Origin of the sequence: Caballeronia sp. SBC1 (assembly GCF_011493005.1) — a bacterium.
In the GTDB taxonomy this organism is placed as follows: domain Bacteria; phylum Pseudomonadota; class Gammaproteobacteria; order Burkholderiales; family Burkholderiaceae; genus Caballeronia.
Map to the genome: position 1 here is coordinate 1,492,928 of NZ_CP049156.1, position 55,711 is coordinate 1,548,638.

Annotated in this window: 58 protein-coding genes and 1 pseudogene (2 of these 59 cut by a window edge); 41 read left to right on the forward strand and 18 right to left on the reverse strand. The window is 59.0% G+C overall.

Annotated features, from left to right (window positions below; translation table 11 throughout):
* The 3 genes in view from lpxB to SBC1_RS06515 are tightly spaced (at most 12 nt apart) and all read left to right on the forward strand, a layout consistent with a single transcriptional unit that may run on beyond the window.
* Window positions 1-103, forward strand: partial view of a lipid-A-disaccharide synthase gene (lpxB, locus tag SBC1_RS06505; RefSeq protein WP_165089007.1) — the 3' end only. The gene continues 1,064 nt to the left of window position 1, outside the view; 103 of the gene's 1,167 nt are visible here — the last part of the coding sequence; its start codon lies off the left edge, out of view; it ends in the stop codon at window positions 101-103.
* Window positions 103-840 carry a ribonuclease HII gene (rnhB, locus tag SBC1_RS06510; RefSeq protein ID WP_165089026.1) on the forward strand — a complete coding sequence of 246 codons (738 nt, stop codon included), beginning with the start codon at window positions 103-105 and terminating at the stop codon, window positions 838-840. The genes lpxB and rnhB overlap by 1 nt, the downstream gene beginning before the upstream one ends.
* A gap of 12 nt (window positions 841-852) precedes the next feature.
* On the forward strand, window positions 853-1,647 hold the full coding sequence (locus SBC1_RS06515; protein WP_165089029.1) for an RNA methyltransferase: 795 nt from the start codon (window positions 853-855) through the stop codon (window positions 1,645-1,647).
* A 78-nt stretch (window positions 1,648-1,725) separates the two neighbouring features.
* On the opposite strand, the gene SBC1_RS06520 is transcribed toward SBC1_RS06515, so the two are convergent.
* Window positions 1,726-2,544, reverse strand: a complete 819-nt coding sequence (locus SBC1_RS06520; protein WP_165089034.1) for a pyruvate, water dikinase regulatory protein — start codon at window positions 2,542-2,544, stop codon at window positions 1,726-1,728.
* A gap of 627 nt (window positions 2,545-3,171) precedes the next feature.
* On the opposite strand from SBC1_RS06520, the gene ppsA reads away from it, so the two are divergent.
* The 3 genes from ppsA (at window position 3,172) to SBC1_RS06535 (ending at window position 7,176) form a co-directional block, all read left to right on the forward strand.
* Window positions 3,172-5,577: a phosphoenolpyruvate synthase gene (gene ppsA / locus SBC1_RS06525; RefSeq protein ID WP_165987488.1), complete on the forward strand. Its 2,406-nt coding sequence runs from the start codon at window positions 3,172-3,174 to the stop codon at window positions 5,575-5,577.
* A gap of 133 nt (window positions 5,578-5,710) precedes the next feature.
* Entirely contained in the window at window positions 5,711-6,139 is a 429-nt protein-coding gene (locus SBC1_RS06530; RefSeq protein WP_165089042.1) for an NfeD family protein, read from the forward strand.
* 95 nt (window positions 6,140-6,234) lie between these two features.
* The gene (locus tag SBC1_RS06535; RefSeq protein WP_165089046.1) at window positions 6,235-7,176 is read left to right on the forward strand and encodes an SPFH domain-containing protein; all 942 of its coding nucleotides are present in this window, start codon (window positions 6,235-6,237) and stop codon (window positions 7,174-7,176) included.
* A gap of 114 nt (window positions 7,177-7,290) precedes the next feature.
* Here SBC1_RS06535 and smpB read toward each other — a convergent pair whose 3' ends face one another.
* Complete coding sequence (gene smpB / locus SBC1_RS06540; RefSeq protein WP_031364027.1) at window positions 7,291-7,740, reverse strand: SsrA-binding protein SmpB; 450 nt, start codon at window positions 7,738-7,740, stop codon at window positions 7,291-7,293.
* Window positions 7,741-7,839: 99 nt separating this feature from the next.
* On the opposite strand from smpB, the gene SBC1_RS06545 reads away from it, so the two are divergent.
* From SBC1_RS06545 to guaA, 5 genes are all read left to right on the forward strand, one after another.
* Window positions 7,840-8,274: a type II toxin-antitoxin system RatA family toxin gene (locus SBC1_RS06545; RefSeq protein ID WP_165089050.1), complete on the forward strand. Its 435-nt coding sequence runs from the start codon at window positions 7,840-7,842 to the stop codon at window positions 8,272-8,274.
* Window positions 8,274-8,603: an RnfH family protein gene (locus SBC1_RS06550; RefSeq protein WP_165089055.1), complete on the forward strand. Its 330-nt coding sequence runs from the start codon at window positions 8,274-8,276 to the stop codon at window positions 8,601-8,603. Before SBC1_RS06545 ends, SBC1_RS06550 begins: the two co-directional genes overlap by 1 nt.
* A gap of 223 nt (window positions 8,604-8,826) precedes the next feature.
* A complete protein-coding gene (guaB, locus tag SBC1_RS06555; RefSeq protein ID WP_165089059.1) occupies window positions 8,827-10,287 on the forward strand; it encodes an IMP dehydrogenase in 1,461 nt (486 codons plus the stop codon).
* 2 nt (window positions 10,288-10,289) lie between these two features.
* Entirely contained in the window at window positions 10,290-11,105 is an 816-nt protein-coding gene (locus SBC1_RS06560; RefSeq protein ID WP_165089062.1) for a hypothetical protein, read from the forward strand.
* 245 nt (window positions 11,106-11,350) lie between these two features.
* Entirely contained in the window at window positions 11,351-12,931 is a 1,581-nt protein-coding gene (gene guaA, locus SBC1_RS06565; RefSeq protein ID WP_165093099.1) for a glutamine-hydrolyzing GMP synthase, read from the forward strand.
* A 622-nt stretch (window positions 12,932-13,553) separates the two neighbouring features.
* Here guaA and SBC1_RS06570 read toward each other — a convergent pair.
* Window positions 13,554-14,363, reverse strand: a complete 810-nt coding sequence (locus SBC1_RS06570) for a DUF5677 domain-containing protein (protein ID WP_165089065.1) — start codon at window positions 14,361-14,363, stop codon at window positions 13,554-13,556.
* Window positions 14,364-14,575: 212 nt separating this feature from the next.
* On the opposite strand from SBC1_RS06570, the gene SBC1_RS06575 reads away from it, so the two are divergent.
* Window positions 14,576-15,559, forward strand: a complete 984-nt coding sequence (locus SBC1_RS06575) for an acyl-CoA dehydrogenase (RefSeq protein ID WP_165089069.1) — start codon at window positions 14,576-14,578, stop codon at window positions 15,557-15,559.
* Window positions 15,560-15,644: 85 nt separating this feature from the next.
* Complete coding sequence (locus SBC1_RS06580) at window positions 15,645-16,403, forward strand: OmpW family protein (protein ID WP_241202038.1); 759 nt, start codon at window positions 15,645-15,647, stop codon at window positions 16,401-16,403.
* A gap of 17 nt (window positions 16,404-16,420) precedes the next feature.
* On the opposite strand, the gene SBC1_RS06585 is transcribed toward SBC1_RS06580, so the two are convergent.
* Entirely contained in the window at window positions 16,421-17,305 is an 885-nt protein-coding gene (locus SBC1_RS06585) for an SDR family NAD(P)-dependent oxidoreductase (protein ID WP_165089074.1), read from the reverse strand.
* 204 nt (window positions 17,306-17,509) lie between these two features.
* On the opposite strand from SBC1_RS06585, the gene SBC1_RS06590 reads away from it, so the two are divergent.
* The 3 genes from SBC1_RS06590 to SBC1_RS06600 all read left to right on the forward strand — a co-directional run bounded on the left by SBC1_RS06590 (window position 17,510) and on the right by SBC1_RS06600 (window position 20,415).
* Window positions 17,510-18,073, forward strand: a complete 564-nt coding sequence (locus SBC1_RS06590) for a TetR/AcrR family transcriptional regulator (RefSeq protein WP_165089078.1) — start codon at window positions 17,510-17,512, stop codon at window positions 18,071-18,073.
* 131 nt (window positions 18,074-18,204) lie between these two features.
* Window positions 18,205-19,287, forward strand: a complete 1,083-nt coding sequence (locus SBC1_RS06595; protein WP_165089081.1) for an NAD(P)/FAD-dependent oxidoreductase — start codon at window positions 18,205-18,207, stop codon at window positions 19,285-19,287.
* 429 nt (window positions 19,288-19,716) lie between these two features.
* Window positions 19,717-20,415, forward strand: a complete 699-nt coding sequence (locus SBC1_RS06600; protein WP_165089085.1) for a glutathione S-transferase C-terminal domain-containing protein — start codon at window positions 19,717-19,719, stop codon at window positions 20,413-20,415.
* Here SBC1_RS06600 and SBC1_RS06605 read toward each other — a convergent pair whose 3' ends face one another.
* The 4 genes from SBC1_RS06605 to SBC1_RS06620 all read right to left on the reverse strand — a co-directional run bounded on the left by SBC1_RS06605 (window position 20,416) and on the right by SBC1_RS06620 (window position 23,901).
* Window positions 20,416-21,174, reverse strand: coding sequence for an alpha/beta fold hydrolase (locus SBC1_RS06605; protein ID WP_206366025.1), 759 nt, complete (start codon window positions 21,172-21,174; stop codon window positions 20,416-20,418).
* A 101-nt stretch (window positions 21,175-21,275) separates the two neighbouring features.
* Window positions 21,276-22,640, reverse strand: coding sequence for an ATP-binding protein (locus SBC1_RS06610; protein ID WP_241202039.1), 1,365 nt, complete (start codon window positions 22,638-22,640; stop codon window positions 21,276-21,278).
* 8 nt (window positions 22,641-22,648) lie between these two features.
* The gene (locus tag SBC1_RS06615; RefSeq protein ID WP_165089093.1) at window positions 22,649-23,362 is read right to left on the reverse strand and encodes a response regulator; all 714 of its coding nucleotides are present in this window, start codon (window positions 23,360-23,362) and stop codon (window positions 22,649-22,651) included.
* Window positions 23,363-23,595: 233 nt separating this feature from the next.
* On the reverse strand, window positions 23,596-23,901 hold the full coding sequence (locus SBC1_RS06620) for an EF-hand domain-containing protein (protein ID WP_165089100.1): 306 nt from the start codon (window positions 23,899-23,901) through the stop codon (window positions 23,596-23,598).
* Between the two features lie 416 nt (window positions 23,902-24,317).
* Between SBC1_RS06620 and SBC1_RS06625 the strand changes: the two genes are divergently transcribed.
* Window positions 24,318-24,671, forward strand: coding sequence for a hypothetical protein (locus SBC1_RS06625; RefSeq protein WP_165089105.1), 354 nt, complete (start codon window positions 24,318-24,320; stop codon window positions 24,669-24,671).
* 1 nt (window position 24,672) lies between these two features.
* On the opposite strand, the gene SBC1_RS06630 is transcribed toward SBC1_RS06625, so the two are convergent.
* Window positions 24,673-24,888 (reverse strand): hypothetical protein, encoded by a 216-nt coding sequence (locus SBC1_RS06630; protein WP_165089109.1) that lies wholly within the window; start codon window positions 24,886-24,888, stop codon window positions 24,673-24,675.
* A 250-nt stretch (window positions 24,889-25,138) separates the two neighbouring features.
* Between SBC1_RS06630 and SBC1_RS06635 the strand changes: the two genes are divergently transcribed.
* The 6 genes from SBC1_RS06635 (at window position 25,139) to SBC1_RS06660 (ending at window position 30,346) form a co-directional block, all read left to right on the forward strand.
* Window positions 25,139-25,861 (forward strand): carbonic anhydrase, encoded by a 723-nt coding sequence (locus tag SBC1_RS06635; RefSeq protein ID WP_165089113.1) that lies wholly within the window; start codon window positions 25,139-25,141, stop codon window positions 25,859-25,861.
* Between the two features lie 58 nt (window positions 25,862-25,919).
* Window positions 25,920-26,240, forward strand: a complete 321-nt coding sequence (locus SBC1_RS06640) for a DUF190 domain-containing protein (RefSeq protein ID WP_165089118.1) — start codon at window positions 25,920-25,922, stop codon at window positions 26,238-26,240.
* 189 nt (window positions 26,241-26,429) lie between these two features.
* Window positions 26,430-26,810 (forward strand): DUF190 domain-containing protein, encoded by a 381-nt coding sequence (locus tag SBC1_RS06645; RefSeq protein WP_165089123.1) that lies wholly within the window; start codon window positions 26,430-26,432, stop codon window positions 26,808-26,810.
* Window positions 26,811-27,085: 275 nt separating this feature from the next.
* Window positions 27,086-28,570 (forward strand): IS21 family transposase, encoded by a 1,485-nt coding sequence (gene istA / locus SBC1_RS06650; protein ID WP_243830260.1) that lies wholly within the window; start codon window positions 27,086-27,088, stop codon window positions 28,568-28,570.
* Window positions 28,567-29,418, forward strand: a complete 852-nt coding sequence (istB, locus tag SBC1_RS06655) for an IS21-like element helper ATPase IstB (RefSeq protein ID WP_122944000.1) — start codon at window positions 28,567-28,569, stop codon at window positions 29,416-29,418. The genes istA and istB overlap by 4 nt, the downstream gene beginning before the upstream one ends.
* Before the next feature lie 454 nt (window positions 29,419-29,872).
* Window positions 29,873-30,346: a 2'-5' RNA ligase family protein gene (locus SBC1_RS06660; protein ID WP_243830272.1), complete on the forward strand. Its 474-nt coding sequence runs from the start codon at window positions 29,873-29,875 to the stop codon at window positions 30,344-30,346.
* Between the two features lie 98 nt (window positions 30,347-30,444).
* Here the strand turns inward: SBC1_RS06660 and SBC1_RS39760 are convergent, their stop codons facing one another.
* The 4 genes from SBC1_RS39760 to SBC1_RS06680 all read right to left on the reverse strand — a co-directional run bounded on the left by SBC1_RS39760 (window position 30,445) and on the right by SBC1_RS06680 (window position 34,551).
* Window positions 30,445-30,681 carry an energy transducer TonB gene (locus SBC1_RS39760; RefSeq protein WP_241202040.1) on the reverse strand — a complete coding sequence of 79 codons (237 nt, stop codon included), beginning with the start codon at window positions 30,679-30,681 and terminating at the stop codon, window positions 30,445-30,447.
* A 469-nt stretch (window positions 30,682-31,150) separates the two neighbouring features.
* Window positions 31,151-31,549 (reverse strand): biopolymer transporter ExbD, encoded by a 399-nt coding sequence (locus tag SBC1_RS06670; RefSeq protein ID WP_165089137.1) that lies wholly within the window; start codon window positions 31,547-31,549, stop codon window positions 31,151-31,153.
* Window positions 31,546-32,163: a MotA/TolQ/ExbB proton channel family protein gene (locus SBC1_RS06675; RefSeq protein WP_165089144.1), complete on the reverse strand. Its 618-nt coding sequence runs from the start codon at window positions 32,161-32,163 to the stop codon at window positions 31,546-31,548. The genes SBC1_RS06670 and SBC1_RS06675 overlap by 4 nt, the downstream gene beginning before the upstream one ends.
* A gap of 33 nt (window positions 32,164-32,196) precedes the next feature.
* On the reverse strand, window positions 32,197-34,551 hold the full coding sequence (locus SBC1_RS06680) for a TonB-dependent receptor (RefSeq protein WP_165089147.1): 2,355 nt from the start codon (window positions 34,549-34,551) through the stop codon (window positions 32,197-32,199).
* A 251-nt stretch (window positions 34,552-34,802) separates the two neighbouring features.
* On the opposite strand from SBC1_RS06680, the pseudogene SBC1_RS06685 reads away from it, so the two are divergent.
* Window positions 34,803-34,931 (forward strand): annotated as a pseudogene (locus SBC1_RS06685) (GTP-binding protein); the annotation flags it as partial.
* 69 nt (window positions 34,932-35,000) lie between these two features.
* Here SBC1_RS06685 and SBC1_RS06690 read toward each other — a convergent pair.
* Window positions 35,001-35,780, reverse strand: a complete 780-nt coding sequence (locus SBC1_RS06690) for a thioredoxin family protein (RefSeq protein ID WP_165089150.1) — start codon at window positions 35,778-35,780, stop codon at window positions 35,001-35,003.
* 511 nt (window positions 35,781-36,291) lie between these two features.
* Here SBC1_RS06690 and SBC1_RS06695 point away from each other — a divergent pair.
* Complete coding sequence (locus tag SBC1_RS06695; RefSeq protein ID WP_165089153.1) at window positions 36,292-37,884, forward strand: MFS transporter; 1,593 nt, start codon at window positions 36,292-36,294, stop codon at window positions 37,882-37,884.
* Between the two features lie 44 nt (window positions 37,885-37,928).
* Here the strand turns inward: SBC1_RS06695 and SBC1_RS06700 are convergent, their stop codons facing one another.
* From SBC1_RS06700 to SBC1_RS06715, 4 genes are all read right to left on the reverse strand, one after another.
* Entirely contained in the window at window positions 37,929-38,570 is a 642-nt protein-coding gene (locus SBC1_RS06700) for a DUF1109 domain-containing protein (RefSeq protein ID WP_165089156.1), read from the reverse strand.
* Between the two features lie 164 nt (window positions 38,571-38,734).
* Window positions 38,735-39,376, reverse strand: a complete 642-nt coding sequence (locus SBC1_RS06705; RefSeq protein ID WP_165089160.1) for a DUF1109 domain-containing protein — start codon at window positions 39,374-39,376, stop codon at window positions 38,735-38,737.
* Window positions 39,373-39,945, reverse strand: coding sequence for a sigma-70 family RNA polymerase sigma factor (locus tag SBC1_RS06710; protein WP_165089164.1), 573 nt, complete (start codon window positions 39,943-39,945; stop codon window positions 39,373-39,375). Before SBC1_RS06710 ends, SBC1_RS06705 begins: the two co-directional genes overlap by 4 nt.
* A 349-nt stretch (window positions 39,946-40,294) precedes the next feature.
* Window positions 40,295-40,999 carry a glutathione S-transferase family protein gene (locus SBC1_RS06715; RefSeq protein ID WP_165089168.1) on the reverse strand — a complete coding sequence of 235 codons (705 nt, stop codon included), beginning with the start codon at window positions 40,997-40,999 and terminating at the stop codon, window positions 40,295-40,297.
* A 285-nt stretch (window positions 41,000-41,284) separates the two neighbouring features.
* On the opposite strand from SBC1_RS06715, the gene SBC1_RS06720 reads away from it, so the two are divergent.
* The 16 genes from SBC1_RS06720 to SBC1_RS06795 all read left to right on the forward strand — a co-directional run.
* The gene (locus tag SBC1_RS06720; RefSeq protein ID WP_165089171.1) at window positions 41,285-41,884 is read left to right on the forward strand and encodes a TetR/AcrR family transcriptional regulator; all 600 of its coding nucleotides are present in this window, start codon (window positions 41,285-41,287) and stop codon (window positions 41,882-41,884) included.
* Window positions 41,885-42,234: 350 nt separating this feature from the next.
* Window positions 42,235-42,861, forward strand: a complete 627-nt coding sequence (locus SBC1_RS06725; RefSeq protein WP_165089176.1) for a cytochrome b/b6 domain-containing protein — start codon at window positions 42,235-42,237, stop codon at window positions 42,859-42,861.
* Window positions 42,862-42,920: 59 nt separating this feature from the next.
* On the forward strand, window positions 42,921-43,697 hold the full coding sequence (locus SBC1_RS06730) for a molybdopterin-dependent oxidoreductase (RefSeq protein WP_165089179.1): 777 nt from the start codon (window positions 42,921-42,923) through the stop codon (window positions 43,695-43,697).
* Window positions 43,698-43,796: 99 nt separating this feature from the next.
* Window positions 43,797-44,030, forward strand: a complete 234-nt coding sequence (locus tag SBC1_RS06735; protein WP_165089182.1) for a pentapeptide MXKDX repeat protein — start codon at window positions 43,797-43,799, stop codon at window positions 44,028-44,030.
* 518 nt (window positions 44,031-44,548) lie between these two features.
* Entirely contained in the window at window positions 44,549-45,112 is a 564-nt protein-coding gene (gene ddpX, locus SBC1_RS06740; protein WP_165093102.1) for a D-alanyl-D-alanine dipeptidase, read from the forward strand.
* 49 nt (window positions 45,113-45,161) lie between these two features.
* Window positions 45,162-46,763 carry an ABC transporter substrate-binding protein gene (locus SBC1_RS06745; protein ID WP_165089187.1) on the forward strand — a complete coding sequence of 534 codons (1,602 nt, stop codon included), beginning with the start codon at window positions 45,162-45,164 and terminating at the stop codon, window positions 46,761-46,763.
* 32 nt (window positions 46,764-46,795) lie between these two features.
* Window positions 46,796-47,836, forward strand: coding sequence for an ABC transporter permease (locus tag SBC1_RS06750; RefSeq protein WP_370469614.1), 1,041 nt, complete (start codon window positions 46,796-46,798; stop codon window positions 47,834-47,836).
* 51 nt (window positions 47,837-47,887) lie between these two features.
* Window positions 47,888-48,802 carry an ABC transporter permease gene (locus tag SBC1_RS06755; protein ID WP_165093103.1) on the forward strand — a complete coding sequence of 305 codons (915 nt, stop codon included), beginning with the start codon at window positions 47,888-47,890 and terminating at the stop codon, window positions 48,800-48,802.
* 1 nt (window position 48,803) lies between these two features.
* Complete coding sequence (locus SBC1_RS06760) at window positions 48,804-49,664, forward strand: ABC transporter ATP-binding protein (RefSeq protein WP_165089194.1); 861 nt, start codon at window positions 48,804-48,806, stop codon at window positions 49,662-49,664.
* Window positions 49,661-50,425, forward strand: coding sequence for an ABC transporter ATP-binding protein (locus SBC1_RS06765; RefSeq protein WP_165089198.1), 765 nt, complete (start codon window positions 49,661-49,663; stop codon window positions 50,423-50,425). Before SBC1_RS06760 ends, SBC1_RS06765 begins: the two co-directional genes overlap by 4 nt.
* Before the next feature lie 289 nt (window positions 50,426-50,714).
* On the forward strand, window positions 50,715-51,125 hold the full coding sequence (locus SBC1_RS06770; RefSeq protein ID WP_165089201.1) for a DnaJ family domain-containing protein: 411 nt from the start codon (window positions 50,715-50,717) through the stop codon (window positions 51,123-51,125).
* Window positions 51,122-51,688 (forward strand): tRNA adenosine(34) deaminase TadA, encoded by a 567-nt coding sequence (gene tadA, locus SBC1_RS06775; RefSeq protein WP_165089206.1) that lies wholly within the window; start codon window positions 51,122-51,124, stop codon window positions 51,686-51,688. Before SBC1_RS06770 ends, tadA begins: the two co-directional genes overlap by 4 nt.
* Window positions 51,685-52,611, forward strand: a complete 927-nt coding sequence (ldcA, locus tag SBC1_RS06780; protein WP_165089211.1) for a muramoyltetrapeptide carboxypeptidase — start codon at window positions 51,685-51,687, stop codon at window positions 52,609-52,611. The genes tadA and ldcA overlap by 4 nt, the downstream gene beginning before the upstream one ends.
* Window positions 52,612-52,891: 280 nt before the next feature.
* Window positions 52,892-53,650 (forward strand): GntR family transcriptional regulator, encoded by a 759-nt coding sequence (locus SBC1_RS06785; RefSeq protein ID WP_165089216.1) that lies wholly within the window; start codon window positions 52,892-52,894, stop codon window positions 53,648-53,650.
* 350 nt (window positions 53,651-54,000) lie between these two features.
* Window positions 54,001-55,515, forward strand: coding sequence for an NCS1 family nucleobase:cation symporter-1 (locus tag SBC1_RS06790; RefSeq protein ID WP_165089223.1), 1,515 nt, complete (start codon window positions 54,001-54,003; stop codon window positions 55,513-55,515).
* Window positions 55,516-55,662: 147 nt separating this feature from the next.
* Window positions 55,663-55,711 carry the start of an aspartate/glutamate racemase family protein gene (locus SBC1_RS06795; RefSeq protein WP_165089228.1) on the forward strand. Its footprint extends 692 nt past the window's final position, so only the first 49 of its 741 coding nucleotides appear in the window; it begins with the start codon at window positions 55,663-55,665; its stop codon lies beyond the right edge, outside the window.

Sequence of the window (55,711 nt, forward strand, 5' to 3'; positions counted from 1 at the left end):
GACGGAAATCTTCACGGAAATGCACCATGCGCTGCGTCAGAACACGGCGCAACGCGCGGCCGAGGCCGTGGCGCAGGTGCTGGAAACGAGGAGGCCGCGGTAATGGCGAAGATCGTCGTGAAAGGCGTTGTACGGCGCGCGGGACGGCAAACGCTGCAGCCCGCGTTCGACTTTGATGTCGATACGCCGTCCGATGTCATTTGCGGGGTCGACGAAGCCGGCCGTGGCCCGCTGGCGGGTCCGGTGGTTGCGGCGGCGGTGATCTTCGATCCATCGAAACCGAAGATTCGCGGACTTGACGACTCGAAGGTGTTGAGCGCGAAGAAGCGCGAGGAGTTGTACGAGAAGATCATCGACCGTGCGCTGGCCTATTGCGTGGCCTCGGCAACGGTCGAGGAAATCGACACAATCAACATTCTCCACGCCTCCATGCTCGCGATGAAACGCGCGGTGGAAGGGCTGTCGATCACGCCAACGGTAGCGAAAATTGATGGCAACCGCTGTCCCCAGTTGTCGATGCGTTCGGTGGCCGTTATTGGTGGCGACGCGTTGATTGCGCAGATTTCGGCGGCTTCAATTCTGGCTAAAGTCACGCGCGACCGGATGCTGCTGCAATTGCACGAAGTTCACCCCGTTTATGGTTTCGATGCCCACGCCGGTTACGGCACGCCACAGCACCTGCGGGCGTTGCTTGAACATGGGCCTTGCGAGCATCATCGGCGTTCGTTTGCGCCGGTGCGTGAGGCGCATGCGCGATTGGGCATGGTGTTGCCGGTTGTAGCAGCCGAGGTGCTGGAAGCGGCTGCCGCGGAGCAGGGCATTGACACTCCTCCGTTCTGAATTTCTCCCCAAGTGAAAGCCATTACCTCGCGGGACAACCCGCTTTACAAGCGTCTGAAGGCGCTCGCCGGATCGACCGCGCAGCAGCGCCGCAGCGGTCACGCGTTGCTCGAGGGGTTGCATCTCGCCAGTGCTTATCTCGACGCGGCGGGACAGCCTGAAACGTGCGTTGTGACCGAGGGCGCACTTCATCACGAAGAAGCGCGGCAAATTGTCGGGCGCATCGATCCTGCGCACGTTTATACATTACCCGATGCTTTGTTCGGACAACTATCGAGTGTCGTGCATGGCGTGGGAATGGTGTTGCTGGTCGAGAAGATCGCACCATTGTTACCCGAGCGTATCAACGAGACGTGCCTGGTTCTCGATGGCATCCAGGATGCCGGCAATGTCGGATCCATTTTGCGGAGTGCCGCAGCGGCCGGGATTCAGCATGTGTTTTGTGTGCCGGGGACGGTGTTCGCGTGGTCATCGAAGGTGCTTCGGGCCGGCATGGGCGCGCATTTCCTGCTTGGCATTTATGAGGATGTCGAACCAGCGGAATTGATGTCGCGGCTTGGCCCCGAAGTGCAGGTGACTATCACTGATTCGCATGGCGCAAAGGCGATCTACGATGCCGATTTGTCCGGGCCCGTGGCCTGGGTCATGGGCAATGAGGGCGCCGGTGTCTCGCCATTCTGGCGCGATAAGGCAACGCTTCGGGTGACGATTCCTCAGCCGGGCGGCATGGAATCGCTGAATGTGGCGGCCGCTGCTGCGGTTTGCATCTTTGAGCAGTGCCGGCAGCAACGCCGATACCAGCAATAGTCGTCACGTTCGCAAAAAAGCCGTTTTCAACCTTCGTTGAAAACGGCTTTTAACTATGCCAAGCGAACTCAAGCGAACTCAATAATACGATGGCCGTTCCAGCCGGATCTCCTGCAAGATGGTCGTGGCAATTTCCTCGATCGACTTATGCGTCGACGATAACCACTTGACCCCCTCGCGTTTCATCATCGCTTCGGCTTCGTTGATCTCATAGCGGCAGTTCTCCAGCGCCGCATATTTGCTCCCCGGGCGCCGCTCGTTGCGAATCTCCGCCAGCCGCTGCGGATCGATCGACAAGCCAAACATCTTTTCCCGATACGGCAGCAACGGCGTTGGCAACCGGCCGCGCTCGAAATCTTCCGGAATCAGCGGATAATTTGCTGCTTTGACACCGTACTGCATCGCCAGATAAAGCGATGTCGGTGTCTTGCCGCTACGCGATACGCCGACCAGGATCACATCGGCATCGGACAAATTACGATTCGACTGGCCGTCGTCGTGCGCCAGCGAAAAATTGATCGCCTCGATCCGGTTCTTGTATTCATCCGTATCTGCGTTCTGGTGGACCCGGCCCATCGCGTGCGTCGACTTGATGTCGAGCTCCAGTTCCAGCGGCTCAATAAAGGTCTGGAACATGTTCAGCACCAGCGCATTGGACCGCTGCACGATCTCGTTCGACGAGCTATCCACCAGCGTGGTGAACACGATCGGACGACGGCCGTCGAGCGACACGGCTTCGTTGATCTTCTCGAGCGTCGCGTACGCCTTGTCACTCGAATCAACAAACGGCACGCGCACGAGCCGGAATTTCTGGTCGAACTGGGACAGGATCGAATGCGCGAATGTCTCGGCAGTGATCCCGGTGCCATCGGAAACGATGAATACGGTAGGCGGCATCGGCGTTGAGGGTCGTGAAATTACGTGAGTGACGTGAAATGAATTGACCGTGATTATCGTCGTATCGTCGATTAACGCAACTCACAGGATGATCAACGGATGATGCGAAAGGCCTTCACACAAGCGGCCGGCAAAGGCGGAATGCGAACGGCGTTCAGGCGCGTATCTTCAAACTAAGCATCCACTAAAACAGCCGATGTGCGCCGCCACACCATCCACGTGTGAAGGGTCTCATTGCGCAGCGCTTTTATGCCCCGCGATGAAACATTTCGAAGAGTTAGCACGGTAGAATAGCGGCAACCTGTTCGATAAGCAATTGCGGACGATTAACCCTCGATTCACGGAAGTTACCGCCCATTCGTGCGTTTTCGAAACAAAACGTAGATTTTATGGGCAGTTTTAACCGATATCGATGTGTTTCGAAGTCGTGTTTCTCAGCATCGCAGCGTGGTTTTGGAAGGGCTCACGTTCCGGCCACACCACGAGGCGTCCCGCCATCAAGGTGCGTGGAGAAGCGGCATGTGTTTATCAAACAGGTTATGCAGGTTGCGGTACGCGCCCCTTATAAGCGCCACCGCTGCGAGCCCACTTGCATGATCGTGAATTTCATCCACCTTAGGGGCTTACATGACTAACGAAGCTAACGTTGCAAAGGACCAGGCGTATGTAGTTCCATTCGAGCAGTTGCGAATGACCGACATCGACATTGTCGGCGGCAAGAATGCCTCACTCGGCGAGATGATCAGCCAGCTCGCAGAAGCCGGCGTGCAGGTGCCCACTGGTTTTGCGACCACGGCGCAGGCATTTCGCGACTTCCTGCATCACAACAAGCTGACCGAGCGCATCGCCAAACGTCTGGAACTCTTCGACGTAGACGACGTGAAAGCCCTTGCCGAAGCCGGCAAGGAGATCCGCCAATGGATCGTCGACGCGCCGATGCAACCGCGCCTCGAAGAGCTGATTCGCAAAGGCTTCGACACGCTTCAGGCCAGCTCGCCGGAAGAACTGTCGTTCGCCGTGCGTTCTTCGGCTACCGCTGAAGACTTGCCGGACGCATCGTTCGCGGGTCAGCAGGAAAGCTATTTGAACGTGGTCGGCATCGACGAAGTGCTCGATCGCATGAAGCACGTGTTCGCGTCGCTGTATAACGATCGCGCTATTTCGTATCGCGTGCACAAGGGCTTTACGCACGCTGAAGTCGCGTTGTCGGCGGGCGTGCAGCGCATGGTTCGCTCGGACGTGGGCGCGGCTGGCGTGATGTTCACGCTCGATACTGAATCAGGCTTCAAGGACGCCGTGTTCATCACGTCGAGCTATGGCCTGGGCGAAACGGTCGTGCAGGGCGCCGTGAATCCGGACGAGTTCTACGTCTTCAAAACCACGCTCGAACAAGGCAAGTACCCGATCATCCGCCGCTCGATTGGCTCGAAGCTCATCAAGATGGAATTCACGAACGCTGGCGAAGCCGGCCGCGTGAAAACCGTCGACGTGTCGCATGAGCAGCGTAACCGCTTCTCCATCACCGACGAAGACGTGATCCAGCTCGCGAAGTATGCGGTGATCATTGAAAAGCATTATCAGCGTCCAATGGATATCGAATGGGGCAAGGACGGCCGCGACGGCAAGATCTTCATTCTTCAGGCACGTCCTGAAACGGTGAAGAGCCAGGCTGCGGGCAAGGCTGAAATGCGCTTCAAGCTGAAGGGCCAGTCGAACGTGCTGGCCACGGGCCGCGCTATCGGCCAGAAGATTGGCGCAGGTCCGGTGCGCGTGATTCACGATCCGTCAGAGATGGATCGTGTTCAGCCCGGCGACGTGCTGGTTGCCGACATGACCGACCCGAACTGGGAGCCGGTGATGAAGCGCGCATCGGCAATCGTGACGAATCGCGGCGGACGTACTTGCCACGCGGCCATCATCGCGCGCGAACTGGGCGTGCCGGCAGTGGTGGGTTGCGGCGACGCCACCGACTTGCTGAAGGAAGGTCAGTTGGTGACGGTGTCGTGTGCGGAAGGCGACGAAGGCAAGATCTACGACGGCCTGCTCGAAACCGAAGTGACCGAAGTCGAGCGCGGCGAACTGCCCGAGATTCCGGTCAAGATCATGATGAACGTTGGCAATCCGCAGCTCGCGTTCGACTTCTCGCATCTGCCGAATGCAGGCGTGGGTCTGGCGCGGCTCGAGTTCATCATCAACAACAACATTGGTGTGCATCCGCGGGCGATTCTCGAGTACCCGAACATTGATGGCGATTTGAAGAAGGCCGTGGAAAGCGTGGCGCGTGGTCATGCATCGCCGCGCGCGTTCTATGTCGACAAGCTGACGGAAGGCATCGCCACGATCGCGGCGGCGTTTTATCCGAAGCCGGTGATCGTGCGTTTGTCGGACTTCAAGTCGAACGAGTACAAGAAGCTGATCGGTGGTTCGCGTTACGAGCCCGATGAAGAAAACCCAATGCTCGGCTTCCGTGGCGCATCGCGTTACATCTCGGAGGACTTCGCCGAAGCCTTCCAGATGGAATGCGTCGCGTTGAAGAAGGTGCGCGAAGAGATGGGCCTCGATAACGTCGAGATCATGGTGCCGTTCGTGCGTACGCTCGCGCAGGCTGAGAAGGTGGTTGGCCTGCTCGAGAAGTTCGGTTTGAAGCGTGGCGTGAACGGTCTGCGGCTGATCATGATGTGCGAGATTCCGTCGAACGCGATTCTTGCCGAAGAGTTCCTGCAGTTCTTCGACGGTTTCTCGATTGGATCAAACGATCTGACGCAGCTCACGCTGGGTCTGGACCGCGATTCGGGCATGGAATTGCTCGCAGTCGACTTCGACGAACGTGACCCGGCTGTGCAGTTCATGCTGAAGCGCGCAATCGAAACCTGTCTGCGGCTGAACAAGTACGTGGGCATTTGCGGTCAGGGTCCGTCGGATCATCCGGATCTCGCCGAATGGCTTGCGAAGCAAGGCATTGAGTCGATGTCGCTGAATCCGGACACGATCATCGAGACGTGGAAGACGCTTGCAAAGGCCTTGAACAAGTAAGCGCGCAAGTAAGCCCACAAGTAAGCGCGAGCAGTAAAACATGCCGCTGCATCGAAAGGATATCAACCTTTCAAAACAGTAAGCGTGCTATAACACCCCGGACGTTCCGGGGTGTTTTTGTTTGGAGAATCGCATGGCTGCTAACGGACTTTTCTGGTGGATTGGCGCCGGGGCGCTCGTGTTGCTCGAGCTGATGTCCGGCACGTTTTATTTGTTGATGGTGGCGCTCGGCTTTATTGCGGGCGGGATCGCGCATTTGTTTGGAGCAGGACTGGAGATCGAGCTGCTCGTGGCCGCGTTGGTCGCAATGATCGCCGTCACTGTGTTGCGGCGCTCGAAACTGGGACGCGGTACCCGGCGCGATGCATCGCATGATCCGGGCGTGAACCTGGATATTGGCGAGACGCTGAAGGTGAACGAGTGGCATGAGGGCCGCGCGCGGGCTCTGTATCGCGGGGCGGAATGGGATATTGAGCTGGCGCCGGGGGAGACCGAAGGCGCGCAGATGTACAGGATCACGGCGTTTTCCGGTAATACGCTGGTGGTGGCGGCAAAACGCTGAGAGGGTGGGAATTTGGGCTTAAAACCGGGCTCAAGGCTGGGCTTAAGCTTTCCTAAGCAGTTCGATAAGCAAGACACGCATAACAAGGAGTAGAGATGGACGTGACTATCATCGGGGCAATTTTGTTGATTATCGTCATCGCGATTGCCGCGCAGACGATCAAGATCGTGCCGCAGCAACACGCATGGGTGCTGGAGCGGCTCGGACGCTATCACGCGACCCTCACGCCGGGGCTGACCATCGTCGTGCCTTTTGTCGACCGCGTGGCCTACAAGCACGTGCTGAAGGAAATTCCGCTGGAAGTGCCGAGCCAGGTTTGTATCACGCGCGACAACACGCAGTTGCAAGTGGACGGCGTGCTGTACTTTCAGGTGACCGATGCCATGAAGGCGTCGTATGGGTCGAGCAACTTCATCTACGCCATCACGCAGTTGTCGCAGACCACGCTGCGTTCGGTGATCGGCAAGCTCGAACTCGACAAGACCTTCGAAGAACGCGACTACATCAACCACAGCATTGTCACGTCGCTTGACCAGGCTGCGGCGAACTGGGGCGTGAAGGTGCTGCGCTATGAAATCAAGGATTTGACGCCGCCGAAGGAAATCCTGCACGCGATGCAGGCGCAAATTACGGCCGAGCGTGAGAAGCGGGCGGTGATTGCTGCGTCGGAAGGTCGCAAGCAGGAGCAGATCAATATTGCGTGGGGCGCGCGTGAGGCGGCCATCCACAAGTCCGAAGGTGAGCGTCAGGCGCAGATCAACCAGGCCGAAGGCGAGGCATCGGCCATTCTGGCGGTGGCCGTGGCGAATGCTCAGGCGATTGAGAAGATCGGCGCGGCGATACAAACAGCCGGCGGCATGGAAGCGGTGAACCTGAAGGTAGCCGAGCAATACGTCACGGCGTTCGGGAACATCGCGAAGCAGGGCAATACGCTGATCGTGCCGGGGAATTTGTCGGAGATGAGTTCGATGATCGCGTCGGCGCTGAGCATCATCAAGGGCGATGGAACGGCTGGCGGCGTGATTCGCAAGAGCTGAAGCCTTACGTGGAATCAGTTAGCTGAATCAGCTTGCCGCAAGAAAAAAGGGCGTCGACTTACATGGTCGACGCCCTTTTTGCGTTGGATGAGCTCATTGTCATGCTGGTGGTGCTCAATGCTTGGCACCGCGCATGATTTGCGCCTTTTCGCGTTCCCAGTCGCGCTTTTTCTCGGTTTCGCGTTTGTCGTGTAGCTTCTTGCCCTTCGCGAGGCCGATCTCGCATTTCACGCGACCACCTTTGTAGTGGAAGTTCAGCGGCACGAGCGTGTGGCCTTTCTGCTCCACCTTGCTAATGAGCTTCGAGATCTCTTCGCTGTGCAGCAGCAGCTTGCGTGTGCGGACCGGGTCCGGGTGGATGTGGGTCGATGCTTCCGGCAACGGGCTGATATGCGCGCCGATCAGGAACAATTCGCCGTCGCGAATGATGACGTAGCCTTCCTTAATCTGGCCGCGGCCGGCCCGGAGCGCCTTGACTTCCCACCCTTCCAGCACGAGCCCGGCCTCGTAGCGATCTTCGATGAAGTAATCGAAGAAGGCTTTTCTGTTGTCGATGATGCTCATGAATGAAAAGTGCCTAACTCGTTTAAAATCCTGATTTTAGCAGTGCGGACGAGGTAAAGTCCGCAAAGCTTCCCACTCTTGCCACGCGTTGCGCCCTTTATGGCAGATGTCCAGAAAACTGTATTGATTCGTCACTCTGCAGAGCAGATGTTCGACCTCGTCACCGATGTCGCCGATTACCCGAATTTTTTGCCGTGGTGTGGAGGCGTGGAAGTAGGTAGCCACGACGAACACAGCATGGAAGCGAAGATTCACATCAATTTCAAGGGCATCAAGCAGCATTTCGCCACGCGTAACGTTCATACACGGCCGACCACCATCGATATGGAGTTCATGGACGGCCCTTTCAAGAAATTCACCGGTTACTGGCGGTTCACGCCGTTGCGGGCCGATGCCTGCAAGATCGAGTTCGCGCTGCACTACGAGTTTTCGAACATCATCCTCGAGAAGATCATTGGACCGGTGTTCAGTCATATCGCGCACACGTTCGTGGATTCGTTCGTGAAGCGCGCCGATCAGCGGTATGGAAAGTGATGGCGCTCTCCGTTGAGGTTTGTTATGCGCTGCCGGAGGGGAAGAGCGCGGTGTGCGCGCTTGCCTTGGGCGAAGGGGCGACTCTGCGGGAGGCTATTGAGGCGAGTGGATTGCTCAAACGGTTTCCCGAGATTGATTTGAACGTGCAGAAAGTGGGCATTTTCGGAAAGATCCAGGCGCTGGATGCCGTGCTCGTCGATCACGACCGGGTGGAGATTTATCGGCCGCTGAAGGTTGATCCGAAAGTGGCGCGGCAAAGGCGGGTTGAGAAGACGCGGCGCGGTGGCTCCATTGAAGGGCGGCGCTGGACGCGTAAGGAAGCGCGCTGAGGGCGATCTGCTTGAACGCTGACATCCCTGCCGGCATCCGCAAATCTGAACTTATATCGAACGCAAAGCGAGCGAAAAACCGAAACGGCGGTGCAAATAGCCCACCCGGCCGACACCCGTAAATTGCGCCGGAAAATGAGAAACGCCGCCTAACCTGCTGTTCGGGCAGTGAAAATCCGGGGAACTATCGGTATAATTCGGTTTTGCGCCCATAGGATTTGCCATGCGTCTGATCCAGAAAGCACTCACGTTCGATGACGTGCTCCTCGTGCCCGCGTTTTCCAACGTTCTGCCGCGCGACACCAGCCTGAAAACCCAGGTAACCCGCAAGATCTCCCTGAATATGCCCCTGTTGTCCGCCGCCATGGACACAGTCACCGAAGGCCGGCTCGCTATCGCGATGGCCCAGCTTGGCGGCGTCGGCATCATTCACAAGAACCTTACCGCAGCCGAACAAGCCCGCGAAGTCGCGAAAGTAAAGCGCTTCGAATCAGGCGTGGTGCGCGATCCGATCACCGTTCCGCCACAAATGAAAGTGCGCGACGTGATCGCTCTCACGCGACAGCACGGCATTTCCGGCTTTCCCGTGGTCGAAGGGCCGCAACTGATCGGTATTGTGACGAACCGCGACCTGCGCTTCGAAGAACGTCTTGACGACGAAGTGCGCAAAATCATGACGCCGCGTGAACGTCTCGTAACGGTCAAGGAAGGCACGCCGCTCGCCGAAGCCAAGGCGCTGATGCATAGCCATCGGCTGGAACGCGTGCTGGTTGTCAACGACGCGTTCGAATTGCGCGGCCTGATGACCGTCAAGGACATCACCAAGCAAACCGAACACCCGGACGCCTGCAAGGACGAGCACGGCAAGCTGCGCGCTGGCGCGGCGGTCGGTGTGGGTCCGGAGAACGAAGAGCGTGTTGAGCTGCTGTCGGCGGCGGGCGTAGACATTATCGTCGTGGATACGGCGCACGGTCACAGCCAGGGCGTGCTCGAACGCGTACGCTGGGTGAAGCAGAACTATCCGCACATTGAAGTGATCGGCGGGAATATCGCCACGGCTGCAGCCGCTAAAGCGCTCGTGGAATATGGTGCCGATGGCGTGAAGGTCGGTATCGGGCCGGGGTCCATCTGCACGACGCGGATCGTGGCAGGTGTCGGCGTACCGCAAATCACGGCGGTGGCGAACGTGTCGGACGCTTTGCGCGGCTCGGGCGTCCCGGTGATATCGGACGGCGGCGTGCGGTTTTCCGGCGATGTCAGCAAGGCGCTTGCAGCGGGCGCGGATGCCGTGATGATGGGCAGCATGCTGGCCGGTACGGAAGAATCCCCCGGCGACGTGTTCCTGTTCCAGGGTCGCCAGTTCAAGGCGTACCGCGGCATGGGTTCGGTCGGCGCGATGAAGGACGGAGCGGCGGACCGGTATTTCCAGGACAATTCGGCGAATATCGACAAGCTCGTACCTGAAGGCATCGAAGGGCAGGTGGCCTATAAGGGTTCCGTCAACGCCATCCTGTTCCAGGTGGTCGGCGGCGTCCGGGCAAGCATGGGATATTGCGGCTGCCGCAATATTGGCGAAATGCATGACAAGGCCGAATTCGTCCAGATCACGGGCGCGGGCATGCGCGAATCGCACGTGCACGACGTGCAGATCACGAAGGAAGCGCCCAACTACCACGTGGACTGACCATGAAACCGCTGCTGCGCGCTGTTCTTGTCATCAATGCATTGATTTTTCTGGCTTTCGGCGTGCTGTTCCTGCTTACGCCGTGGACGGCTTTATGGGCATCGATGCATCTCGTGACCGTGCAGCCGTCGTTTGTCGGACAGTTGTTCGGGATCGCGCTGATCGGTATTGCGTGGCTGGCGGTTCATGCCGCTATCGATGGCGCCCTGACCGCGACCGCCGCCAAGGTGTCGGGGCATGTGGAGTGGTTGTCGGGCCTGGTGATGATGGTCTGGCTGCTCGGGCTGCGTACGCCCGCGTTGACGGGGTTTGGTCAGGTGATCGCGGCGTTGACCGGCGTGGCCATGCTGGTGCTCGGGCTGGGCAGCGTGAGGCTGTCGGGTGCGGTGCGGCGGCGCGAGCGCGCCGCGCTGGCCGGGGCTGCTGCGGCTGAGCGCGCCGAGAAGCGTGCGGCAAAGACCAGGGTGGAAGAGCGCGTGGAGCGTGTGACTCCGCCTCCGAGGCCGCTGTCGTCCGATCCCGTCGCACCGGCGAATCCGCGCTGGGATAGTGAGCTGGCCGAGCCGGTTGTGGGCGAGGCTATTCCACGTCCCGTTGCGCCGGCGCCATCGGCTACTACGTTTGATCCTGCTACCGGACATGCCATCGATCCGGCCACGGGCCGCACGCTGGACCCCGCCACTGGCCGCGCGTTCGATCCCGTCAGCGGTCACAAGATCGATCCTGAAACGGGTCGCGCGATCGACCCGGTCACAGGCCGTACGGTCGATCCGATTACCGGTCAGTTCATCGATCCGGTTCGCCGCGATCCGCGCTGAAGGTTTGCGTGCGTAGCTCCCGGTGACTGTGCCGGGTCGGGGTCATACATTGATCGAGGAACGGAGCCTGGCGTTTCGTTTTATCGATGAATCTGTCTTGCTGCGGTCGGCTGTAAGCGCCGGCCGTTGAAATTTCTGCGTAACGTGATGCGCGGGCGATGCACGGGACCTTGTTCCTGCTGCTTGCGTTATCGTTTTTGCGCCTTTGCCAACCGTTTCCGTTCACTCGCCTTCTGGCCGCTGCCATGCACGACAAGATCCTGATTCTCGATTTCGGCTCCCAAGTCACCCAGTTGATCGCACGACGCATTCGCGAATCACATGTGTATTCGGAGATTCATCCGTACGACGTCGACGACGCGTTCATCCGCGAGTTCGCGCCGAAGGGCATCATCTTGTCAGGCGGCCCGAACTCGGTCACCGAAGGGGGTTCGCCGCGTGCGCCGCAAGTCGTCTTCGATCTCGGCGTGCCTGTGCTCGGCATCTGCTACGGCATGCAAACAATGGCCGAACAGCTCGGCGGCAAGGTCGAACTCGGCAATGTCCGTGAATTTGGTTATGCCGAAGTGCGGGCGCATAACCACACGAGCTTCCTGAACGGCATTGAAGACTTCCAGACGGCCGAAGGTCACGGCATGCTGAAAGTGTGGATGAGCCACGGCGACAAGGTGTCGGACATGCCGGTCGGATTCAAGCTGATGGCATCGACACCCGCTTGCCCGATTGCCGCGATGGCCGACGACGCACGCCATTTCTACGGTCTCCAGTGGCATCCGGAAGTCACGCATACCGTGCAGGGTCGCGCGATGCTCGACCGCTTCGTGCTCGAGTTGTGCGGTGCGCGGCCGGACTGGGAGATGGGGCATTACATCGATGAAGCGGTGGAGAAGATCCGCGCGCAAGTCGGCGACGAGCACGTGATTCTCGGCTTGTCGGGCGGCGTGGATTCGTCCGTGGCGGCGGCGCTATTGCATCGTGCGATTGGCGCGCAATTGACGTGCGTTTTCGTTGACCATGGGTTGCTGCGGTTGAACGAAGCCGAGCAGGTCATGACCACGTTCGCCGATCACCTTGGCGTGAAAGTGATTCATGTTGACGCTAGCGACGTGTTTTTGTCGAAGCTCGCTGGGGTGACTGATCCTGAAGCGAAGCGGAAAATCATTGGCGCTGAGTTCGTTGAAGTCTTCCAGACGGAAGCCAATAAGCTGGCGGACGCAAAGTGGCTCGCGCAAGGGACCATTTATCCGGATGTGATCGAGTCGGCAGGAAAGGGCAAGAAGGGTCACACGATCAAGAGCCATCACAACGTGGGTGGTTTGCCCGAGACGCTGAATCTCAAGTTGCTTGAGCCGTTGCGCGAGTTATTCAAGGACGAAGTGCGGGAGTTGGGCGTGAAGCTGGGGCTGCCGCCAGCGATGGTTTATCGACATCCGTTCCCAGGTCCTGGCTTGGGTGTGCGGATCTTGGGCGAGGTGAAGAAGGAGTTCGCTGAGCTGCTGCGTCACGCGGATGCGATCTTTATCGAAACGTTGAGGAATACGTTCGATAAGGAATCGGGTAAGTCGTGGTATGAGCTCACGAGTCAGGCTTTTGCGGTGTTTTTGCCGGTGAAAAGCGTTGGTGTAATGGGCGATGGGCGGACTTATGAGTATGTGGTTGCGCTCCGTGCCGTGCAGACGCTCGACTTCATGACCGCGCAATGGGCGCACCTGCCGCATGCACTGTTAGGGCATGTTTCGAACCGGATCATTAATGAGGTTCGCGGGATTAATCGCGTTGTTTATGATATTTCGGGGAAACCGCCGGCTACGATTGAGTGGGAATAGGCACCACTTTGGCGTATTATCTAGCAGAACCAAGCAGATACAGGCAGTAAATGGACCTAAGCCCGTGATTTTGCGGGCTTTTTCGCATCATCAATAAGGTTGTGCAAGTGCGCATCGGAACGGGTAATAATTTCCGAAAAGCACGTTCAAGCACTTTTTAATCGTGGCACTTCAAAAGGTATCAATTTTGGCGTCGTTCGCAAGCGCCGCGATACCATCCATCGATGATCCGGTTTCGCGTGTATCGAAATCCGCCTGAGCCATACCCAGCAAGGGTTTGCGTCTAAAAAAACAACACATTCAATCGTGGTATCGAAATGGCGAATGGAATCGCTGCGTGCCACGCGATAGAGGCCCAATCCTACGCAAACGTTTGATCCTGATCGGAAAAATAAGGTCGACCGATACCACGGGGACAACCGGGGTAAAAATGTCTCTTTTGACGACGCTTAGGCTACCCCTCGTTGACTACTTGTCGGAATTATCAATAGGTCAGAGTTTAGGAAAACCACGGGATTTTCGGGTCGGGGCGAAGTTCAGGACTGAGCAATCACATCACTGATCGCTCGCCGTCGCATTGAGGATGCGTTCGACAAGCGCGGCGAGTCTGCCGACCTATTCGCTACTGAAGCCCAAGTTCTGCACGGCTAACTGTCCATTGCAGCAGAAGATCGCGCATCTCTGCCTCGTAGTGGTTTAGGCCCATGAACTCTTGTGCGAGACCAAGCAGGTGTATAAGCGCGGCATTCGCGGACAGGAGAGTGGGGCGTAGGTCGGATTTGTCGGGATGGAAGATCATCCCGACAAAATCGTCCTGTTCGTCCTTGTCGAAGTGTCTATGAAGCGCGCCGAGCGTCACATGAGCGCCATCGCCTGATGGGAATCGGTACGAAAGCTCGTACAGCTTGTTGAGGCCAGCTTGCGCGGCCAGTGATGCCCACTTGATCGACTGCGGCCCTTTCTCTTGCGGATACTCCGCCTTTACCCTCGCCACCTCCTGCTCGAAGTGCGTCAAGTCTCTGTCGTTCCTAGCGGCTCGATTCATCTCAATCATCGAGTTGGCCAAGGACAGGCAATGCTTCGCATGATCCTCATGCAGTTTTTCGAGTGTTCCTTCGACCTTCAACAGTCCGCCCGTCACGATCACGGCTTCGCAGCAGAGGCGGGCAAGGGCGCGAGCTTCCGCCAGTGCGCCGCGCTCGGAGAGGAGGATCGTGGACTGGAATGATTGCAGCGCTCGGTAGAAGGCCGCGATTGCAAGCACCCTGTTTTCTGGCAGTTCGCCATCTGGGAACTCGTAGATCATCCGCATCCCCATGCGGTTCATTCGATCCGCGATGGCGAAGGACTCGGGGAACTCGGCGCGAACAGTGTCTCGCCATCCATCAAGATCATCGCCAAGAAAGCCCACATCGTTGAAGCCGCTAGGCATCCATGTTCTCCGTGTTGTCGTAAGGGGCATGCGATGAGTCTATCGTAGCGAACCTTGAGCGGCTTCTACGCGCTGAAATTGTCACTTAGACACCCCCCCGTTCGCGGCTAAATTGAGCATTTTGTGGTTATGGTATTTCGCGTGGCATCAGAAAAAGTGACCTGCATAAAATTCATTAAAATCAGCATGTTACAAGTCTCATTGATAAGTGAGTGGGAGTGGTTGGACGTCTGGCATTCGCCGGACAGGAGAACAAAGGTCTCGCGCATATGTTCACGATGATGAACGAAGCGCGCCAGAAAGTGGGTATCCAGGGGCTCGCGATTGCCGAGGGTGCTTATCAGCAGGCCCGCGAATACGCGAAGGAACGCGTCCAGGGGAGGCTCGCGGGCAGCAAGTCGGGTGGCGCTGTAGCGATCATTCATCACCCGGATGTGCGGCGCATGTTGATGGCGATGAAGTCCCAGATCGAAGCGATGCGTGCTTTCGCGTACGTGATGGCCGCTGACATGGACCGCGCGCATCGTGACCCCGACGCTGGTGAGCGCACACGTCGCCAGGCGCGTGTCGATCTTCTTATTCCTGTGTTGAAGGCATGGTGCACGGAGTTGGGCGTCGAGATTGCGTCGATGGGTGTACAGGTGCACGGCGGGATGGGCTACATCGAAGAGACGGGCGCATGCCAGTTCCTGCGCGACGCACGAATTGCGCCGATCTATGAAGGCACGACGGGCATTCAGGCTGCCGATCTCGCCGGCCGCAAGCTCGCGTCAGATCAGGGCGCGGCGATGGCTGAACTTGTTGCGGAGATGCGTCAGGTCGCGCTGGAGTTGCAGGGCAGCACGGATACGCAAATGGCTTCTATTGGCACCGCGCTTGCGGCCGGTGTCCAGGCGCTCGACGATGCCACCGTCTGGATGCTGCACGCATTGTCGACTCAGCCCGATGCGGCGCTGGCCAGTTCCGTCGACTATCTGATGCTCACGGGCTGCGTGTGTGGTGGATGGCAAATGGGGCGCGCAGCGCTCGTTGCGTCAAGAAAGAACGCAGCGGGTGAAGACCAGGACTTCCATCGCACCAAGCTGGCGACTGCGCTCTTCTACGCCGACAAGATCTTGCCCAAAGCGAATGCGTTTCTGGAGACTATCCGCAGCGGCGCATCGAGCGGGTCGAACCTCCCAATCGAGCAGTTCTGAACGTCTGAGCGGCTACATCAGAAAAATCAGAAAAAACGCCGATGTTAAAAAATTAATATGTAATCCAAAATAAATCAGAGACGAAATGATGAAAAAACTTGTATGTCTTGCGTTAATGCCGGGTGCGATATGTTCTAGCGCGATGGCGCAGAGCGCGGGCAGTCTCATCACCAGCGTGGGCGGCGTCTGGCTCGACTTTGGCCCGTCTTCCGCAACATCGTTGCAGAGCAGTTCGCCTTTGGGCACATTCACGTCAACGGGCACGGGTGGTCAGATACATAACACGTTCACCGTGGAGCTCTCGACCACTTATTTCGTCACGGACCATATTGCTTTCGACCTGGCGGCGGGCATACCGCGGAAGCTCCAGCTCTTTGCGCAGGGCAACGCCGCACCATTTGGTGCCGGTGGCCCATCGCTCAATCTGGGGAATCTGGCGCCGCTCGCCACCACCCGGTCGTGGTCGCCCATTCTGTTCCTGAAGTATTACTTCTTCGACGCGCAGACAAAGCTGCGCCCGTTCGTTGGTGTGGGCGGGAACTATACCTGGTTCTCGCATACGAATCTAAATTCGACATTTAGTAGTGCGTTGCAGCAGATCGCGGGGCCGGGCGGACAGGTCAAGGCTTCGCTCAGTCCGTCATGGAACCCCGCAGTCACCGCGGGCGCGTCTTACAATATCAGCAAGAACTGGTATGCGACTGAGTCGGTGACGTATCTGTCTCTCAAGACAAATGCGACGGTCAGTTCCGTGGCCGCCAACGGTCAGACGGTGTTGTCCAACAGGACGCGCATCACGGCCGATCCGGTGATCGTCTTTCTCGGGATTGGATACCGGTTCTAGGTCCCAGTCAGAAATAGTCAGTTGGGCTTCTTCAGGAAATCGAGCCCTTCTGGTAGTTGTGCATCCGGGAAATGCGTGGAAAGCGTGGTTTCGCGCCACTGCTCCTGTTCCTCGGCGCGCTCAGCGTCTGCGAGACTGCAGACGTGCAGCGCATCGCCACCGAGCAACAGGCGCAATGGCAGCTGGTCCCGACGTGACAGTTGGACGATCAACGCCGCGATCTTCGCGGGGTCGCTGATTTCGTGACCGCCATACGCTTGCAGAAGCCTGAGCATATTGCCGACCGTTTGTTCGTAGTCTGGCAACAGGTCATTGATACCGCTACGCGCCTCGCGGGCCCAGTCGGTGCGCATTCCTCCGGGTTCCAGCGTGCATACGCGGATGCCGAGGGGAGCAACCTCTTTCCCGACGACGTCGCTGAAACCGCCGACGGCCCACTTCGCTGCCTGATAGGCGGACAATCCTGGCGCCGACGTGCGGCCTCCCGTCGATGACACCTGAAAAATATGACCAGCGCGCTGTTTGCGCATCACTGGCAGGGCCGCACGGGTCAGGTTGACCACGCCGAAGAGGTTGGTTTCCACCTGAGCGCGGAAATCTTGCGTTGTCATTTGCTCGAACGGAGCGGTGTGGCCATATCCCGCGTTATTGACCAACACGTCGATGCGACCAAAGGCGTTGAGCGCGTGGTCAACCGCGCGCTGCGCAGCAAGCTCATTGGTGACATCGAGTGCGACGGGACGAATCTGGTCTCCATAGCGCTCGACCAGATCTTCCAGGCGCTCGGGATCGCGGGCGCCTGCAACAAGACGATCGCCCGCGGCAAGGACCGCTTCGCTAATGAGACGCCCAAGGCCGCGCGCAGCGCCGGTTACCAGCCAGACTTTTGAAGTCTCAGACATAGTGAATTCCTTTAGTTTGGGCCGCCCTGCGCGGCCTTCGGGACGGTGATGAACGACACTTTGGGACTGGCCATACGTGTCTTCTGAGTTGATTGATGGCGTCTACGAATTGACAATTTTGGTAAAAATGTCAACGAGGAAAGTCTAGTTCATCTGACAGATTTCGTCAAAGTGTCTTGTCGTTGATATGCCATAATCGGCGTCATGAGCGAAACAACTTCAACGCGCCGTGGCCAAGTGGTCCAGGCGGCAATAGGCGTATTTCTCCGATATGGCTATGCGCGTACGACAATGGCACACATCGCGCAGGCGGCGGGTCTGTCTCGTCCGACGCTATATCTGACGTTTCCCGACAAGGACGCGATCTTTCATGCAGTCGTGGACGCGATGGTGGCTGACAAGTTGAGCGAGATTCGCCAGCGGCTGCCTCGCTATCGCGGGCTCGAAAAAAAGCTGCGCTATGCCTGTGAGGCTTGGGGAGCAGAGGGATTTGAGTTAGTGCAGGCGCACCCGGATGCGAAAGATATGTTTGACCTGGGTTTTGCGTCCGTTTGTAATGGGTATTCCGTATTCGGAGACTTGCTGACAGAAATCATCAGTGCGCCACTCGTCGAATCGGGCCTCGGTATAGCAGCCGGGGACCTGGCCGAGACGATTGTGTTTGCTATCAAGGGCTTTAAGGAAATCGCCCGCAATGGTGCGGACATGCGGCGAATGATTGGCGTGCAGGTCGCGATCGTCGCTGCCGCGCTTGGCCGGGAAGGCTGAGCCTGGTCGACGGGAGATCGATCGCAAGTCCCCACGCCGCCGGTGGTGCCTTCGTTGCCTTGGCACAGCAGGTTCTGTATGGTGGGTCGGCAGATGCAACGCTCCCGCGTGCATGACACCACGGATATCGAATGACTTCTGAAGCAGACACTCGCGTAGAGGCATCAACAGCGCCAACATCCCCGATTCGAACCGATGTCCTGATCGTCGGCGCGGGTCCCGTCGGCCTCTTTGCGGCATTTGAGGTGGGCGTGGTCGGGTTGTCGTGTCAGATCGTGGATACACTCGAGCGTATTGGCGGTCAATGCATCGAGTTGTATCCCGACAAACCCATCTACGATATCCCCGCCATTCCATCGTGCACGGCACGTGATCTGGTCGACCGGCTCATGGAGCAATGTCGCCCATTCAATGTACCAATTCACTTAGGTCAACGAGTCGAAACCGTTCAACAGCGTGAAGACGGCCGCTGGACAGTCACGACAGGCAAAGGCCTCATCTTCGATACCGCCGCGATCATGCTGGCCGCCGGGAATGGTGCGTTCGTACCGCAACGTCTTGCACTTCCCGAAGCGACATCGCTGGAAGATAGCCACGTTCACTACAGCGTGCGCAATCTCGCCGATTTCGCAGATAAGACCGTGATAGTCGCCGGCGGCGGTGACTCCGCGCTCGATTGGGCGCTGGCCTTGCGCAAGGTCGCGCGCCGAGTCGTGCTGGTCCATCGGCGCAATGGGTTCAGCGCGGTGGCGTCGAGTGTCGATGAGATGAGGCGAGCGGTTGACGCGGGTGAAATGGAGTTCATGGTCGGATCTATCGCCGCGTTGGCAGCACCCGAAAACAAGCTGGCATCAATCGAGATCCGGCAGATTGGCGGCACCGCGCAGATCGACGCGGATCATCTGGTGGTGCTGTATGGTCTGGTCGCCGACCTTGGACCGATCGCGAACTGGGGTTTGAAAATCGTCGGTGGCCGGATTGATGTGGATACGTCGAACTACGAAAGCTCGCGGCCGGGGATCTTCGCGGTGGGGGACATCGCGAATTATCCGAACAAGCAAAAGCTGATTCTTTCGGGCTTTCACGAGGCGTCGCTGGCGCTGAGGAAGGCGTACACCTATGCATATCCCGACAAGAAGCGGGTGCATGTGCATTCGAGTTACGACGCAGGTTTGGCTGAACGTATTGCGGCAGGTGCGGCGCATCAGGAGTGAGTTTCCCGCTGTCGTGTAACAGAAAGCGAGAAACGCCGGCTCACATCATCGGTCGCAGCGGCTAAGCCTAAGACGCTGCCGCTTGCCCCGCGATCGCCGCGATCCGTCCCGCGAGTCCGCGCGTGTCCCAATGCGCGCGCCCGTCGATCATACGGCCACCCTCTAAGCAAACGCGATCCACCCCAGTCCAGCTAAGCAGCTGACCAGCAAAGGTAGCGCTTGCCCGCTAGTTCACCAGGCGATCGTCGCGCGGGTATTTGCCGCTTTCTCCCGCTCGCTCGCTTATGCGAGGCAGCGGAGTGCCCGGGCGCGATCCAAGGTCAACACGGATCTCCAGTTGCTCGCCAAGCCGGCTGGAATAAACTAATAGTGGAATAGCAGCCACTAGGTCCACGCCCGCCAACCGGCAACCTTTTCAGGGAGCGTTGCATGATCACTCTCTTTTCATACCCGGAACTATACGGCCTCGAAGACAACAATCCGTATGGTCTGAAGGTATTCGCGTTCCTCAAACTGTGCGGTTTGCCTTTCGAGCATCGGCATATTCTCGATACAAAATCGGCGCCTCGCGGACAGCTTCCCTATGTGACCGACGATCAGGAATCGATTGGCGACAGCGACGCTATCATCGCTTATCTCAAGCGCAAGTACGGCCTGGCTATCGACCACGCACTGACACCTGTCCAGCAGGACCTGGATTTTCTGATCAGACGGACGCTCGACGATCTGTATTGGGTCATGTCTTACTCACGCTGGAGCGATCCGCGTTACTGGCCGGTTTTCAAGGACGCGTTCTTGTCGGCGCATCCGGGCACTACGGCAGACAGCCTCGATGCGGCGAGACAATACAACTTCGAGCGGTATCGATATCAAGGTATTGGCCGCTTTGAAACCGGCGATGTCTATGCGCGGGGCATCGCCGATCTGCAAGCGATTTCCAACCTGCTCGGCGACAATGATTTCCTGTTCGGCACGCAGCCAACGAGTATCGACGCCAGCGTTTATGGCTTCGTCGCGAACATATTTTTCTATGACATAGACACGCCGCTCAAGCAGTTCGTTTTGACACGACCCGAGCTTGTGCGGCAGTGCCGCGCAGTACGTGCGGCGATAGCCAAACCCGCCTGACTAAGACGCGTACCGGAGCAATTTCGCGGCAAGCGCTTCGGGCGCGCTGACCATTGCGTCGTGCCCGGTTTCTATCTCGTCCCACGCCCAGTCTTCTTGAGCACGCACGAAGTCGCGGCTGGCTTGCAACGGCGCGTACACCGGATCGACACACTGGATGTACACCTTCGGAATGGTGCCGCCCACGGGTCCGTTCAGAACCAAGGGGTCATTGAAGGTCCTGAGCGGATGTGGCGTGCAGTGACGTTCCAGCAGCGCTACGTGCGCGGGTTCGAACACACCGAATGCACCCGCGGGGGGCACAGGGATGGAAAGGCCGCCACTGGTTTCGTTCGATTGTGCGATGCGCTGCGCCACAATCTCAGGCGCGAGCCGGGAGAACGCCGTCTGTTCGTGTTCGAGCACGACGGCATCGAGAAAGACGAGTTGGCGGATGCGCTGAGGCACGCGATCCGCCGCACCGGTGATCGGCAGTCCGCCAAAACTGTGGCCGACCAGAACGACATCCGTCAGGTCTTCGTACTTAAGGACATTGACGACGTCCTGGATAAAGACGCTGAGATCGATGGCTTTCGAAAGCAGATGCGCGCGTTCGCCAAGGCCGCTGAGCGTTGGGGTAAAGACCTGATGTCCATGCGCGCGCAAGATTTGCGCGACCGCCTTCCAGCACCATCCGCCATGCCAGGCGCCGTGAACCAATACGTAGGTCGTGCCTTCGCCGGCAGTGGTTGTATCGATCAGATTGTCAGAGGTAGTCAAGTCCGTCTCCGTCTATTAGGTGTTGCGCAGCGCTTCCAGAGCGAAATGGTAGGCGCAACACAATGCTCGATGTACGGCTGCCGTTTTACCCGCGACGCCTTCTAAGCTGCGCCGCGTTCCTCTTCCGAGCGATGATTGCCTGGCCTCGTTGACAACGAGACGATAGCCGCAAACCCGCCGCCTTCACGCCGCACCAACTCAAGTTCGCCGCCATGCAGCTTCGCGATCCTTTCGACGATAGCCAGACCCAACCCCGTTCCTCCCGGATGCTTGCCTGTCGAACGCCCACGTTTGAACGGCGTTTTCAACGCGTTTAGATCGTCGGCAATCACGCCCTTGCCGCGATCGGCGATCTCCACGTACGCGGCGTGATTAATATTGTCAGTCCACGTCCGCACCGACAACCCCACGCGACCGTACAGCACCGCATTCTGCATCAGGTTCATCAGCACGCGCATGATGCTGATAGGACGGAATGCGAACGGTTGCAGCTCGCCGAGAGTGAGTTCGAACACGTGACCAAGCCCCGCGAAGTCTGCGGCAAGACTACTCACCAGCGCATTCAGGTCGCTGACCTCGGCCACCTCACGCGTGCCGCTGCCGGCATAGTCCATGAACTGCTGGAGAATGGCGTCGATCTGATCGAGATAATGATCCGTCGATACCGCGAGTTCATCATGTTCTTCCGATGGCGTTGTCATTGCCACGGCAAGACGCAGCTTGGTCAATGGCGTACGGATATCGTGGGAGATACCGGCGAGCATCAGCGAACGGGTCGCGTCTGCTTCCTGCAAAGCGTGGACCATCTGATTGAACGCCACACTGACTTGAGCGATTTCGGTCGGCCCATCCACACGCAGCGCTTGCGGCGCCTCTCCCGAACTCAAGCGGCGCGCCGCATTCGCGAGATCGCTTAACGGCCGGTTGATGTGGCGCTGGATCAGGTACGCGGTGACGATGGCAAGGCCGCCAAGCGCAAGCGACAGCGCGATAGTGAAGAGCATGCCGTCGTTGTGTGCGGCTTCAGGAACGGGTAGAGCGATCCAGTAAGGTTCGTGACCGAGATGTGCGCGAATCCACAGCCGCTGTTCGCCTTCTGTTTGCCATTGAACCTCCATGTTCGCGGGCAGATACTGGCGCAAGGTATCGATAAAAACATCGCGCTGATAAGTCCGATAAAAATTGCGCCACGTCACCTCAGGTTCGGAGGCGGCGCTGGCGGGGAATTGCCGGCTAGCTTCGACGCGAACCGCGAGTTCGCTCTGCGCGTCAGGCGCGGCGGACTTCAACAGGTCATCCAGCGTTTGCACGTAGATCGCGAAAGTTTCGGCGGCGCGTTCGATCCGTGGTCTTTGAACGAAGTGCATTAGTACGCTTAACGAACTAATCTGACTGACAATGACGAGCGCCACGAGCAGCGCGATATTGCGTGCGAATAACGAGCGCGGCAGCGCAATATGGCTCATGCGCCGGCTCATGGTTCGACTTCCGCGACCAGCATGTAGCCTACGCCCCAGACCGTCTTGACGAAGCGCGGTTTCGACGGATCAGCTTCCACGATCTGCCGCAACCGCAGTACCTGTACATCTATACTGCGATCAAGCGCATCATGGTCGCGTCCCCGTGATCGGGCGATGAGGTTGTCGCGGCTAACTGGCCGGTTTGGTGAGGCGCCTAGAGCGTTCAATAGCAGCATCTGGGTCGAATGAATCTCGAACAACTCGCCCGACTTGTACAGGCGCTGCTTGCCGAGATCGAGGCAATAGTCGCCGAAACGCACGGTCTGCGACCTGAGTACAGGTTCGCCCGCAGCAATCTTCTGGCGTCGCAGCAGCGCGCGAACGCGTGCAACGAGTTCACGCGGCAGGAAGGGTTTGGCGAGGTAATCGTCGGCGCCGGTTTCGAGACCAATGACCTTGTCGACGGGATCGCCTTTAGCGGTGAGGATCAGAATGGGCAGCGTCTGGCCTTCGGCACGCAAGCGCCGACAGACCGACAGCCCATCCTCCTGATCCATCATCAGATCGAGAATCAATAAATCGAAGGGTTCGCGCTGCAGATAGCGGTCAAGTCGCTTGCTGTCGGCGACCACCCGGACTTCGAATCCGTGACTGCTCAGGAAACGCTGCAGCATGTTGCGCAACTCGGCTTCATCGTCGAGAACAATGATCTTCGGCTGACTCTCCATTCACGCCTCCTTACGAGTCCGACGTACCGGCTTCATGATGTTCGGCAAGCCGCTGTAGCAGTTTTCTCCACGTTCGCTTCCCGTTGCTTGAAGCGGGAGCCGCCCTCACGCAACAGGCGAACGCCAGGATGAACGCCACGCTGGCTGCAAGATGAAGGCAAAGCGTCCCCCGTTCAAAGACAATAATCCAGTACGCGCAGAACAAAAAGCTTCTACCCGTCGCCGCGTCACCGTCAGTGCGATGCCGCGCGCTGCTGCATGAATTGCTCGATCTGCGGCAGGGTGACGTAGCCGGCTTTTTGCGTATCGATCTGATCGAAGTTCCGCGCGACCATCGGCATGCCTTGCGCTGCTTGCGCCTGGGTCAGCTTGCCGTCGCGCGTGGTGTTGGCGGCAGCAAAGCGCGCCTGCAATTGCTGCATCGCGAGCTCCATGCGTTGCTGGCCGACCGTGCCTTGTGGCGCGGTTTGCGCAATGGCGCCCGTGCTGGCGAAGGAGGCAGCGATCGACAGGACGAGAATGGCAATCGTGTTTTTCATGTGGTTCTCCAGTGAATTCCAGTGATGAGGGTTCGTTTGCCATCGGTTGAGGGTGTTTGAGTTTGCCGTTTAAAGCAGCCCCGATCGATGGCAGACCGAAGCTTATCGACCGGCACCGAAAAATGAATAACAAACCGGCTACGAATCATGTCGCCGCATGTCATGCATTGGACTCGTGAACTAAGCATCTGCTTCCTACAAAAAATGCTTGCTGCGACGGCTGAACACCGACGGTCCGTGACATCGAATGAAATATGTTTTGACGTGGTTTTCAACCGCAGTTTGCGTATCTTTCGGTGGTCGGCGCTACGAGCGCTTCAACAGATTCGCAAGGCTCTGAAGCAATGCGAACCACCCGGCGGAACGGCTTCCAGAGCGAAGACGAGACCTGCCGACCGAAAACGAAGGGACTTCACATGAATATTCGTCTTATCAGTGCATCCGCCGCGACCGCTCTCGGTCTCATGCTCTCCACCGGCGCTGAAGCACGGACGTTCGTTGTCTACGCTGGGCCGGGTGTGGTTTATGTACCGCCGCCGCGGCCTGTCTATTACGCGGTTCCGGTTCAGCCGAGGTATGTCGCGGCGGTGCCCGCGGCTCGTGTTGTTGCGGTCCCCCTGGCCACCCCGAAGCCAGTGGTCTATGTGCCGGCACCGAGACCGGCGCCGGTGGTGTACGTGCCGATGCAGCGCAGCTACGCTGCCGTGCCTGCGGTAAACGTAAGGTACGCACAACCCGTCGTGATGGTTCCGGTCGCCGGCATGCACTGAGTTAGCGTTGCTCGCGTATCGCGGTGAACGCTGCGCGCAAGCGCTCGGCTTTCTTTTCGAGCAGCGCCGGCACCTGATCCAGGCGCACAGTCTCCGGTTCGGCATCGCCGGGAGGAGGCGGATTGTTGATGGCAAAAAGTGCAATGTCGCGGTCGGGAGCAACGCCTATTGCCTGCACGGTCAGCGGTGTGAGAGACGCTTTGCTGACGCCGGCCACGCGTTTTGCTCCATTGATAGCCGCACCGATTGGCGTGAGGTCGCGCAAACGCAGCGAGCGCCTGGTCAGCCTGACATCGGTGGTTCCTAACTTATATAGATCATGCTGCAAATGGTGCAGCGGTGATTACTGCGTAACGAGGCGAAGGATACGTTCGCCCGCGCGCGGTTGACGCACTATTGAAGAGCGTGGGACGTGTACCTGCGTCCGGCGATGGGTGCGGTGTTTATCCCTCTGGAGGAGGTGATCCATGTGCGTTCATTCAATGTGTTCTTTGTCGCGGCGGCGCGCTCTGTTCGCCGGTGTGGCGTCCGCGACCCTCGCTGCATTTTCGCTGGGTGATGCGCGTGCGGATCAAGCTTCAACGGAGCCTGGTCCCAACGCGATTGCACCCTCAGATGCACTCGCCCGTCTGCTGCAGGGCAACAAACGATATGCTGCTAATACGCCTGCGAACAAGGACTATTCCGCTGGCCGCGCCGCGCGAGTCGTGGCGCAATATCCCATTGCGGCAATTGTCGGTTGCGCAGATTCGCGGGTTTCGCCTGAACTGGCGTTCGATCAAGGTCCGGGCGACCTGTTCGTCGTCAGGGTCGCCGGCAATTTTGTCAACGACGATGGACTCGCCAGCCTGGAATACGGGGTGAAGTTCCTTGGTGTACCGTTGATCATGGTCCTTGGACATACACATTGCGGCGCGGTCTCCGCCTCGGTGAAGGCGATCCGTGAACATGCCGTCTTGCCCGGGCATTTGCCTGAACTGGTCAGGGCGATCAGGCCGGCCGTCGAGATTGCCAGGACGCATGGACACGGCGATCTCGTGGCGGAGACCACTATCGAAAATGTGCGGCTGAACGCCAACCGCTTGAGGGTCTCGAAGCCGCTGATCGGAGAGTACGTGAGAGCGGGCAAGGTGCAAGTGGTCGGGGCGATCTACGATCTCGCCTCGGGGAAGGTCCAGGTGGTCGATTGAAACGATCGCCCAGCGTTGCGTCGGCGATCGTCTGAACACCAGTCGAGCGGAGGATCCCATGAAAGGAAGTCAGCTTACGGTCTATGCAGCAACGCAGAGTCATCGCATGCATCATCTGACGGTGGTCGACTGGATCCTTGAAGAGACCAGGAAGATTGGCATTGTCGGGGCGACGGTCGTTGAGGTTACTGAAGCTGTCGATATGCTTGGCAGGTATCACGCCGCGCGTTTTTTCGAACTGGCTGATCAACCGGTCGTGGTAACGGTCGTCGCGGAAGATGCGCGGATCGATGCGCTGCTCGCGAGTCTCAGGCAAGGTGGCGCGAATCTGTTTTATACACGTGCTCCGACCGAGTACGAGGTGCTCGGGGAGCCGTGAGGAACGGCCGTTTGTTGCATTGCGCCAAGTGTGACGGTCGTAAAGACGTGACCTACAATTAAGTGTCGTGCGATTTATTGCCAGTGTCACGCGGGCTGTCCGTTCTCATCGGCGCGGTGAGCGTACGTACGAAAGTTTAAAAGGGTGGCGTTCGATCAGCACTCGGGATGTGTCGCCGCGGAGGTCGGTATGAACGGCTATCAACTGACGTTCTACACTGAGCAGAACCGCAAATGCGGTCATCTGACGTTTTGTGAATGGCTTCTGCAAGAGGTTCGCAAACGCGGCATTCGAGGGGCGACCGTCATCAGCGCAGCTGAGGGGATCGGGCACGCGGGCGCTCATCATGCCGCGCATATTCTTAAACTCGCGGATCAGCCGCTACAGGTCATCCTGGCGGTGACCGAGCATGAAGCCGACGAGATTCTGGAAGCGGTGCGCGCAGAACACGTGCATGTTTTCTACACACGTGCGCCTATCGAGTTCGGGTTGCTAGGCGAAGACCTGCCACCGAAGAAAGCGAGAACGTTTTTCCGGTTCCGTCGGCCGACAGGTAGTAGTCTGCGGTGACAGTGGGTGTCGCTTAAAGCTAGAACGTGAGCCGGGGGCGTGACAAGTGCCGCGCGTCAAACAAGATGAGAGCCGTGCGTCAATCAGGATGAGAGTACTGGCGTTGCGGCAGCGGTGGAGGGCGTAGCCCAGAACCGCTGCCGCAACGCCGCGCCGAGGAGTCCGCCCCGCTGCCGGGGTGCCTTGTCGGTGGTCGCGGTAAATCGGGTATGAACAGCTCTTCCATGTAGCGAAGGGAGGCTGAGTTGCCCGGCCGACACATCAACGACCATCAGATGAGGCTCTTCATGAAGTACAGACTCAAGGAAGGACCAGCTCAAGCGGCTGCGCGCGCCGGGTTCAGCGCCGCCACGGGTTATCGCATCGATCAGGACCGGCGACTGCCATCGAAGAAGAAGGCACCACGTGCGCGTCGCCGTCCCGATCCCCTGGCGGCAATCTTTGACACAGAGATCGTGCCGCTGCTCCAGTGCGCTCCCGGCATCCGGCCGATAGCCGTACTGGACGAGATGCTTCGGCGCCATCCCGACCTTCCGGGCAACGTGCGCCGCACACTGGAGCGCCGTATTCGCGACTGGCGCGCACTCCATGGCGAGGAGCATGACGTTATGTTCCGTCAGGTACACGAACCCGGTCGTCTCGGGTTGTCCGACTTCACCGAGATGGACAGCTTGGGCGTCACCGTGGCGGGTGTCGCGCTTGACCACCGCCTCTATCACTTCCGGCTGGCCTGCTCGGGCTTTGAGCACGCTCACGTCATTCTCGGCGGCGAGAGCTATGTCGCGCTGGCCGAAGGGCTGCAGAACGCCATCTGGGCACTCGGGGGCGCGCCGCGCGAGCACCGCAGCGACAGCCTGTCGGCGGCGTTCCGCAATCTCGATGCCGACGCGCGCAAGGATCTGACCACGCGTTACGATGCGCTGTGCGCCCACTACGGCATGCAGCCCACACGCAACAACCGTGGCGTTGCCCACGAGAACGGCTCCATCGAGAGCCCTCATGGCCACCTCAAGAGCGCAGCGCGTGATGCGTTGCTTCTGCGCGGCAGTCACGACTTCGACGATCTTGGTTCCTATCGCCGCTTCATCGACGAGATCGTCGGTCGAATCAACGCGCGTAATGGCAAACGCATTGAGCTCGAGCGGGCACTGCTTCAGCCGCTTCCGGCCCAGCGTACGTGTGACTACGAGGAAACGCGCGTGTACGTCACGACCACCTGCGGCTTCGTCCTGCGCAAGGTGTTCTATACCGTCCCGTCCCGGCTGATCGGCCATCACCTGCGCGTGCGCCTGTACGACGACCGGCTGGAGCTGTTTCTGGGCAGTACGGCCCTGATGACACTGCAGCGCGGCCGTGCGGGTCCCAAGGGCAAGCACGGCCATGTCATCAACTACCGGCACGTCATCCACGCGCTGCGCCGCAAGCCCATGGCACTGCTCAACCTGGTCTACCGCGATCAGATCTTTCCGCGCGAGGCGTATCGCCTGAGCTTCGATCGCCTGCTCGAGCAGCTCCCGGAGCGTCAGGCATGCAGGACCATGGTAGAACTGCTCAGCCTGGCCCACGAGCACAACTGCGAAGCCCAACTGGCCAAGGCGCTGCAACAGTGCCTGGACGATGGACGGTTACCCGATCTCGACGCACTGTGTTCGCGCTTCGAAGCGAAGCCGACGAGCAGCATGCCAGAGGTGAACATCCAGCTCGCCGCGCTGAGCGACTACGAAGCCCTGCTTGACATGGCAACGGAGGTGACGGCATGAATCTCGACATCGACGCCACCCGCTTGTCGCTGCTGCTCAACGATTTGCGGCTGCCCGCCATCAAGCAGATCTGGTCCAGCTTTGCCGAGCGCTCCGACACGGAAGGCTGGCCGGCAGCACGCCTGCTGATGGCGCTGGCCGAACACGAGATCGCCGAGCGCGATCGACGCCGAGTCGAACGTCACCTCAGGGACGCCAAGCTCCTGCCGGGCAAGACACTGGAGAACTTCGATTTCGACGCGGTGCCAATGGTGTCGCGCGCGCACGTCTCGGCGCTTTGCGCGGGCGACGGCTGGTTGCGTAACGGCACCAACCTGATTCTTCTGGGGCCGAGCGGAGGGGGCAAATCGCACTTGTCGTCGGCCATCGGACTGAGCCTGCTGGAGAAGGGCTGGAAGGTCCTCTTCGCTCGCACTACCGACCTCGTGCAACGGTTGCAGGTCGCGCGCCGCGAGCTCGCGCTGGAGTCCGCCATCAACCGGCTGGATCGCTTCGACCTGGTCATCCTGGACGATTTCGCATATGTCAGCAAGGATCAGGCAGAGACGTCAGTGCTGTTCGAGCTCATCAGCGCCAGGTACGAGCGCCGTTCCCTTTGCATAACGGCCAACCAGCCGTTTGGCGAATGGGACAAGGTTTTCCCCGACCGGGCCATGACGGTGGCCGCCGTCGACCGGCTGGTCCATCACTCGACCATCTTTGAGCTGAACGTCGAAAGCTACCGTCGCCGTACTGCCCTGCAGCGCAAGCAGCAGGGACCGGGACGCCCGGCCAGTCGAGCGACACCAAAGAACGTTGGCGTGCCACCGACACAGGAGGATCAGCACGGCATCGACCTCACCGAATGACCCGCTGTTCTCATCCTGATTGACGCGCGGCTCGCAGGCAAAGCTAGCCGGCGTCAATCAACCCCGGATTCACCTTCCACGCCACCACATTCTCATCTGATTGTCGTGCAGCCAGAATACCTGCGGCGTCACAATTACACAGCAATCCTCATCGACTGATCGCTTCAGCTTGATTGTCGCGCGACACCCACTCGCCCGCGTCAATCAACGCCGCACGTCAATCAATAAACGCTTGCCAGCGTCAATCAACATCGGCATCATCATTTCTGCCGCGACATTCTCAACTTGATTGTCGCGCGTCTCTCATCCAGATTGTCGCGCCACAGACAAGCGTATGTCAGAGAAATTAGTACTACCGGGATTAGACGCAAGGCTTGCGTGGCGGCCGGTTGAGCGTCATCACCTATTCTTCGCGATTATGCCGGACCCGGATACTGCCGCGCGTATCGAACGGTTGGCAAAGCGTCTGCGCGTCGAACATGGCCTGAAGGCAAAGCCGCTTCCGACTGCCCACTTTCATGTGACATTGCATTCCATCGGTATCTACGATACGTCTTTTGAACGTGCCGCCTCGTGGGCACAAGCCACTGCTTCCACCATTTCGATGCCCGCATTCGACTTGGTGTTTGATCATGCCGGCAGTTTTAAGCGGAGGACCCGAGACCAGCCGCTTGTGCTGCTCGGAAGCGACAGTGTCGCTGCTCTGAAGGAGCTTCACCGCGTTCTCGGCACGACGTTGGCGAAGGCCGGATTTACTCCGAAACCATCAGGATTCGTGCCGCATCTGACTTTGCTTTACGACAAGCAGGCAGTTGCCGAACGAACTATCGAACCGGTTCGCTGGACCGCGCGCGAGTTTGTTCTGGTCGATAGCAGGGTCGGCAAAACTCAGCATGTGCAGCTTGCGCGATGGCCGCTTATGGCGTGAGCTAATCAATGAGCGGCAACCTTGATCCTGAAGACGGCTGCTTACCAATCCGTATTGCGGTCGCGACCAATGTCTCAGCTCGTGCTAAGGCGAACGGTTTAACTCACGTTGAAATGCACCCGCACGTCCTGATGACTCTCCACGGGATGTCCGCCTTGCATCGCGGGGAAAAAACGCCATTTGCGCAGCGTTTCCAACAGTAACGAGTTCAGGCGAGGGTTTTGCGTCGGCTTAGAAAGTTCTACTTCAATCGTTCCATCCGCGTGGATATCGAAACGAGCGACAGCAACAGTTTGATAGGCATCCTCGCGAAGATCGTCGGGGAGAGAAGGCATTGGCTGACTGATGACGCGTGCGGCGGAACCTGCTGGCGCGGCTACTGTATTGCTTGTTGACGCAGAAGATGACGACGTTGTCACAGCCGCAGTAGATGTCGCCGGGGGGCTTGCCTCCGGCTGCGCTGGCGGTGCCGGTTGGTCAGTTTTCGCAATTGCGCGTCCCGGGGTCGGATGCTGGATTTGGTGCGGTTTCGCCACTCGGGCCGGCTTTGGATCTCGCCGTGCGTGCACCTGCGGGGTGACTGCCGAAGGGGCCGCAGCAGGCGTATTTGCGGAGGGCGCGGCCAATTCGACAAGACGTATTTCCATAGTCGGTTGCACCGGGGCGGCGACGCTCGGCAGGGGACGCAAGAGTGGGTTCACGAACTGGGTCAGCAGAACGGCCCAAAGTACAAACGCAATCAGAAGGGCCACGCTAAATCTGATTCGTTGTGCACCCATCAAACCTGCGCCTCTCCCCGTCCCACTACTCACGATGTATTGCCATCAGGAAATGCTCCGCGCCCGCGCGCCGCGCCGCCAGCATGGCCTGAACAACGGCTCCTTGTGCCGCGGTGTCGTCCGCGGCAATGACCACGTTCCGGTCCGGTTTGAGAAGCCGCCTGACGCTGGCTTCGACCTGATCAGGACGCACGCGCTGTCGATTCAGGAAGATCGTGTTCGTGCGATCGACCGCCAGCGTCAAAGGCTGATCTTCGGACATCTGCTGCGCCTGTCCCGACGGCAAATCGACCTTGACGGCATCCAGCCGCTGCATAGCCAGCGACGCCAGCATAAAGGTGGCGAGCAGGAAGAACATCACGTCAATCATCGGAATGATCTCGATGCGCCCACGCTTGGACGCCTGCGAGCGCCGGAACTTCATTGCGTGCCTCCGGGCATCGCGTGGGCGCTTTCAGCCTTGAGCCGGATCTCGCTGAGACGCTCGTTGGCGTGCGCCTCAAGGTCATCGATCAGGCGTTCAAGGCGTCGCGAGAAATAATTGAACGCGAAAAGCGCGAACAACGCGACGACCAATCCGATAGCTGTCGCCACCAGCGATTGCGCCACCCCACCGGTCACACCGCCAGGATTAACCAGGCCGTTGCCGCCGAAAAGCTGGAACGAATGCATCATTCCGACAATGGTCCCCAGCAGCCCGAGCAGGGGCGCGGCCGTCACGATAGTCTCCAACACCCAGAAGCCGCGGCTCATGTCCCGTTCGATACGCGTTGCAAACGATTGAGCGCGGGCTTCGAGCAGCCATAACGGTGTTCCGGTTGGCGCTATTACGGCGGCGTCGAGACGTCTGAACGCATGCTGTTCCGGCAGCGTGTTGCTTCCAGACTCGGGCCCAACCGCTGGCTGGCTTGCAAACCGCACGAACACATACGCGCGGTCGAGAACGATAGCGATTGCCAGCACGGCAAGCAGCGTGAGCGGATACACCACCCAGCCGCCGACCTGTGCAGCGGCAGCAACACCTACCCAATCCTGCATGATCAAAGCCTTTTCGTTAAGTAATCCAATCTATTAAAAATTCTTCGTGATGCCCGCATATACGGCAATGTGCGGGCCATACTGTGGCGCGCCTACGCCAATGCCCGACCCGTCGCGCAACTCGTAGACGCGGTTGAACGCGTTGATGAGCAGCAGGCGCGCGTCGAACTTGCCGATCAGCGGTTCGTTAAAGTTGAAGTGATGGATCACGCCCAGATTCACCTGCGTGTAGAAAGGCAGGTGGTCCGTGTTCGCAAAGCCGCTGCGCAACCCGCTACCCACAATGCCGTCGAAGGTGAAGGTGGTCTTACCCAACTGGTAGGCACCGCCGAACGAAGCGGTCACGCGCTGGTCGTGATCGAGGTATACCCAATGATTGCTGATGTAAGCGAGTTCGCTGGCATCAAAATTGAACTGCGCCGAGTCGATGTCCTTGCCCTGCGCACGGCTGAACGCGACGTTCATGTAGGCCGAGACATTGTCTTGCTTATAGTTGCTGGTAAATTCGACGCCATAAACACGGCCATATTGATAGTTGAACGGTGTGAAAATCAGCGCAGTTCCGAACTGACCTTCGTCCAGCAGGTTCGTCGATTTTTTATAGTAGGCGTCGACGCCTACCGTGACAGTGGAGCTCAACCGCTGGGTTATGCCAAGATCGAAATAGTGGCTCCGTTCCGGCTGCACCGGATCGTTCTGGCTCGATGTCTGGGCAGTCGTACCCACGAAGCGCGCGATATCTTCGCCCGATACAAGCTCGAACGCAGGTGGCGTGAAATAACGGGAATAGCCGGCGTGAACCGTTGTTGAAGGTGTCAATGCATAGACGAGGCCCACGCGCGGACTTAGCTGGCTTGCGCTTACGTACTCGTCCATCTTGTCGTAGCGCAGGCCGTAGTTGATCGTGAGCTTGTCGGTCAGTTTCCACTCGTCCTGAATGTACGCGCTATAGAGATACCCCGTCTTGCTGCTCGAATCAGGCACGTTGAACGGCTGATCGGAGAGCTGGTTACCGTCGGCATCGGCGGGGAAGACGCTCAGGTCGTTGTTGAAGACCGCATGTTCCTGCTGGAACGAAATGCCTGCGCGAAGCGTGTGTTTATCGTTGAGCCGATAGGTCGTATCCGCTTGCACGCCGTTGGCGCTGTCGCTGTGAAAATCGCTCGCGGCCACACCGTTGAACAGCAGGTCGCCCACCGGGTCAGGATTGAATTGCGTGCGCGAGTAGCGCGTAAAGAACGCGACCTGATAGTCCAGCGCACCTCCATTGGTACCTTGCAGCGCGACGACCGCAAACTGGTTGAGTTCGGACTGTGTCTCGTTGAGATTGCTGGATTCGAAGGTGGTGTTGCCGTTCAAGGTGAAGGCGGTCGGCAAGCCGGGTGTATTGGGAATCTGGAACTGATTGCTCGTCGTGCCGAACATCAGGCTCACGCGCGTGAGCGGATTGATGATGTAGGACATCAGGCCGAACGCGTCGCCCTGGCGCGTGTGGTCGTGAATCGGACTCGCGCTCGACGTCGGATTTTCAATGCCGAGATTGTTCTCGCCCAGCGAGCCGCTGAAATAGTAGCTGAATGGTCCTTGGCTGCCGAAGACGTCGGCGCTGGTCTTGATGGTCTGGTGGCTGCCGCCGAATACATCGACAGAACCGCCGTTGCCCTGGTCGCCATTCTTCGTATGAATATCGACGATACCCGCTGTACGGTCGCCGTATTGTGCGGGCAATGCGCCGGTTAACAGGTTGAGCTGATCGATGATGCGCGTGTCCAGCGACTGGCCGAATCCGCTGATCGGTTCCGGAATGATGATGCCGTTAATACGGTATTGCAGGTTCGCGTGATCGCCGCGCACGTGCAACTGGCCGTACGAATCGCTCGCCACGCCGGGCGCTTGCAGCAGCACTTGATTAAGCGGCGTGTCCTGACCGGCGGGAAGGGTATCAATATCCGCCTGGCTGAAGCGATACACGCTGCTACCTGTTTCAGGCAGCAGGCCGTTGCGTGCGCGATCGAGCCGCTTTGCATTGACCTGCACATCGATCGTGTCGCTCCTGGTGAGCGCCACTGATACGGACGCATCCACGCCGTCGCTCGCCGTCGCGATGCTGCTGCCGCTTGCGTAGCCTGACGCCGCAACGACGACCGCATAGGTTCCCGGCGCGACATGATGGACAGAGAAATGTCCCGTGGCGTCCGTGCTTGTTGCGCCGACGGATGCACCGCTCGCGTTTTGCAGCGCCACGCTGGCATTGGCGACGGGCTTACCGGAACTATCGGTGACGGAGCCTGACACGGCGCTGTCCGAACCTGCTGCATAAGCCTGTCCCGCGGCGAACTGAGCGAACAGCAAAAGGGCCGCGTGGGCGATGAGCGTACGATTTTTCATCGATTATTTTTCTGGATGGATTGTGTTGGATGTTCGCTGCGGGTGACGTCGTACGATTCCCAGGGATCGCTCTTCATTTGTAAAGAACGTAGTCCTAATCGATACCGAACAGGCCCCATGTGCAGGTATATCAAGCCATGCGACCAAGGCGGAGGCCGCGGAGTGCTAAGCGGATAAAAAGTTCTGCGATTTACGAATGCAATGTTATAACATTCGCTATCAATTGTGCGAGAACTTTTTGGACGGAAAGAATGAACAAGCTGCCCGTAACTGTTTTGTCAGGCTTCCTGGGAGCAGGAAAGACCACGTTACTCAACCACATCCTGAACAATCGGGAGGGCAGGCGCGTGGCAGCGACTCGCGGACCCGTTTCCCGTGTGGGATCACGACGCTCAGAGCGCGGAATAAACCGCTGCCCGAGTTGCAATTAGCCTTAGGGCGTTGAAGCGTCAGCTGCCGCACGAGGGCAGTTCCGCCACCTGCAGCACTTCCCCCGTTGCTCCGCGCTCGACGAAGGCCACCACGCCTTCGTGGCCATCGGCCGATGCGTAGTCGCCGGTGATCAACGCGCGTCCATCGACTATTCGAACCGGTCCGATCCAGCGACGCACCACACGGTCATGATGCAACGTCGCACCGCTGTTTTCGCCGCCTTTCACCGCACTGACGAGTTGGTTTTCATACACGGCGGCGTACGCGACCGCGTCGTCGGGAAGGTCCTTGCGAGCGGTGAATGCAGCGTCGAATACGACGTGACCGGGCGCGGAAGGATGGCCGTCAATGTGGATATCGGCGAGTGGGGCTTCGTTATTTAACTGCTGAATGCGGGACTCGAAGCTCGCGTCGTTTGACCAGCTACGCAACTCGCGGCCGCCTACGAAAATCTCTGGCGTGTACACCACGTGGCCGCCGCCCGTGTAGGTCAGTTGCTGCTGGCGCGTGGTGAACGCGGGTTGCGCAAAGCGATCCTTCCATGCCCAACTATCCCAGTAGTCCACATGCAGCGCCAGCGGTACGATGGTGTTGGTCTTGCGAGCATGATCGAGTTCGCTCAACCAGTTGTCCGCTGGCGGGCAACTGTTGCAACCCTCGCTCGTATAGAGTTCGACGAGCGCGGCGCGATGCTCGGGGCTCGATGCACTACATGCGTTCGCGGAAGCGGCGCTGGCCGTGGCGGCGCAGAAGGCAACGAGTAGCGTGACAAGTGACAGGATCGATGAAGCACGCATGACGGACTCCGAAGGTGAAAAGTAGGATGCCGTTGACCGGGAAGCGGCTTGGCACGACCGCGGTCACAGGCCTTCATCGTCAAGGTTGACGAGTATCTGAATTTGTCCGCGAGCAAAGTCTGGCTGGCGAATGTCTGATCAAGAAGTCGCCTAGCCTGATAGTTATTTCGGCGATCCGTAAAAACCGGTTACAGCTAGCGTGAAATTGCCTCGAAGCATCCGTTTACCCCTATGAAACGTATATAGCACTGCTGTGAGAAGAATTTCCTCAGATAAGCCAAACCCCAAGCGTACGGGGCCGGCGCACCGAAGATGCACGGGAGTCTCGGCTCACGCGTGTAACCGTATCGGAAGCGCAACCGAACTACCGACATCACGCCCGCTGCTAGCCATCCTGCACGTCATGACTTCACTTGTGCACGCGCGCGGCCTCAGGCAGGCTAAGTAAGCGGAAGCCACCAAGCCATAGGCTCCGCACAGCAGCAGTTCCCCACAGCATCAGGAGGACGCCATGACCCCGGACATCGCTGCACCTATTGAAGCCGGACAGTTGCTGCCGTTCCGCGAGTCGGTATTGGCGATGCTTGGCGTATCGTTTGTAGCAATGCTGGTCGCCCTCGATCAGACGATTGTGGGGACAGCGTTGCCGCGTATCGTCGCTGATCTCAAGGGGTTTGACTTGTATGCGTGGGTGGCTACGTCGTACATGCTGACATCGGTCATCACGATCCCGATCTTCGGGCGCTTAGGCGACCTGTTTGGCCGCAAGCCGTTTTTAATGGCCGCGATTATTCTCTTCACCATCGCGTCTGTCATGTGCGGCATGGCGGCCAATATGCTGTTCCTCGTGATCGCGCGCGGCTTGCAAGGGATTGGCGGCGGCATCCTGGTGGGCACGATGTTCGCCACCGTCGCCGATCTTTTCCCCGACCCGAAGCTTCGCCTTCGCTGGCTGGTGTTCGTCAGTTCGGCGTTTGCTTTGGCGAATATCGTTGGTCCGACGCTAGGCGGTGTGCTGACCCAGTACGGCGGATGGCGGCTCGTGTTTTTCGTCAACCTGCCGGTGGGCATTGTCTCGTTGTTCTTCGTCCGCGCTTTCCTGCCGCATCTCCGGCGGCCGCGTTCAGCCGCCCCCGTGAAACTGGACTGGGTTGGCGCGCTGGTGCTGGCGTCCACATTCGGCGGGCTTCAACTGCTGATTGAATGGGTGCCGAATGAGGGCATCACACCCGTGACCTGTGCATTGGGTTTCCTCACCTTGGCCGGCGCAGCGGTGCTGCTGTTCTGGGAAAAGCGCATGCTTTACCCGATCATTCCCGTCGATATGCTCGTGGATCGAAAACTCGCGGCCTTGTTCGCGATGGCCGTACTTGGTGGTTTCTCGCTCTTCTCGCTGGTCTTCTACGTGCCCTTGCTGTTCCAGGGCGGCTTTGCGATGTCGCCGCATGATTCGGGCATGCTCATTACGCCGCTTCTGCTGGGGACGACCGTGGGCAGCGTGGTGAATAACCGCATCGTCACGCGCATCAGGCATGCGAATGGTGTGATGTATATCGGCTTTGCGCTGTTTGCGTGTGCCGCGCTTTGTCTCGTCGCGATCACCGGGGCTGTGCCTCACCTCGTGTGGATGGCATGCATGGGATTCAGCGGTATCGGACTCGGTCTGGTCGTGTCGAACCTCACGCTTTTTTCGCAGCAACTTGTCGCTCGCGATCATCTGGGCGCCGCGACGGCACTGCTTCAATCGCTGCGATTGTTTGGCGGCATGCTTGGGACGGCAATGACAGGCGCGTTGCTCGGCCACCTCTATACGAGCGGCGTGCATCGGTCGCTGGATACGTATCAGGCGACGCAATGGTTCAAGTCATTCGCGAGTCCTGAGCTTCTGATCGATCGTGCGGAACAGGCGGCGCTGATCGGTCGCCTGATCATGGCGGGTCATGCCGGCGACGCGATGATGCAATCGGCGCGCGGTGCGTTGATTGAATCGATACACGTGGGACTAGGGCTGGCGGCCGCAGCAGCGATCGTGGGACTTTGCCTTGCGTGGTTCGTGCCGCCAGTGCGGGTTGATCGCCTGGATACGGGGACGCGCAGCCGTTGAAGCGATGGCCTGGCTGACGTCCACGACGACCCCCGGTTCAGGTCTCACCACCGTAGCACTCTGGGTCCCAGCAAACCACCCAGCACCGTTGGCACCGCCATGCCCAGCACATACCACACGCCCCAGAACGGCACGGTCATCTCCACGCAATAGAGCGTATAAACGAGCACCGCTTGCGCGCCGCTTAGCAGGCCGGCTGCCGCGCCCGCGATAACCGGTCGAGTCGGCGCCAGCCCTTTCATGGCCCAGAACACGGCGACAAATGTGGGTGCTGACAAGATCACGATATTCATCGTGCAGACTTGCCAGGTCTTGCCAAGTACAAGCTGAAGCCGCAGCGTTGGCGGAGCGGCAACAATCACAACTAGCGCCGTCAGCCAGATCAGCACGAGTGGAATGGCGAGCGCGACCCAGGCCATTGCCATATCAGCGCCTGGACGTGACAGCCGCATCGCGACGAAAAGCGATGCGCCTACGACTGCGAGCGGGAACGCAACCTTCAACCAGAAGAGGGGAGTAGTCAGCATTTGCGGCATGTCGCCGCGCACGCCGTAGATCGCGACGACCATGCAGGCGGCGCCAGTCAATCCGAAGAATAGTGCCGTTGCAAAGCGTCGTGCGATCACATGCGGAGGGGTCGGGACGATGCCTGTTGCAAGCATCGATACGAACTCGCTGGTTTTCATGACCACTCCGCTGATGAGAAACGACATCGAAACGACAATGAAGCGACAACGCTGCTAGCCGTTAAGCAGCGTCATGCGCCATCGCATGATTTCTATTCGTTTCGCGGAGTGGCCGGGTTACGCCCGAGCGATAATTTTTACCCGCAGCCTTGCTTCAGCCTTACTTACCAGCGCAAGAAACGCGGCCCAAGCAAGGCGCCGATCAGCGTGGCAAGCGTCATGCCGAGCAGGTACCAGACGGCCCAGAACGCGACGCTCATCTCGGGGCAGTGGAAGCAATACGCCATCGTCGCGATCGTGCCCGCGAGCATGCCACCCGCTGCCCCGGCGAGCCTTAGCCGGGTTGGCGCGAGTCCGCGGATTGCCCAGAACACAGCGACAAACGCCGGCACCGACAACAGCAGGATATTGAATGGGCACGTACGCCACGTGTGGCCCATGACAAGCGGCAAACGTGCGTCGGGCGAGGCGAGACACAATACCGCCACTGCCGCGCTCCATACAACGAGCACGGGCACCGCAGGCATTGCCCAGAATTTGGCCGTGGTCGTCCCGGGCCGCGACAGCCTCACCGCCAGGAACAACGCCGTTGCGGCGAGCGATGTTGGAAACGCGAACCTGGCCCAGAAAATAGGCGTGCGCGAGACTTCGGCGATGTCCGGCCGTACGCCAAAAATCACCGCCATCAGCACGAGCGCGCCAAGGCCACCCAGTACAATTGCACGTCCGAAGCGGCGCGTGGACACGCGTGGGTCGACCGGCGTTACGCCAGTCGATAGAAGCGAAATCAGGTCCTCGGTTTTCATGCGGTGCCTCGAATCTTTGCTGCCAGTGCTTTCAGTCCGCGGTGGATGCCCACTTTGACGGCCGACTCCGACATCCCCGTGAGCGCCGCGGTCTCGGTCACGGAGAGCCCTTGAAGCTTCACGTGTACGATCGGCAGCCGGTGACGGTCGGGCAATTGTTCAAGCAGCTTGCCGACATCGCGTTTGGCATCGGCGGGTTCTTCGTCCGAGGTCGCGAAGATTTCCAACGCGTCGTCCAGCGGATCGTTCAATGCTTCGCGCCGCGATCTCGCGCGGAAAAAATCCATCAGCTTATAACGTGCGATCCCATGCACCCAGGCGGTCAACGGCTCGTCCGGGCGATAAGTGTGGCGGCTGTTGTGCACGGCCAGCAGGATTTCCTGCACGACATCTTCTATGTCGTCCTGCAGGTAATAAATGCGCTTTCTCAGGAAGCCGCGCAGATGTCCCGTCAAGTCGTCGAGGAACGACCGGTAGGCGACAGCGTCGCCATTCAGGCCGCGAATAAACAGGGCCCTCAACCGTTCTTCAACACCAGGCACAGAACCACTTTGTATTATTCGCTTCATCGCGGGATCGGGTTACAGCGCGCTTCAAATAAATTGCGACGGTCGTGCCGACGAATGTCGGCGTTCCCGGCGCCGGGAATGAACACGGTTGTGGCGGCCATGCTACTGCAGGCATTTTGTAAAGTGGTAACGCGGGTCTTGCGGTGCGCGTGGTCAGTTGCTTCAGGTTCTGACGCCGGAGACTACCGCGATTCTAAGCCGCGCTGTAAGCCAATGCTTCGCGGCCGCTGCAGGCTACAGGTGCGGCATGCAAACGCGGCGCACCTATGTAGCACTGTTAGCGCAGACGACAAAGCGAGCGGATTGTGCAGGATCCGCTTGCTTCTGTCGATCGCGGGAGGGCTCTCGGTTAGCGTGCGGTCTCGGGATAATTCGATGGGAACAGCGCACGCCGCGTCTCTTCGTCCACCTCACGCTTGAACGTAAGATCGCGGCCCACCGCCCGCGCGCGTGCAACGGCGGGGCGCGCGCTGATAGCGTCGAAGAAACGGCTCAGGTTCGGGAATGCGGCAAGCGGCGCGTCGGTGGCCAACACTCGTGACGCGCGCTCCAGCCATCCCCACGCGGACATATCGACGATCGAATATTCGTCTCCCACGATGAACTCGCGTCCCGACAAGTGCTCGTCAAGCACACGATAGTGCCGTTCGATTTCCCGCCGGTACCGGTTGATCGCATAGGGAATCTTCTCGGGCGCGGCGTGCTGGAAGTGCACCGCCTGGCCGGAGAAGGGGCCGAGTCCGGAGCTGATAAAGAACAGCCACGAGAGCAGTTCGGGCCGGTCCGAGGGCTTACCCGCGAAACGCTGGGTCTTGTCGGCGAGGTATAGCAGGATCGCGCTGGAATCAAACACCCTTGCTTCGATTCCACCTGGACCGTCTGTATCGATGATGGCGGGCACCTTGCCGTTCGGATTGATGCTTCTGAAAGCCGGCAGATGCTGCTCGCCCTTGCTGGTGTCAACGGGGAACACTTCGTAGTCGAGTCCTGCTTCTTCGAGAAAGAGGGCGACTTTGGCGGGGTTCGGGGTCGGGTGAAAGTAAAAACGGATCATCTCGTCCTTGGGTATTGAGTTGGGCCGCTTGCGGCTGGACTAGGCGGACGGCAGGAGCCCGCCTGGCGTCGTGCGCAGAAAGTGTAGGTCGTGACGGGCAGGGCGAAACAGGCGCGGCCATCCGGACACACCGCTGCGCAGCATTTGAAATGCATCTGTAAGACTCTGGCACCGCCGTCTTTACCGCCTGACGCGTTGTCATTTATGTTTTAGATCAATCGATTTAGAATATCGCAATGAAAACGGAATGGCAATATTGCCTCGCTCAAGGGAGTAACGGACTGCATGCCACGGCCAAGAGAGTTCGACGAAGCCGCAGTGCTCGACGCCGCGGTCCTGTGTTTCTGGAACCGCGGGTACGAAGCTACGTCCGTTCGCGAACTGGCAGACAGCATGGGCATCACGGGCGCGAGCCTTTACAACGCGTTTGGTGACAAACACGCGCTATATGGAAAGGCGCTGGCTCACTACGTGTCGCGAAGCGTGGACGACCGTGTCCGGCGTTTTGAGGGGACGCTGTCGCCGCTTCAATCGATCAAGGCGTTCTTCGATGAGATCGTCCATCGCTCACTGAGTGACAAGGATCGCAAGGGTTGCATGCTGGTGAATTCGGCGCTGGAAATGGCGCCGCATGATCCAGAGTTTCAGCAAGTCGTGGCTGGCGTGCTGGTCAAGCTCGAAGCCTATTTCGGCCGCTGCGTGGCCGCAGGTCAGCAAACTGGCGAGATCTCTTCCGCGCAGCCTGCTGAAGACTTCGCGCGACTCTTGCTGGCGGTCTTGCTCGGCATTCGGGTGCTGGCGCGTAGCCGGCCGGAATCCGCGTTACTGGAGGGACTTTTGCGACCGGTACTCGCGTTGCTTAATGGACGGGCTTTTGTCGGATAAGAGAGCCGCCGCCATGGGAACGCTCTATCGCCTCGCTAACCTTTTCCAAGCGTCACGCCGCCGCTGCATCTGGTTGTTTGTAGCAAAAAAATACCTCGCTGTAACCGGCCAGTCTTCCGCGACGAACTAACTCACATAAGCGCATTGCATGAACGCCTTCGCGCTCATAAAAAAATTTCGTTAGTCGATGTAACCCGCCACGCAGTCGAAACGAATTAACTAACAACTAACGACCAGATTTTGAACGCCTCATTCGGACGATGAAGGAGCGGTTCAACCAAGCCGGTCACACAAGATGTCTCTGGCGGCATTTTAGTCACCGCCAACGAAAGCAAGTCATGGAGGCCCAGATGAACGCAACACATCAAGCGAGCCGCGTAAGCAGTTCTTCGCGGACCATTCAGCCCGCCTGGGTACGGATCTCACATTGGCTGAACGCGCTCGCAGCGATCCTGATGATGCTGTCGGGATGGCGGATCTACGATGCGTCGCCGGTATTCAAGGGTTTTGTGATTCCGCCGGGCATCACGCTGGGCGGATGGCTTGGCGGCGCGCTGCAATGGCATTTTGCGGCAATGTGGCTGCTGTTCTTCAACGGTCTTTTTTATCTCGCGATGAACGTTGTCACGGGCCGCATCAAGCGCAAGTTTTTTCCGCTCTCGCCACGCGCAATTTTGCATGACCTGGGCGAGGCGCTTAAGGGACATTTGTCGCATGCCGATCCGAGCAAATACAACGCAGTGCAGAAGTTCGCGTACCTGTTCGTGATGCTCGATATCACCGTGCTTATCTTGTCCGGCCTTGCAATCTGGAAGTCGGTGCAGTTTCCGCTTCTGCGCGAACTGATGGGCGGTTATGACTTTGCACGCGTTGTGCACTTCTCGGCCATGTCGCTGCTGGCGGCGTTCATTGTCGTGCATCTGGTCATGGTTTCACTGGTGCCGCGCTCGCTGCTGACGATGATTCGTGGCCGCTAATTCAGCTGTGCACACACGCCCGGCTAAAAGCTAACTTAAGGACTCGAGGAATTTCGATCATGGAACCCGTGAAGCCAAACCGCGTGGGCGTAGACCGCGAGTCGCTGATTATCGACGTTCGCCGCGAACTCGACATGCCGTCCCGTCGCTTGTTCGGCAAGCGCATTGTGACGCTCGGCGGCCTCGCGATGCTGGCCGGTTGCAGTATCTCAGACGACAAATCCGTTGAGACCTTCCTCAGCCGCGTGTCTCGCCTGAACGATACCGTGCAGGGCTGGCTCTTCGATCCGAACCGTCTCGCGCCAACTTACACCGAAGCGCAGATCACGCGGCCGTTTCCATTCAACGCGTTCTACGGGATTGACGATGTTCCTGTTGTCGATGGTTCCGACTTTCGCCTGAAAGTAAGCGGGTTGGTGCAGAACACGAAAACGTGGACTTTGCCCGAGCTTTACGCGTTGCCGAAAGCGGAGCAGATCACGCGGCATATCTGCGTGGAAGGGTGGAGTGCGATCGGACGCTGGGGCGGCACGCCGTTCTCGGAGTTCCTGAAGCGGGTAGGGGCGGACACATCGGCGAAATATGTCGGTTTCAAGTGCGCGGACGATTACTACGAAAGCATCGACATGCCGACTGCCCTGCATTCGCAGACTCTGCTGACGTTCACCTTCGACGGCCAGCAATTGCCGCCAAAATATGGTTATCCGATGAAACTAAGGATGCCTACGAAATTGGGCTATAAAAATCCGAAGCACATCATGGAGATTTTCGTCACGAACAAATTCCCTGGCGGCTATTGGGTCGATCAGGGCTACAACTGGTTCGGAGGTTCCTGACGTCACGAAAGATCGAGACATATTCCGACACACCGCGGCGTCAGGCACTTCGATTCACCCCGGCACGACCGGATACTTTCACTCCACGAAGAGGTTGATATGAAACTGTTCATCACTGCAGCACTCGCAGCAACGTTGGCCCTGAGCGGCTCCATGGCATTCGCCCAGGCAAGCGACGCGATGTCCCACGATTCAATGGCGAAGGACACCATGTCCAAGGATGCCATGTCGAAAGATTCGATGTCGAAGGACGCGATGAAGAAGGACGACAAGATGAAAAAGCACGACGCAATGGGCATGGGGCATCCGGCCTCGGGCGCGATGGCGCAATAATCTGCGCAGTAGTCGGCGCAGTAATCTGTATAAGGATCGAAAGCGGTTCTGCGGGTGTGGTTGGACCGCTTTCGATTGCGCTTTCATCCACCGTCGACACCTCTCGGTATCGGCGCAACTGCTCGATAATCAGGTTTATCCAAGCAGAAACACTGCCCATCTCCCCCGGGGTTCCAGTAGGCCGCGGCACCCAGCGCATCCCTCCCCACCGTTAAGCGTCACCCAGCGTACCGCCATTTCCGTCCACGCCTTGTCCGAACCCAACGCCGGGATTTTTGGCGGGTTTTAATCGAGGATCGGATGATCCTGGGACAGGCGCGACCATCGGCGGTAGCTTCAGTTACATGGGCTCGACGGGTCGTTATGCCTCGAGTACAGCGGGTTTAAAGGCCATGCGCGAAGGGTGCCTTTATCCGCCAAGTGAGGCATGTCCGCCACATTCACCCCCAAACCATTCATTTTGATAAACAATAACGGCACCGCACGAAATCGTGAGCCTTGAAAGACCAACGCCGCCGATGCCCGATCACCGTTTGCTGCCCATTACTCCCGAAACACACCGCGTCGCGATCGACCTGGTCTACGCAACCGATCGCAACCTGACAGGCAAGCCGATCTACAAGACGGCGCATTGCTTGCTCCTGGCACCGGCCGAAGCCGCCCTGAAGAAAGCCGTCGAACTAGCGGGCAACATCGGCATGACGCTGAAGATATTCGATGCCTACCGACCGCCGCAAGCCCAGCAGGTGCTCTGGGACTTCCTTCCCGACCCGACCTATATTGCCGATCTGAAGCGCGGCTCGAACCATAGCCGCGGCACCGCGATCGACCTGACGCTGGTCGACGCTCAAGGCGAGGACCTCGATATGGGTACGGGTTTCGACGAGATGTCGATTGCCTCCGAACACTTCCATCCGGGTTTGCCGGAGCATGTGCAACGCAACCGCACGTTGCTGCTTGGCGTGATGCACGGCGCCGGTTTCACCCATATTCCCAGCGAGTGGTGGCATTACGAATTGCCAGGCTCGCGCGCACTAGACCTGATCGACAATGCCGACAGCGGACCTTGGCACCTGATGTAGCCACAGGTAACGCGCAGAACATCTCATCAACATCCCTCACGGAGCGAGTATGAAACGGGTATTGTGCAACGCGTTGGCAGCCATCGCGGCAGCGTCCACCCTGATGCTGGCCGGCACACGCGTGACCGAAGCGGCCACGCCGAAGGACATGCTGGTCATGGCCACTTTACTCGATGAATTCACCACGCTCGACCCGGGCGAGATCTACGAACTGGTGCCGCAGGAATATGTGGCCAATACCTATGACCGCCTGATCCGCGTCGATCTGAAAGATCCTGCGCACTTCAACGGCGACGTTGCTCAATCCTGGGCGGTGAGCCAGGACGGTCTCACGTTCACCTTCAAGATTCGCCCCGGCCTCAAGTTCCACTCGGGCAATCCGCTGACCGCGGATGACGTCGCGTGGTCGATCCAGCGCACGGCGTTACTCGACAAAGGCGCGGCTGCGGTGCTGGCGGGCATCGGGCTGACGAAGGAAAACGCGTTGCAGAACGTGAAGAAAATCGACGACAGCACCGTATCGATCACCACTGACCAGAAGTACGCGCCCACGTTCGTGTTGAACGTGTTGGGCTCGTGGCCGGCCTCCGTGCTCGACAGAAAGCTGCTCGAATCGCACGCGAAGGGTAACGATTTCGGCAACGAGTGGCTCAAGACAAACGAAGCGGGATCGGGCGCCTACAAGCTGGTGAAGTGGACCGCGAACGACAGCATCGTGCTGCAGCGTTTCGATAGTTATCGCGTGCCGCTTGCGATGAAACGGATCGTGCTGCGGCATGTGCCGGAAGCATCGAGCCAGCGGCTGATGATCGAGAACGGCGACATTGATATCGCGCGTGACCTGAGTTCCGATGACCTCGCAACCTTGACGAAGAAGGGCACGATTCGCGTGACGTCGGTGCCGCAAGCAACGCTGATGTACCTTGGCCTGAACAACAAGAACGCGAACCTTGCCAAGCCCGATGTTCAGGAAGCCATGAAATGGCTGATCGACTACAACGGCATTCAGCAGAACATCGTGCGGACCACGTACAAGGTGCACGAGACCTTCCTGCCGGAAGGTTTCCTCGGGGCGTTGAACGTCAATCCGTACCATCAGGACGTAGCGAAGGCGAAAGCGCTGCTGGCAAAAGCCGGCGTGCCGAACGGCTTCACGGTGAAGATGGACGTGCGCAACGACTCGCCATACGGCGAAATTGCGCAGGCCGTGCAGGCGAACCTGGCGCAAGGCGGGATCAAGGTCGAACTGATTTCAAGCGACAACAAGCAGACCCTCGGCAAGTATCGGGCGCGTCAGCATGACATTTATATTGGCGAGTGGTCGGCGGATTACATCGATCCGCATAGCAACGCGCAGGGCTTCGCTTGGAATCCGGACAACTCCGACAAATCGGCCTTCAAGATGCTCGCGTGGCGCAATGCATGGGACATTCCGCAATTGACGAAGGAGACGCAGGCGGCGCTGGAGGAATCGTCCACAGCAAAACGCGCGCAACGCTATGAAGCAATGCAGAAAGAGTTTCTCGCGAACTCACCGTTCGTAATCATGTTCCAGAAGGTCTCGCAAGTCGCGGCGCGGCCGGGTGTGACGGGCCTGGAGGTCGGGCCGATCTTCGACCTCGTGTCGTATCGTGATGTGAAGAAACAGTAAGCGTGGCTACACAACTCACCGCGTTTCAGCGCCTGCAACTAGTGCTCAGCCGCCACGCCGACGTGCGCCGGACGTGGCTGTTCGTGCGCTGGCTGCTGATGCTTGCCGTCACGTTTATCGGGCTGCTCGGGGTCACGTTTTTCATCGGACGAAAAATCCCGATCGATCCGCTGCTTGCGATGCTCGGCGAGCGCGCGTCGGCGCAGGCCTATGCAACGGCGCGCGTGGCGCTTGGGCTAGACAAGCCCTTGATCGTCCAATTCCTGATCTACGTGCGCGATGTTCTGCACGGCGACCTCGGCATGTCATTGCTGACGTCGAACCCGGTGATAGACGACATCAAACGCGTGTTCCCCGCCACGCTTGAGCTCGCTACGCTGTCCACGGTCATTGGCATCGTGATTGGCGTCCCGCTCGGCGTGGCGGCCGCCGTGCGCCATAACCGCTGGATTGATCACGTCGCGCGTTTCATCGGCCTGGCGGGAAGCTCGCTGCCGGTGTTCTGGCTCGCGCTGATGGGCTTGCTGCTCTTCTACGCCAAGTTGCATTGGGTATCAGGGCCAGGCCGTATCGACCCGCTGTACGACGGTCTGGTCGATACCCGCACAGGCAGCCTGCTGGTCGACTCCATTCTGGCGGGCGAGTGGGACGTGTTCAAGAACGCGTTTTCTCACATTGTGTTGCCCGCAGCTATTCTCGCGTTCTATTCCATCGCCTACCTAAGCCGCATGACGCGATCGTTCATGCTCGAGCAGTTGAGCCAGGAATACATCGTGACTGCGCGGGCTATGGGTCTGAGCGAACGCCGCGTGATCTGGCGTCATGCATTCGGCAACATAGCCGTACCGCTCCTGACAGTGATCGCGCTTGCTTATAGCTATCTTCTTGAAGGTTCGGTGCTGACTGAGATCGTATTTGCGTGGCCGGGCATAGGCTCGTATCTCACCGGTGCGTTGCTCAACGCCGACATGAACGCGGTGCTGGGCAGCACGCTCGTGATTGGCGCCACGTTCATCACGCTCAACCTGCTGACCGACGCGCTGTATCGCGTGTTCGATCCGCGCGCCCGATGACTGCCCGAGGTTCATGACGTGCTTCCATCCACAGACAATTCCACGCACACAATGAAGCCAGCGCGCCAGGAGTGGCGTGCGTGGCTTCTCACGGATACCCCCGCGTCACGCAGGCAGGCTGCGTTGGGTTTGGCGTACCGTCGCTGGCGGCGTTTCGCGAGCAACCCGCTGAGCGTGTTCGGGCTGGTGATCCTGACACTGATGATCGTGTTCGCCGCGATCGGGCCGCTGTTGCCGCTGCACGATCCCTTGCGGCAAGTGCTCAGCGACCGGCTGTTGCCGCCCGGTTCTCCGTCGCACTGGTTCGGCACGGATCAACTCGGCCGCGACATCCTCGCGCGACTCGTGATCGGCTCGCGCCTGACGTTGAGCATCGCGATCCTGGTCGTGGTGCTGGTCGTGCCAGCGGGTTTGCTGATCGGTACGACGGCGGGTTTCTGCGGTGGTTTCGTCGATACCGTCCTGATGCGCCTGACCGATATCGCGCTCGCGTTCCCGAAGATCGTGCTTGCGCTGGCATTCGCGGCGGCGCTCGGGCCGGGCGTGATCAATGCGGTGATCGCAATTTCCATCACGGCGTGGCCGCCGTATGCGCGGCTTGCGCGCGCCGAGACACTGCGGCTCGTGCAGGCTGATTTCATCCACGTTGCGCGCTTGCAAGGGGCGTCGTCCATGCGGATCCTGCTGCGTTATATCGTCCCGCTGTGTTCGTCGTCGGTGATCGTGCGCGCGACGCTCGACATGGCCGGCATTATCCTGACGGTCGCGGGACTCGGTTTTCTCGGGCTTGGTGCACAGCCGCCGAGTCCGGAGTGGGGTTTCATGGTGGCGTCGGGGCGGGGCGTGCTGCTCGACGCGTGGTGGGTCGCAACCATTCCCGGCATCGCGATCCTGCTCGTGAGTCTTGCGTTCAACCTGCTCGGCGATGGTCTGCGCGATGTCTTCGATCCCCGCCAAGGAAGCTGACATGCAAGCCGATACCCTCTGTAAGATCGATAACCTGCGCATAGCGTTCGAGGGCCACGACGGCACGCTGACCGAAGCGGTGCGCGGCATCTCCCTGACGCTCGCCAGAGGTGAGCGGCTGGGTATCGTCGGAGAGTCGGGGTCGGGGAAATCGCTGACGGGACGCGCATTGCTGGGACTGCTGCCTTCATCGGCACATTGGTCGGCCGACGTCATGCGCCTCGATAACCACGACCTGCTCGCCCTGCGCCCGAAGGAGCGGCGACGCCTTTGCGGCACGCAGATGAGCATGATCCTGCAGGACCCGAAGTATTCGCTGAACCCGGTGATGACGGTCGCGCAGCAGATGCGTGAGGCGTTCGGGCGGCAATCGCCGAAGCTGAACCCGAAGGCCATGCGCGAACGCATTGTCGCCGCGCTGGAGGCAGTGCATATTCGCGATCCGCAGCGAGTCGCCGACGCCTATCCGCACGAGTTGTCGGGCGGCATGGGCCAGCGCGTGATGATTGCAATGATGGTGTCGTCGGGCCCCAGTTTGCTGATCGCCGACGAACCCACCAGCGCGCTCGATGTGCTCGTCTCCATGCAGGTGTTGTCGGTGCTCGATGAAATGATCGCGAAGCACAACACCGGGCTGATCTTCATCAGTCACGACCTGCCGCTGGTGATGTCGTTTTGCGATCGCGTGCTGGTGATGGTCGGCGGACGCGTAGTCGAGACGTGCGCGGCGCGCGATCTTGCCCACGCGCAGCATCCGTACACGCGCGGTTTGCTGGCCGCGAGTCCGCCGCTGCGCAATCCACCGGATGAACTGCCGGTTCTGCAACGTGATCCCGCATGGTTCGCCGAGGTCGCGCCATGATCGAAGCAAACAACGTACAGGTCCGCTTCAAAACGAAAACCGGTTTCGCCGATGCAGTTCGCTCGGCGACGTTTCATGTCGGCGAAGGGGAGGTGTTCGGACTTGTCGGCGAATCGGGTTCAGGCAAATCGACCGTGCTTCGCGCGCTGACCGGGCTGGTACCCATCGCCAACGGCTCGATGCGAATTGGCCGCCATACGCTTGGCAAACACATCGATCGAGCGTTCAGGCGCGAAGTCCAGATGGTGTTCCAGGACCCGTACGGATCGCTTTATCCGCGCTTTACCGTGGACCAGACGCTGCGGGAGCCGCTTGCCATTAACGGCATGGACCGCCACGATGCCCGCATTGTTGACGCATTGCGGGAAGTCGGCCTCGGGCCCGCGTTCCGGTTCCGGTATGCGCATCAGTTGTCGGGCGGGCAGCGCCAGCGCGTGGCGATCGCCCGGGCGTTGATCGTGGAGCCGCGCGTGCTGCTGCTCGACGAGCCGACTTCCGCGCTCGACGTGTCCGTGCAGGCGGAAATCCTGAACCTGCTGCGGCGCTTGCATCGCGAACGCCATCTCACGATGATCCTCGTCAGTCACAACATGGCGGTCGTCGGATTTTTATGCCAGCGGGTCGCGGTGATGCGCGATGGAGAGATTGTGGAGCAGCTTCCCATTGAAGCGGTCCGCGAGCAAAACGTGGCGCACGAATACACACGAAGCTTGTTGCTCGCCACGGAAGGTTATCGGCGCAAGGCCGTTGATCCGGTCTAGCCGAGCCCCGTAGCGCATTCCGTCCGGCTTGAACTTCCCCTGCACGGGGCGCCTGATAGAATACCAATTTGGTAGTAAGCATCCCCGAAGCGCGTTGCGCCGGGATCGCTCACCCGGCTTCCCACGCAGCCGGCGGCTCATTGAACGTGACTCATTGAACGTAAATGATGAGCGTAAATGACACCGCGAAGCGCAACCCTCAAAACGTGACAGTCTGGCTTGATCCCGCTGCTCGATAACGTTCTCAGACAAACGTTCGACAGACCGGTCGCCGACACCAAAAACGCCGATGAAACTGCTAGATGCCTTGGTCGAACAGCGAATTTCGGCCGCTGCCGCGCGCGGCGAGTTCGACAACCTTCCCGGCGCGGGCGAGCCTCTCGAGTTCGACGACGACGCCCTGGTCCCTGAAGAGGTCCGCGTTGCCAACCGCATTATGAAAAATGCCGGTTTCGTGCCGCCTGCTGTCGAACATTTGCGCGCGCTTCGCGACCTGCAAAATGAAGCAGGCAGTACCGAAGATCCGGCGACCCGCCGCAAGCTGCAAGCGAAGATGCTCGCGCTGGACATGGCGCTGGAATCCTTGCGCGGCTGCAGCACCGTCGTACCGCTTGAATACCGGCGGCGCATTGCCGAACGTTTGTCCGAGCGTCTGTCGGAGAACGACAGGAATGCGCAAGCTGAGGCCGCCGGAAAGTGACCCTTACGCCCGCAACCGATCTCGCGCTAACGGCTGCCGCAGAGCGCGACCGCCGTTTCATGGCGCTCGCGCAAGCCGCCGCAGAGCAAGCGCGTGCGTTGGGCGAAGTGCCGGTCGGCGCGGTTCTGGTTCGTGGCGATGAAGTCATTGCGACTGGCTTCAATCATCCGATCGGCGCTCATGATCCGTCGGCGCACGCCGAAATGGCCGCATTGCGCGCGGCGTCCCTGGCGCTTGAAAACTACCGGTTGCCGGGTTGCGAACTCTACGTCACGCTCGAACCCTGCATCATGTGCGCGGGCGCGATCATGCACGCGCGGATTGCCCGCGTGGTGTTCGGCGCGCACGATCCGAAGACGGGCGCGTGCGGGAGTGTTGTAGATGCATTCGCCATCGGCAATTTGAACCACCACACAAGCGTCACCGGCGGGGTGCTCGGCGACGAATGCGCTAACGCGTTGCGCAGTTTTTTTGCTGAACGCCGGCGCGCCGTGCGTGAGGCGCGCGATGCCCGCAACGCCGCGCTACCCAATTCCACCGATCCACTTTCCATTCGCCCATGACCCACCCGACACGTACCATCGATCTCGTCGCACCCTCGGGTTATCCCGACTCTGAAGTGGTTGGGCGCGCGATGGAACGCCTGCGCGCACAGGGGCATCGACTCGAGAATGTGTCGGCGGCGCACCGTCGTTATGAACGCTTCGGCGGCACCGACGGCGAACGTGCCGCGGACCTGAACCGGCTGGCGGATTCGACGCGTCCTCTGCCTGACATCGTATTGGCGGTGCGGGGCGGTTACGGCGCTACACGCATTCTTCATGGCCTCGACTACGAGGGTTTGCAGCGTCGATTGCAAGACCAGCCGATCGCGCTTGTCGGCCATAGCGACTTCACCGCGATCCAGTTGGCGCTATACGCGCTGGCCGGGGTGAAGAGTTTTGGCGGTCCGATGCTCGCTGCTGATTTCGGCGCGGAAGAGCCGAGCGCATTCATGATGGAGCATTTCTGGAACGCGATCACGCACCCGTCGTTCAAGGTGACGAGCCACGTGCCGCAGGTCCAGTCCGTCGATGTTACCGGCATGTTGTGGGGTGGCAATCTGGCGATTATTGCGTCGCTGATTGGCACGCGGTACATGCCGCCAGTAGAGGGCGGGATTTTGTTCATCGAAGACGTGAACGAGCATCCTTATCGCGTTGAGCGCATGATTTACCAACTGCATCAGTCGGGGATTCTCGCGCGGCAGCAGGCGCTGGTGCTGGGCGAATTCACGGGCGGGAAGCTGTCGGAGTACGACAACGGCTATACGTTCGAGACGATGCTCGAACAAGTCAGGTCGGTGATCCGGATTCCCGTTGTGACAGGATTGCAATTCGGGCACGTACCCGAATTGCTGACGTTACCGTTTGGCGCGACCGCGCACCTTGTGGCCCGGTCGCACGGCTTTGAGATGAAGCTTTCTGATTACCCGTACCTCGCGTAGCAGGTTTCATGCAGTTCGAACGAACGCCCGCAAGGGCGTTTTTTTTCATTCGACGCACTGGTTTTGAGCACTTGAGCACGAATAACGTGCGATAGATTGTCAACAAAATGGAGGTTATATTCAGTTGTATTTGCTTAGATAACTTTTACAAATGCTTATACCTAAAGGATTAGGGCGACATGATTCGGGGAGAGGGATTCCCCTAGCATAAAATTTCTTCCGAAATTGTTGACAGTTTTTATGTCCGGCATAAGATGCATCACATAGGGCGAACACGACCATGACCGAAGCGAAATTGAAAGATTTGTCGAAGGTAAGCGTCATCGGCACTGCGGCTTCGGTCGCCGCCGCGACGGCGGAATCGATCGCGGCGAATATTCGCGACGCGATTCTCGAGCACCGCCTCGCTCCAGGCGCGAAGCTGACAGAAGCACAGTTGTGCGAAGTATTCGATGTAAAGCGCGGCACCGTGCGCCTGGCGCTCGCGCAACTTTCTGGTGAGCGTCTGGTCGACCTTGAGCCGAATCGTGGCGCGTTCGTCGCAAGCCCTTCGGTGCAGGAAGTGCACGAAGTGTTCGAGATGCGGCGAATCATCGAAATGGCGGTCGTCGAGCGTATTTGTACTGGGCATGGCACGCGCCGGCTCAAGTCGATTAGCGCGACGATCGGACGTGAACGCAAGGCGTATGAGAGCCACGATTTCCCGTCGTGGATAAGGTTGTCCGGTGAGTTCCATACGGAGCTTGCGCAGCTTACAGGCAACACAGTGTTGTGCGAATGCTTGTCGGGGCTGGTGGCGCGCTCCACGCTGATATCAGCGCTGTATGAGTCGCTTGGCAAGAGCTCGTGCAGCTTTGAAGATCATGAACATATCCTGGCCGCGCTCGATGCTGGCGACGCGCCTATGGCCGCCGAACTGATGGCGCGCCACTTGCAGGAAGTCGAACTGAAGATGCTGGACCGGCCCGCACGCGGCGCGGTCGATTTGCGCGAAGTCTTTTCGAAGTCGAAGGCAAATGAGCGCGACAAAAGCGCGTGATTTGAAGCCTGATTTAAAGCCTGATTACAAGCAACACCACGCGACCATTCTCCGGGCGCGACGTAATACCTATATCGCCAATATCTGAAAGCCGAACGAATTTAAAAGCCCGCATTCAATGAATGCGGGGACTTTTGCCATGCCTTTTCCGTGGACGCATGCGCGTTGATGCGCGTGCCGAGTGGATGAATTGCGTCTGGTCGCGGGTTCTACCGCGGCTGCAGGACGGTTAGCCCATACCGACAAGAAAGCGCTGGGCGTTGACCACGCGACGGTGCGTATTGCTATACGAAAGCTATACGAAGTCGACTATTTGCGGCTTGATTGCCGAGCTCATTCAAGGAGAAGTCATGGTTCAGTTCAGTACGACCCAAAGTAGTGCGGCCATACCGTCCTACAGCGACGATGCCGATATGGATTCAGGAAGGAATCCTGAGCATCCATTGGGATACAGCGACCGGCTCTATAACGATGACCTTGCACCGCTCAAACATCAGACGTGGAGTGCGTACAACATCTTTGCGTTCTGGATGTCCGACGTGCATAGCGTGGGCGGTTATGTGTTCGCCGGGAGCTTGTTTGCGTTGGGGCTGACGAGCTGGCAGGTGCTGATTTCATTGCTCGTCGGAATCGGTATTGTGAACGTGCTGTGCAACCTCATAGCGAAGCCGAGCCAGCAGGCGGGCGTTCCGTACCCTGTGGCCTGCCGCGTGACCTTTGGCGTGCTGGGGGCGAATCTTCCGGCTGTGATTCGTGGCTTGATAGCAGTGGCTTGGTATGGAATCCAGACTTTCCTGGCGTCGAGCGCTTTGGTGATCGTGGTGCTGAAATTCGTGCCCCAATGGATGCCTTACGCCGATGTCCACAAATACGGTTTTGCCGGATTGTCGGCAGTGGGCTGGGCCGGGTTCATGCTGTTGTGGGTGTTGCAGGCCGTGGTGTTCTGGCGCGGGATGGAGATGATCAAGAAGTTCATCGACCTCGCGGGTCCGGCGGTTTACGTGGTGATGTTCATTTTGGCGGGTTACATGGTGTGGCGTGCGGGCTGGCGCAACATTGGCTTGAACCTGGGCGGGGTGAAGTACCACGGTCTGCAAGTAGTGCCGGTCATGATCACGGCCATATCGCTGGTGGTCTCGTACTTCTCCGGTCCGATGTTGAATTTCGGCGACTTCTCGCGCTACTGCAAGAGTTTCAGGAGCGTGAAGCGCGGCAACTTCTGGGGCTTGCCGGTCAACTTCCTGGCGTTCTCGCTGGTGACCGTCATTACGACCGCCGCGACCTTGCCGGTCTTTGGCCAGCTGATTACGGACCCTGTAGAAACGGTAGGGCGTATCGATCAACCGACGGCAGTGATCCTGGGCGCGCTGACTTTCACGATAGCGACTATTGGTATCAACATTGTGGCGAATTTCGTGTCGCCGGCTTTCGATTTCTCGAACGTCGCACCGCGATTGATCAGTTGGCGGATGGGCGGCATGATGGCCGCGGTGGCGTCGATCTTCATCACCCCGTGGAACCTCTTCAACAACCCTGCCGTGATCCACTACACGCTCGATGTGCTCGGCAGTTTCATCGGTCCGTTGTATGGCGTGCTCATCGTAGATTTCTACCTGATGAAGCGTGGCAACATCAAGGTGGAGGAGTTGTACACGACGTCGGAGACGGGGCGTTACTGGTATAGCAACGGTGTGAACTGGCGCGCGGTGGGTGCGTTACTGCCGGCGGCGGCCATAGCGGTGGCTTGCGTGATGCTGCCGTCCCTTGAAGGCGCAGGCAACTTTTCGTGGTTCATAGGAGCGGGCCTGGGCGCGCTGTTCTACCGGATACTCGCCGACAAGAAATCAGTGTCGAATTTTGCGTAAGGGTAAGAGCGCGGCAACAGGCGAGCCATTGCATTCGAGATTCTCGGGGTGCGATGGCGACTGCAAGCAACAATGCAAGCATGATTTTATGGAAATACTACGTAATCCAAATCAAATGATGCTTGCAGGAACTAAAGGACGAACGAAATGCGAATCAAGCTGATCAACCCGAACACAACGGAACGCATGACGCTGG

What these genes read in the sequence shown, in the direction of transcription:
- SBC1_RS06760 (WP_165089194.1), top strand. Translation starts at nt 48,804, where the DNA reads ATGCAAGCCGATACCCTCTGTAAGATCGATAACCTGCGCATAGCGTTC.
- SBC1_RS06585 (WP_165089074.1), bottom strand. Translation starts at nt 17,305, where the DNA reads ATGTCTGAGACTTCAAAAGTCTGGCTGGTAACCGGCGCTGCGCGCGGC.
- SBC1_RS06790 (WP_165089223.1), top strand. Translation starts at nt 54,001, where the DNA reads ATGGTTCAGTTCAGTACGACCCAAAGTAGTGCGGCCATACCGTCCTAC.
- SBC1_RS06745 (WP_165089187.1), top strand. Translation starts at nt 45,162, where the DNA reads ATGAAACGGGTATTGTGCAACGCGTTGGCAGCCATCGCGGCAGCGTCC.
- SBC1_RS06720 (WP_165089171.1), top strand. Translation starts at nt 41,285, where the DNA reads ATGCCACGGCCAAGAGAGTTCGACGAAGCCGCAGTGCTCGACGCCGCG.
- ldcA (WP_165089211.1), top strand. Translation starts at nt 51,685, where the DNA reads ATGACCCACCCGACACGTACCATCGATCTCGTCGCACCCTCGGGTTAT.
- SBC1_RS06530 (WP_165089042.1), top strand. Translation starts at nt 5,711, where the DNA reads ATGGCTGCTAACGGACTTTTCTGGTGGATTGGCGCCGGGGCGCTCGTG.
- smpB (WP_031364027.1), bottom strand. Translation starts at nt 7,740, where the DNA reads ATGAGCATCATCGACAACAGAAAAGCCTTCTTCGATTACTTCATCGAA.
- SBC1_RS06520 (WP_165089034.1), bottom strand. Translation starts at nt 2,544, where the DNA reads ATGCCGCCTACCGTATTCATCGTTTCCGATGGCACCGGGATCACTGCC.
- SBC1_RS06595 (WP_165089081.1), top strand. Translation starts at nt 18,205, where the DNA reads ATGACTTCTGAAGCAGACACTCGCGTAGAGGCATCAACAGCGCCAACA.
- SBC1_RS06730 (WP_165089179.1), top strand. Translation starts at nt 42,921, where the DNA reads ATGGAACCCGTGAAGCCAAACCGCGTGGGCGTAGACCGCGAGTCGCTG.
- SBC1_RS06695 (WP_165089153.1), top strand. Translation starts at nt 36,292, where the DNA reads ATGACCCCGGACATCGCTGCACCTATTGAAGCCGGACAGTTGCTGCCG.
- SBC1_RS06680 (WP_165089147.1), bottom strand. Translation starts at nt 34,551, where the DNA reads ATGAAAAATCGTACGCTCATCGCCCACGCGGCCCTTTTGCTGTTCGCT.
- SBC1_RS06590 (WP_165089078.1), top strand. Translation starts at nt 17,510, where the DNA reads ATGAGCGAAACAACTTCAACGCGCCGTGGCCAAGTGGTCCAGGCGGCA.
- istA (WP_243830260.1), top strand. Translation starts at nt 27,086, where the DNA reads ATGAGGCTCTTCATGAAGTACAGACTCAAGGAAGGACCAGCTCAAGCG.
- guaB (WP_165089059.1), top strand. Translation starts at nt 8,827, where the DNA reads ATGCGTCTGATCCAGAAAGCACTCACGTTCGATGACGTGCTCCTCGTG.
- SBC1_RS06550 (WP_165089055.1), top strand. Translation starts at nt 8,274, where the DNA reads ATGGCGCTCTCCGTTGAGGTTTGTTATGCGCTGCCGGAGGGGAAGAGC.
- SBC1_RS06560 (WP_165089062.1), top strand. Translation starts at nt 10,290, where the DNA reads ATGAAACCGCTGCTGCGCGCTGTTCTTGTCATCAATGCATTGATTTTT.
- SBC1_RS06675 (WP_165089144.1), bottom strand. Translation starts at nt 32,163, where the DNA reads ATGCAGGATTGGGTAGGTGTTGCTGCCGCTGCACAGGTCGGCGGCTGG.
- SBC1_RS06670 (WP_165089137.1), bottom strand. Translation starts at nt 31,549, where the DNA reads ATGAAGTTCCGGCGCTCGCAGGCGTCCAAGCGTGGGCGCATCGAGATC.
- SBC1_RS06645 (WP_165089123.1), top strand. Translation starts at nt 26,430, where the DNA reads ATGAACGGCTATCAACTGACGTTCTACACTGAGCAGAACCGCAAATGC.
- SBC1_RS06725 (WP_165089176.1), top strand. Translation starts at nt 42,235, where the DNA reads ATGAACGCAACACATCAAGCGAGCCGCGTAAGCAGTTCTTCGCGGACC.
- SBC1_RS06625 (WP_165089105.1), top strand. Translation starts at nt 24,318, where the DNA reads ATGAATATTCGTCTTATCAGTGCATCCGCCGCGACCGCTCTCGGTCTC.
- SBC1_RS06770 (WP_165089201.1), top strand. Translation starts at nt 50,715, where the DNA reads ATGAAACTGCTAGATGCCTTGGTCGAACAGCGAATTTCGGCCGCTGCC.
- SBC1_RS06640 (WP_165089118.1), top strand. Translation starts at nt 25,920, where the DNA reads ATGAAAGGAAGTCAGCTTACGGTCTATGCAGCAACGCAGAGTCATCGC.
- SBC1_RS06715 (WP_165089168.1), bottom strand. Translation starts at nt 40,999, where the DNA reads ATGATCCGTTTTTACTTTCACCCGACCCCGAACCCCGCCAAAGTCGCC.
- SBC1_RS06545 (WP_165089050.1), top strand. Translation starts at nt 7,840, where the DNA reads ATGGCAGATGTCCAGAAAACTGTATTGATTCGTCACTCTGCAGAGCAG.
- SBC1_RS06620 (WP_165089100.1), bottom strand. Translation starts at nt 23,901, where the DNA reads ATGAAAAACACGATTGCCATTCTCGTCCTGTCGATCGCTGCCTCCTTC.
- istB (WP_122944000.1), top strand. Translation starts at nt 28,567, where the DNA reads ATGAATCTCGACATCGACGCCACCCGCTTGTCGCTGCTGCTCAACGAT.
- rnhB (WP_165089026.1), top strand. Translation starts at nt 103, where the DNA reads ATGGCGAAGATCGTCGTGAAAGGCGTTGTACGGCGCGCGGGACGGCAA.
- guaA (WP_165093099.1), top strand. Translation starts at nt 11,351, where the DNA reads ATGCACGACAAGATCCTGATTCTCGATTTCGGCTCCCAAGTCACCCAG.
- SBC1_RS06600 (WP_165089085.1), top strand. Translation starts at nt 19,717, where the DNA reads ATGATCACTCTCTTTTCATACCCGGAACTATACGGCCTCGAAGACAAC.
- SBC1_RS06635 (WP_165089113.1), top strand. Translation starts at nt 25,139, where the DNA reads ATGTGCGTTCATTCAATGTGTTCTTTGTCGCGGCGGCGCGCTCTGTTC.
- ddpX (WP_165093102.1), top strand. Translation starts at nt 44,549, where the DNA reads ATGCCCGATCACCGTTTGCTGCCCATTACTCCCGAAACACACCGCGTC.
- SBC1_RS06785 (WP_165089216.1), top strand. Translation starts at nt 52,892, where the DNA reads ATGACCGAAGCGAAATTGAAAGATTTGTCGAAGGTAAGCGTCATCGGC.
- SBC1_RS06580 (WP_241202038.1), top strand. Translation starts at nt 15,645, where the DNA reads ATGATGAAAAAACTTGTATGTCTTGCGTTAATGCCGGGTGCGATATGT.
- SBC1_RS06755 (WP_165093103.1), top strand. Translation starts at nt 47,888, where the DNA reads ATGAAGCCAGCGCGCCAGGAGTGGCGTGCGTGGCTTCTCACGGATACC.
- SBC1_RS06765 (WP_165089198.1), top strand. Translation starts at nt 49,661, where the DNA reads ATGATCGAAGCAAACAACGTACAGGTCCGCTTCAAAACGAAAACCGGT.
- SBC1_RS06700 (WP_165089156.1), bottom strand. Translation starts at nt 38,570, where the DNA reads ATGAAAACCAGCGAGTTCGTATCGATGCTTGCAACAGGCATCGTCCCG.
- SBC1_RS06705 (WP_165089160.1), bottom strand. Translation starts at nt 39,376, where the DNA reads ATGAAAACCGAGGACCTGATTTCGCTTCTATCGACTGGCGTAACGCCG.
- SBC1_RS06615 (WP_165089093.1), bottom strand. Translation starts at nt 23,362, where the DNA reads ATGGAGAGTCAGCCGAAGATCATTGTTCTCGACGATGAAGCCGAGTTG.
- ppsA (WP_165987488.1), top strand. Translation starts at nt 3,172, where the DNA reads ATGACTAACGAAGCTAACGTTGCAAAGGACCAGGCGTATGTAGTTCCA.
- SBC1_RS06610 (WP_241202039.1), bottom strand. Translation starts at nt 22,640, where the DNA reads ATGAGCCATATTGCGCTGCCGCGCTCGTTATTCGCACGCAATATCGCG.
- SBC1_RS06535 (WP_165089046.1), top strand. Translation starts at nt 6,235, where the DNA reads ATGGACGTGACTATCATCGGGGCAATTTTGTTGATTATCGTCATCGCG.
- SBC1_RS06570 (WP_165089065.1), bottom strand. Translation starts at nt 14,363, where the DNA reads ATGCCTAGCGGCTTCAACGATGTGGGCTTTCTTGGCGATGATCTTGAT.
- SBC1_RS06710 (WP_165089164.1), bottom strand. Translation starts at nt 39,945, where the DNA reads ATGAAGCGAATAATACAAAGTGGTTCTGTGCCTGGTGTTGAAGAACGG.
- SBC1_RS06735 (WP_165089182.1), top strand. Translation starts at nt 43,797, where the DNA reads ATGAAACTGTTCATCACTGCAGCACTCGCAGCAACGTTGGCCCTGAGC.
- SBC1_RS39760 (WP_241202040.1), bottom strand. Translation starts at nt 30,681, where the DNA reads ATGCCTTCTCTCCCCGACGATCTTCGCGAGGATGCCTATCAAACTGTT.
- SBC1_RS06690 (WP_165089150.1), bottom strand. Translation starts at nt 35,780, where the DNA reads ATGCGTGCTTCATCGATCCTGTCACTTGTCACGCTACTCGTTGCCTTC.